27 protein-coding genes (2 of these 27 running past the window's edge) are annotated in these 57,671 nt (G+C 35.5%); 25 read left to right on the top strand and 2 right to left on the bottom strand.

What is annotated here, in order from left to right:
- The 15 genes from ACZ9HT_RS10850 to ACZ9HT_RS10780 all read left to right on the top strand — a co-directional run.
- Window positions 1–505, top strand: the 3' portion of a protein-coding gene (locus tag ACZ9HT_RS10850; protein WP_476040506.1) for an SP_1767 family glycosyltransferase. The gene continues 398 nt to the left of window position 1, outside the view; the window shows 505 of its 903 coding nt (coding positions 399–903); its start codon lies beyond the left edge, outside the window; it ends in the stop codon at window positions 503–505.
- Between the two features lies 1 nt (window position 506).
- The gene (locus tag ACZ9HT_RS10845; RefSeq protein ID WP_476040505.1) at window positions 507–1,259 is read left to right on the top strand and encodes an O-methyltransferase; all 753 of its coding nucleotides are present in this window, start codon (window positions 507–509) and stop codon (window positions 1,257–1,259) included.
- Window positions 1,249–2,226, top strand: a complete 978-nt coding sequence (locus ACZ9HT_RS10840; RefSeq protein ID WP_476040504.1) for a glycosyltransferase — start codon at window positions 1,249–1,251, stop codon at window positions 2,224–2,226. The genes ACZ9HT_RS10845 and ACZ9HT_RS10840 overlap by 11 nt, the downstream gene beginning before the upstream one ends.
- Window positions 2,219–3,220, top strand: coding sequence for a glycosyltransferase family 2 protein (locus ACZ9HT_RS10835; protein ID WP_476040503.1), 1,002 nt, complete (start codon window positions 2,219–2,221; stop codon window positions 3,218–3,220). The genes ACZ9HT_RS10840 and ACZ9HT_RS10835 overlap by 8 nt, the downstream gene beginning before the upstream one ends.
- A complete protein-coding gene (locus ACZ9HT_RS10830; protein ID WP_476040502.1) occupies window positions 3,217–4,374 on the top strand; it encodes a polysaccharide pyruvyl transferase family protein in 1,158 nt (385 codons plus the stop codon). Before ACZ9HT_RS10835 ends, ACZ9HT_RS10830 begins: the two co-directional genes overlap by 4 nt.
- Window positions 4,371–5,552 carry a glycosyltransferase gene (locus ACZ9HT_RS10825; protein WP_476040501.1) on the top strand — a complete coding sequence of 394 codons (1,182 nt, stop codon included), beginning with the start codon at window positions 4,371–4,373 and terminating at the stop codon, window positions 5,550–5,552. Before ACZ9HT_RS10830 ends, ACZ9HT_RS10825 begins: the two co-directional genes overlap by 4 nt.
- Window positions 5,545–6,732 carry a glycosyltransferase gene (locus ACZ9HT_RS10820; protein WP_476040500.1) on the top strand — a complete coding sequence of 396 codons (1,188 nt, stop codon included), beginning with the start codon at window positions 5,545–5,547 and terminating at the stop codon, window positions 6,730–6,732. Before ACZ9HT_RS10825 ends, ACZ9HT_RS10820 begins: the two co-directional genes overlap by 8 nt.
- Entirely contained in the window at window positions 6,732–7,919 is a 1,188-nt protein-coding gene (locus ACZ9HT_RS10815; protein ID WP_476040499.1) for a glycoside hydrolase family 88 protein, read from the top strand. Before ACZ9HT_RS10820 ends, ACZ9HT_RS10815 begins: the two co-directional genes overlap by 1 nt.
- 406 nt (window positions 7,920–8,325) lie before the next feature.
- Entirely contained in the window at window positions 8,326–9,090 is a 765-nt protein-coding gene (locus ACZ9HT_RS10810) for a glycosyltransferase family 32 protein (protein ID WP_476040498.1), read from the top strand.
- A 40-nt stretch (window positions 9,091–9,130) separates the two neighbouring features.
- Window positions 9,131–10,168: a glycosyltransferase family 2 protein gene (locus ACZ9HT_RS10805; protein ID WP_476040497.1), complete on the top strand. Its 1,038-nt coding sequence runs from the start codon at window positions 9,131–9,133 to the stop codon at window positions 10,166–10,168.
- Window positions 10,165–11,271, top strand: a complete 1,107-nt coding sequence (locus ACZ9HT_RS10800; RefSeq protein ID WP_476040496.1) for a glycosyltransferase family 4 protein — start codon at window positions 10,165–10,167, stop codon at window positions 11,269–11,271. Before ACZ9HT_RS10805 ends, ACZ9HT_RS10800 begins: the two co-directional genes overlap by 4 nt.
- A 164-nt stretch (window positions 11,272–11,435) precedes the next feature.
- Window positions 11,436–12,530, top strand: a complete 1,095-nt coding sequence (locus tag ACZ9HT_RS10795; RefSeq protein ID WP_476040495.1) for an EpsG family protein — start codon at window positions 11,436–11,438, stop codon at window positions 12,528–12,530.
- The gene (locus ACZ9HT_RS10790; protein ID WP_476040494.1) at window positions 12,530–13,420 is read left to right on the top strand and encodes a glycosyltransferase family 2 protein; all 891 of its coding nucleotides are present in this window, start codon (window positions 12,530–12,532) and stop codon (window positions 13,418–13,420) included. The genes ACZ9HT_RS10795 and ACZ9HT_RS10790 overlap by 1 nt, the downstream gene beginning before the upstream one ends.
- The gene (locus ACZ9HT_RS10785; RefSeq protein ID WP_476040493.1) at window positions 13,417–14,508 is read left to right on the top strand and encodes a glycosyltransferase; all 1,092 of its coding nucleotides are present in this window, start codon (window positions 13,417–13,419) and stop codon (window positions 14,506–14,508) included. The genes ACZ9HT_RS10790 and ACZ9HT_RS10785 overlap by 4 nt, the downstream gene beginning before the upstream one ends.
- A 162-nt stretch (window positions 14,509–14,670) precedes the next feature.
- The gene (locus tag ACZ9HT_RS10780) at window positions 14,671–16,119 is read left to right on the top strand and encodes a glycosyltransferase family 4 protein (protein ID WP_476040492.1); all 1,449 of its coding nucleotides are present in this window, start codon (window positions 14,671–14,673) and stop codon (window positions 16,117–16,119) included.
- 689 nt (window positions 16,120–16,808) lie between these two features.
- Here the strand turns inward: ACZ9HT_RS10780 and ACZ9HT_RS10775 are convergent.
- Window positions 16,809–19,364 (bottom strand): M4 family metallopeptidase, encoded by a 2,556-nt coding sequence (locus ACZ9HT_RS10775; protein ID WP_476040491.1) that lies wholly within the window; start codon window positions 19,362–19,364, stop codon window positions 16,809–16,811.
- A gap of 630 nt (window positions 19,365–19,994) precedes the next feature.
- Here ACZ9HT_RS10775 and ACZ9HT_RS10770 point away from each other — a divergent pair.
- Window positions 19,995–21,317 carry a hypothetical protein gene (locus ACZ9HT_RS10770; RefSeq protein WP_476040490.1) on the top strand — a complete coding sequence of 441 codons (1,323 nt, stop codon included), beginning with the start codon at window positions 19,995–19,997 and terminating at the stop codon, window positions 21,315–21,317.
- 159 nt (window positions 21,318–21,476) lie between these two features.
- On the opposite strand, the gene ACZ9HT_RS10765 is transcribed toward ACZ9HT_RS10770, so the two are convergent.
- Window positions 21,477–22,460 (bottom strand): lipoate--protein ligase, encoded by a 984-nt coding sequence (locus tag ACZ9HT_RS10765; protein WP_476040489.1) that lies wholly within the window; start codon window positions 22,458–22,460, stop codon window positions 21,477–21,479.
- Window positions 22,461–22,940: 480 nt separating this feature from the next.
- Here ACZ9HT_RS10765 and ACZ9HT_RS10760 point away from each other — a divergent pair, with 480 nt between their 5' ends.
- The 9 genes from ACZ9HT_RS10760 to ACZ9HT_RS10720 form a co-directional block, all read left to right on the top strand.
- Window positions 22,941–24,782: a T9SS type A sorting domain-containing protein gene (locus ACZ9HT_RS10760; protein ID WP_476040488.1), complete on the top strand. Its 1,842-nt coding sequence runs from the start codon at window positions 22,941–22,943 to the stop codon at window positions 24,780–24,782.
- A 1,116-nt stretch (window positions 24,783–25,898) separates the two neighbouring features.
- Window positions 25,899–32,981: a beta strand repeat-containing protein gene (locus ACZ9HT_RS10755; protein ID WP_476040487.1), complete on the top strand. Its 7,083-nt coding sequence runs from the start codon at window positions 25,899–25,901 to the stop codon at window positions 32,979–32,981.
- Between the two features lie 607 nt (window positions 32,982–33,588).
- Window positions 33,589–40,101, top strand: a complete 6,513-nt coding sequence (locus ACZ9HT_RS10750) for a hypothetical protein (protein WP_476040486.1) — start codon at window positions 33,589–33,591, stop codon at window positions 40,099–40,101.
- Window positions 40,102–40,928: 827 nt separating this feature from the next.
- Entirely contained in the window at window positions 40,929–41,240 is a 312-nt protein-coding gene (locus ACZ9HT_RS10745; protein ID WP_476040485.1) for a hypothetical protein, read from the top strand.
- A gap of 81 nt (window positions 41,241–41,321) precedes the next feature.
- Entirely contained in the window at window positions 41,322–45,455 is a 4,134-nt protein-coding gene (locus tag ACZ9HT_RS10740) for a GEVED domain-containing protein (RefSeq protein WP_476040484.1), read from the top strand.
- 395 nt (window positions 45,456–45,850) lie between these two features.
- A complete protein-coding gene (locus tag ACZ9HT_RS10735; protein WP_476040483.1) occupies window positions 45,851–49,231 on the top strand; it encodes a T9SS type A sorting domain-containing protein in 3,381 nt (1,126 codons plus the stop codon).
- A 232-nt stretch (window positions 49,232–49,463) separates the two neighbouring features.
- Window positions 49,464–55,253 carry a T9SS type A sorting domain-containing protein gene (locus ACZ9HT_RS10730; RefSeq protein ID WP_476040482.1) on the top strand — a complete coding sequence of 1,930 codons (5,790 nt, stop codon included), beginning with the start codon at window positions 49,464–49,466 and terminating at the stop codon, window positions 55,251–55,253.
- An 85-nt stretch (window positions 55,254–55,338) separates the two neighbouring features.
- Window positions 55,339–55,617 (top strand): hypothetical protein, encoded by a 279-nt coding sequence (locus tag ACZ9HT_RS10725; protein WP_476040481.1) that lies wholly within the window; start codon window positions 55,339–55,341, stop codon window positions 55,615–55,617.
- Between the two features lie 1,050 nt (window positions 55,618–56,667).
- Window positions 56,668–57,671 carry the 5' portion of a polysaccharide biosynthesis protein gene (locus ACZ9HT_RS10720; RefSeq protein WP_476040480.1) on the top strand. The gene runs 934 nt beyond the window's last position, so the window shows 1,004 of its 1,938 coding nt (coding positions 1–1,004); its start codon is at window positions 56,668–56,670; the stop codon falls past the right edge of the window.

Below are 57,671 nucleotides of genomic sequence, written 5' to 3'. Positions count from 1 at the left end.
AACTTATGGTGATTCCTTGATTTCCAGGTTCTATATGGCCTATGAAAATAAATCAAAAGTTAAAGAAACCGTAGATCAACTAAAAAAAATTTGGGAAGATCAGGATATTTTATTTGTTGAAGGTGAGTTTTCGCGATTGGGAATTGGAAACGATTTATTTAATAATGCAAAATCTATTAAGCGAGTTATATGCCCCGCCAAAAATGCTTTTGAAAAGTATGGAGAGATTTTAAAAACAGCTAAAGAATTCGGTGCATCAAAATTAATTATTTTAGCTTTGGGACCTACTGCCACAATTCTCTCACATGATTTAGCTAAAGAAAATTTTTGGGCGTTAGATTTAGGACATATTGATATAGAATATTCATGGTTTAAGCTAGAAGCTACGAAAAAAATTGTAGTAAGAGGAAAAGTGGCCGCCGAAGTTGGCGGTAAGATAACTAATTACTTTTCGGATAGTGTTGAAAAAAAATATATGGACAGTATAATTATAAAAATTAGTTAAAATGATCAGGGAAATCAAAGACGTTCTTTTACGGTTAAAGAAATCTATTTATCATACAGAAAGTAAATCAATTATATTATCTCATCAGATAGATAATCAAATGGCCTTAAGCCAGCTTTTAAAAATGTTTAAAAATGAATTTTTTTTCCCATTAACCTACTGGGCTCTATCTCCCAAAGAAATATTACACATTTGTAATGATTTATTAATTAATGATAGAAAAAGTGTTATTGAATTTGGCTCAGGTTTTTCAACAATTTGTTTAGCGCAACTCATTAAAATTAATAATTTAGATATTAAATTAGTAAGTGTTGATAACAGTGAGGAGTGGATAAAAATTATTAAATCCTATTTAGAAAGATTAAATATTTCAGAAAATGTAGAGTTTGTTTTAGCACCTTTAGTAATAGCGCCAGTTAACATAACTTATTCCGGGCAGAAAACGTGGTATGACGCCGGGATTATTTCAGAAAAAATTAAAGGAATTCCAGAATTTGACCTAATTGTTGTGGATGGACCTTTTGGTAAATCTACACCATATGCACGATATTCTGCGATCCCGTTTCTTAAAGAAAAAATAGCAGATTCATATTCGGTTTTTTTAGATGACACTTCCAGAGAACAGGAAAAAGAAATCACAAAATTGTGGGTAGAAATTTTGAAGGGAAAAATGACACATTATTCTGATTACTCATATTTATGTGATAGCGAAGTGTTTTTCACTAAACCTTTTTCTAACAATAATGATTTCTAATATGTTGCTTTCGATTATAGTTCCAGTTTACAAAGTTGAAAAATACATAGAAAAATGCATTATTAGCTTATTAAAGCAGGACCTTAGAGATGAAGATTATGAAATTATTATTATCAATGACGGCTCACCAGATAATTCACGTAACATAATCCAAAAATTTGCTGATATAAATGAAAATATAACATTTATAGATCAGGAAAATCAGGGAGTATCTGTAGCAAGAAATAAAGGATTAGATATTTCGCAGGGTAAATACATTCTTTTTGTAGATCCGGATGATAGTATAAAAGAAAATACATTAAAAGCAATTATTGCGAATGCTGAAAAATTTGAGATTGATATTATGTACCTTCAGATGACTGCGTACGATGAAATTGGAAAAAAAATAGCAGATTATGATGATTGTGGGAGTGAGAATGTTATTCAAACTGGAATTAAACATCAACGGAGAACATTTCCAGCAACTTTGTATGCAAAAAGCGCAGTGGAAGAAATTAGATTTGTTAAAAATATTGATAGAGGTCAAGATAGTGTTTTTAATATTATGGTACAGTCTCTTGCTCAACGAATAACCTATTTTAGCGTTCCCTATTATAATTATTTACACCGCGAAGATTCCTCCAAACAGTATGTTAAAAATGATAATGTATTCAAAGGTTGTCTCTTGGCTATTCAATCTTTAAAAAGTTTCCAAGAGGTACATTTCAATATAACAAATTCGGAAGAGAAAGAATATTTTAATATTGCAATTAAACTTTTTGTAGAAAGGACACTACAGTGGAGTATTCTTCCCAACTTAGATTTAGAGCGTCTTTCTAAGACAAAAAGGTTGTTGAAAAAATTGAAACTAAATTATATTTTAGACGATTTATCATCGGAATATAAATTTATTAATAAAAATTTTTTACTGTTTTACTGTTTTAATAAAATGTATCGTTTGAAAAATATTTTTCGTAAAAATGCCTAAGATTTCTGTCATTATTCCTGTTTATAATTCTTTCAAATATTTGAAAGAATGTCTAGATAGTACTGTAGCGCAAACTTTAGAAGATTTAGAAATTATCTGCATTAATGATGGTTCAACAGATTTATCATTAGAGATTTTAGAAGAGTTTGCCAGGAAAGATTCTAGAATAAAATTAATCAACCAAAGTAATCAGGGAGTTTCTGCTGCGCGCAATGCGGGTTTGGAAATTGCAACCGGAAAATATGTTGGTTTTGTAGATTCCGACGATACTGTAGATGCAGAGTTTTTTCAAAAACTTTTTAAAGCTGCGGAAGAATATAAATGTGATCTTGTTTTTTCAAATTCTTTTAATACAGATCTAATAGAGAAAAATAAAAAATATAATATAGCCGAAATAATTCAGATTATTCTCCCTATTTATTTTCAGAAAGACCATTATAATTGTATTTGGAATAAACTTTACTCAAATAAAATTATTAAAGACAACGCTCTTCGGTTTCCTTTAGGCTTAAAATTGGGCGAAGATGCCATCTTCAATTTGAATTTTTTAGAATTTACAGACCAACTTTATTATTTGGATTTCAGCGGTTACAATTACCGGCAAGTTACCGGAAGTGCCACCAGAAATGTAAGTCGTCAAAATTATCTGGAAGCAGCAGAACAAACTTTTTTGAAAAAAAACGCCGATTTTGTTTTGAGAAATTTAGGTGAAGAAAAACTTCAGATACTAAAGTCAATACGCTTTATAAATTATATTATCTCATTAGTCTATATTTACAGCGAACCTAAAAATGGACTTTCAGTTCTTCAAAAAATTGAAAAACTCAAAACTTTGGTTTCTAATAAAACGGTTTGCAAAATTTTCACTGAAAATTTTTCTGAGAATTTTGTCGATATGGGAAATTATCAGAAATCAATTTATAAAAACATTAAAGATAAAAAAGTGATAAAACTTTACTTCTCATCACTTTATAGTTATTACAGAAATTTATGAAAGTATTATTGTTTTTTCATGGCGGCAGCAAAAACCGGGGTTGTGAGGCGATCGTTAGAACGGCGGTACAACTTTTACGAACAAATCCAAAGATTACTAAAATTGGTTTAGCTTCCGGTGATCCGGAGTCAGATAAAATTATTCCGGGTATTGATGAAATATATTTAGACAAACGGTCAATAATTAAGAAGTATTCATTTGTAGGTTTCAGAAGTGCCATTAATGTAAAATTATTTAAGGATGAAAGTTTTGCATTTCAAAAAATTCATGAATGCGTTATTAAATTAATTCCAAAGTATGATGTTTTTCTCTCCATTGGCGGCGATAATTATTGCTATGGAGAGCAGCCAGGAATTTATGAGATCGACCGTCAGATAAAAAAAGCCGGTAAAAAATTAATTCTTTGGGGTGCGTCCATTGGTGAAGAAGATCTATCGGTGGCAAAAATGCAGGATTTAGAATTATTTGATTTAATTCTTGCACGAGAATCTTTAACCCAAAATTTTTTGAAAAAAGCTGGTTTAGAAAATGTAAAGTTAGTAGCTGATGGTGCTTTTTTAATGGAAAAATCGGAACTTCCTTTGCCTCAAAATTGGGTTGTGGGAAAAACAATTGGTTTTAATTTTTCGCCTTTGGTTTTTAAAAAAAATCCAAAATCGAAAGAAGCTGCTTTTGCTTTAATTCAACATATATTGGCTACGACGGATTTTGTAATTTGTCTTTTGCCCCATGTCATGATTTCGGGAAATGACGATCATGAAATGTTGCTTGAATTTTTGGAAAAATTGAAAGCAAGCAATCGCATTATTTTATTGCCCAATAATTTAAACGCCACAGAATATAAAGGTTATATTGCACGGATGAAGTTTTTTATCGGTGCCAGAACGCACGCGACTATTGCGGCGTACTCTTCAGAAATCCCCACAATGGTTTTGGGCTATAGTGTAAAATCTAAAGGAATTGCAAAAGATATATTTGGTGAAGAAAAATTAGTTTTAGATTTAGCGGAAATTTCTGACACGCAAAAATTAATTGCTAAATTTGAAGAAATGAAAGTGGAGGAGGCTAAATTGAAAGTTAAATTAGCAGAAAGAATTCCGATAATAAAATCAATGGCAAAAAATGCTGATGAAGAACTAACTGCAATTTTATGAAGAAAAAGCTTCTCTTAATAATCCCAAGTCTAGCGATGGGAGGTGCTGAAAAAAGCTTAGTAAATCTTCTGTCTGTATTTGATTATGATCATTATGAAGTAGATCTGTTTTTACTAGCGGACGGTAATAAATTAGAATCAAGAATACCTAAGGAGGTAAATTTCATCAAACCCGGCGAAGATTTCTATTTATTTTCATTACCATTATTGATATCGGTTTTTCAGCTTATCAAGAGGTTCAGGTTTAGACTCGTTTTCGCAAGAATTGCCTTTACGGTTACAAATAAGATCTACCCAATTAACAAAGCAGAACAATATGGGTGGAGATATTTAAAGCAGAGTATTACTCCTTTAGCAAAAAAATATGATGTATCTATTGGTTATTTAGAAAAAACTTCTATCTATTTGTGCGTAGATCTAGTCACTGCAATTAAAAAAATTGGTTTCGTTCGTGTAAATTATAATTCTTTAAATTTGGATAAAGTTATAGACAGAAAATACTTCCAAAAATTAGATTTTTTATGTGCAAACGGATATGAGTCAAAAGAGATATTAGGAACAGTTTTCCCAGAATTTTCTGCTAAAATTAAAGCCTTGCTTAATATTACGCCATTATTGGAAATTGAGAATTTGGCAAAAGAATTTAATCCCTACGACAGTGGTTTTACAAATATAGTTTCAGTGGGTCGGCTGCATTCACAAAAAGGATTTGATATTTCTGTAGAAGTCTGCAAATTGTTAGTCACTAGAGGACACAATATTATCTGGCATATAATAGGGGAAGGACCTGAACGGAAAAAATTAGAAAAATTAATTGAAAAAAGAAAACTTCAGGCTAATTTTATACTGCATGGTCAAAAAGAAAATGCTTACCCTTATATAAAAAACAGCGATATGTTTGTGCAGACCTCGCGCTATGAAGGCCGAAGTAATACCATTATTGAGGCTAAAATACTGTTGAAACCTATCGTGGTAACTAATTTTGATTCTATTGCTGAACTGATTATAAATGAGAAAAACGGAATTATTGTAAATTATGATCCGAAAACAATTTGTGAGAGTATTGAGAAACTTCTTTCAGATACAATTCTAAAAGAGATTCTCATTAATAATCTAAAAATAGAGAAGGAAAACAGTGATGATCCTCTTTTAAACTTTTACGAAATTATTAATGGCTAAAAAAGAACTCTTATTTGTGATCAATAATCTAAATGTAGGTGGTGCTGAAAAAGCACTTGTATCACTGTTGCAGAATTTTGATTTTACAAAATATAACGTCGATCTGCAGTTGTTTAAAATGGAAGGTTTATTTTTAGAACAGGTCCCTTCAGAAGTACGCTTACTGCCAGTTCCAGAAAATATAAAATATTTTGATATGCCTTTTTTAGAGGTTATAAAAGATAATTTGGTACCCTGGAAATGGAGCGTGATTTACCGTCGTATTCAATTCAAAATTAGGAGTCGAAGAGCGAATTCAAGTGCCGAAGCAGCACAGTTGGGCTGGAAACCTATCTCAAAGTCTTTAAAAAAATTAAATAAAACTTATGATGCGGCAATTGGTTTTTTACAAAATGGACCTAATTATTTTGTAATTGATAAAGTGATTGCAAAGAATAAAATTGGATATATACACAACGATTATTTGCAGTTAAAACTGAATAAAAAATATGATGATTTTTACTTTAGCAAATTAAATTTTGTAGTATCGGTTTCTACGAATTGTGTTGAGATGTTAATAAAGCTATTTCCACAATTTCATGAAAAATTTTTATTAATTGAAAATATTAGTTCCAAAAAAACGATCGTAGAACTCTCTAAAATAAAACACGAGCTTACTTTTAGTAAGAATAATATTTTATCCATTGGTAGATTGTCTCAACAGAAAAATTTTGAAATGGCAATTTCTGCTGCTGTAATTTTAAAAAATAAAGGTTGGGATTTTGAGTGGAATATTTTGGGTGAAGGTGAAGAAAGAGAAAATTTAGAAAAATTAATTGCTATCAATAATTTACAAAATGTTGTTAAATTATTAGGGTTGACAGAAAACCCTTATCCATATATTTTAAACTCTTTAATTTACGCTCAGCCCTCGAAGTTCGAGGGGAAATCTATCGCCATTGATGAAGCCAAGATTTTATTAAAACCCATTTTAGTAACCGATTTCCCTACTGCTAAAGATCAGATAGAAGATGGCATAAATGGATTAATAGTCAATATGAGCGCGATAGAAATTGCAGCAGGACTGGAAAAACTATTATCAGACCCGCTTCTTCGAAAGAAATTGTCTGATAATCTCGAAACGGAAAACAATAATTTTGAGAAAGAACTTCTTAAATTTTATCAATTAATTGAAAGCTGATGAATTATTTTTTAAATGTTTTCGTTTTGATCACTTTTACCGTCTTTCTTATTGATGTAATTCCGCAATTTTATGTTTGGCAAAGCCGTATAAAAATAGGACGTTTAAGCGAAAGAGACTGGCAAACAAAAGTATTGGTAATTTCTAAAAAATGGATTAAAAATACACCGCCAATTTCACTTACAGATCATAAGCGATTAATCATAATTGATATCTTAAGAGGAAATTATAAACGTAAAACAATTCAAAGTTGGCAGGAAGCAAGTTTGCTTTTAGGTTTAAGTGAATCCTTTGCAATGTCTAAAAATAAAGAAATAAAAAGAGAAATTTCAAATTTTGTTTCTGCAAAAATCGGTAGAGACGGTAAATGGAAAGTAAAATACACCGAAATTGATGCGGCCATTTTAGCGTTCGCTGTTATGAAAGCGGAACCTGAGCATATTCAAAAATATAAACCGGCTTTTGAACAAACTTACCAATTAATTCTATCCTTAAAAGGTAAAGATGAAACTGCAGCTTACAGAACACATCGCAAAGAATTACGTTATGTAGATACAGTAGGTTTTATCTGTCCTTTTTTAGTTTCTTACGGACTAAATTTTCACAATGAAGAGGCGACAAAGCTGGCCTTTAAACAAGTAGAAAATTTCCAAAAATTTGGGTGGGAAGAAAAAGTTAATTTGCCCTGCCATTCTTATGATTTTACAACTGGAAAACCTGTTGGTTTGGTAGGCTGGGGAAGAGGATTAGCGTGGTATGTTCTAGGTGTTTTAGATACTTTTAAAGTGCTCCCGGAGTTTCATTCGAAAAAATCTGAACTTAAAGATTTAATTAAAATATTAGCAGAAAGTTCTCTAAATTACCAAAAGGAAAACGGCAGTTTTGGATGGCTTTTAACGGATAAGTATTCCAGTCCAGATTCTTCAGTCACCGCAGTTTTGGCATGGCTTTATACAGAGTCTGAAATCATTTTTAAAGATGAAAAATACACTGAGGCTAAAAATAAAACCTTACAATATTTAAAATCTGTCACCAAAAGAGATGGCGTGGTTGATTTCTCCCAAGGCGACACCAAAGGAATTGGGGTTTATTCTACAAATTTTGATAAACTTCCTTTTACTCAGGGATTTGTTTTAAGAAGTTTATCTTTAATAACTTTATCGAAGAATCTTTATTCTAATACATGAAGCTACTCTATATTACAAACGGTATTACTGGTTTTGATGGTCTCGAAAGAGTTTTATCTGTTAAGTCTTCCTTATTAGCAGAAGATTTTAACTATGAAGGCCACCTTTTGAGTTTGAATGAAATCGATATAGAACCTTTTTTTCTTTTCCAAATAAACTTAATTCACAAACGATCGTAGTATTAAGAAATCCTCTTCAATATTTTTTCCAATACAAAAATAGAATTCAGAATATTGTAAACGTGGGGAAACAAGATGTTATTTCTTTCTGTAATAATTGTTGGAAACGTTTTTTTTACGATTGATTTTCACTTGATTATAATGTATAATATAAAGTCATGTTTCTAAATTAATTGAAGCTAATACACTTCAAAGCAAATGGTAATTCCTAACAATAAAAATCTAAAATGACCCAGAAACGAATTCCTAAAATCATCCATTATTGTTGGCTTAGTAAAGATCCTTTTCCAAAAGATATTGCGGGGTATATTCAAAACTGGAAAAATAAATTACCGGATTATGAATTTATACTTTGGGATTTGCATAAAGACAACGTAGGTGATAAATTATGGGTGAAGCAAGCATTCGACACTAAGAAATATGCTTTTGCAGCTGATTATATTAGGATTAATGCTTTATATCAATATGGTGGAATTTACTTAGATACGGATGTCGAAGTAATTAAAAAGTTTGATGATCTCCTCCATCTGCCATATTTTGTAGGATCAGAAGGCGGCAACTGGATCGAAGCAGCTGTTTTAGGATCTGAGAAAGGATCTGATTGGTTAAAGGATATTTTATCTTATTTTGACAAACCTTTTATCAATAGTGATGGTAGTTTTGCAATGGTCACAATGCCTCAGGTGATGAACAATATTATAAAGCATAAGAGGAAAATTGTAGTTACAACTGAGAAAGAAATTTTTGAAAAAATAAATGTAAATTACAAATCACATTTTTATCTTTTTGAAGAAGATTTTTTCAGTCCAAAAAATATGGGAAGCGGTTTAATCAAAAAGACAAAAAATACTCATGCCATCCATCATTTCGCCATGAGTTGGATTCCTGGAAAACGAAAATTCATTCCTAATATTAAGAGAAAGATGATGACAATATTTGGGGTTAAAAACATAAATATTGTTATAAACTTTTTTGGATTACATAAACATTGATGTGGGGTGTAAAGACATATGAGCTTTTAAAAGAATTAAAATGAAGAATGAATTGGTTTCTATTATTATTCCTGTATTTAATTCAGATGTATTTTTATATAAAGCCGTAGATTCAATTTTAAATCAAACACATCAGCATTTTGAAATTTTACTTATTAACGATGGTTCTAATAATGATGAAACGTTAATAATTTGTGATAATTTGCTTGCAAAAGATCAAAGAATAAAACTTGTCAATCAGGCAAATGTAGGTACAGAGCAAGCAAGAATAACAGGCGTCAAGAATGCATCCGGAGATTTTTTTATGTTTCTGGACCACGATGACGCTTATAAAAAGACGGCAATTGCATTGCTGCTCAAATCAATAATTCATTCCAACGCAGATATTGTGGTTGCCAACTCTGAAAAACAGTTTTTTCACAGATTACCATTTTACAAAAAGCAGAATGGGTTTTATAACGATTTTTGTATAGATAACGCAGGGTTTATGCAAAAATATTATATGAATTTTTTTGGAATTAATTATTTTCCAGTTACAACATGGGGGAAATTATATCGAAGAAAAACTTTTGATTTATCAGAAATTATCGTTTCAAAAGTTAACTTTATGGAGGATGTATTAATTAATATGCAGCTCTTTCCACAAGCTGAAAAAATATGTTTTATCAAAGAAATCATCTATTCGCAAAGGTTTGGCGGTCTGTCATCAAAACTTGACGCACAGAAAACAATTGAAGGCTATTTTAAAGTTTATGATTTACGGAAGTCTTTGTTGGGAAGGTATGGATTATCTAATAATGAAAAATATCTTTTATTAGAAATTAAAAATGTTCTTATCAACCTTCTAAAAAAAATAATTGAATATAATAAATCTAAAGAGGAATTTTTTGAAGTTTCACGACAGATCCGAGAGTCAACTCTTTTTAACCAAAATTATAAATTGTTCCCAGAAAGTCTAATACTACACAACTTATTAACTAATAAAGACATGGCGAACTATGAAGAATTGAAGGCAGAATTAAAAAAAAATTATAATACCCGCTTAAAGGTTTTAATTAAGAAAATATTTTTGAAATGAAGATTCTTTATCTCACAGATCAAACCTTTCTGCATGGTGGTGTAGAAAAAGTACTTTCACAAAAAGCGAATTATCTAGCGGAGGTAATGATTGATGAGGTTACTATTGTTACCTACAGACAGCAAAATCATAAACCGGTATATCCATTCAGTGATAAAATAAAATTAGTTGATTTAAAGGTGAATTATGATATTGCCAAAAGCTATTATCATCCGGATAATGTAAAAAAGATTCCTCACCATCGATCCGCTTTAAAAAAGATGATTCAAGAGCTAAAACCTGATGTGATCATCAGTTCCAGTTTTGGACCCGATTTTTATTTTCTTCCCTATTTAGAAAAGCAGATTCCAAAAATCAAGGAGTTTCATGGATCAAGGTATTTTTACGATAAGCAAAAACAAACTCTTAAAAAGAAATTATTGCATCGTCTAGATAAACGCATTGAAAAAAAATACCATCAGATCGTAGTGCTTAATTCATCTGAAATTCCGTTTTATAATAATATGAAGATCAGCGTTATACCAAATCCGGCGGAATTATCGGGAGAGAGGGCGAGTCGTTCTTCCAAGAAAATAATTGCTGCAGGACGAATTTCACCTGTTAAAAATTTCGTAGACCTCATCAAAGTTTTTTCCAGAATTAATAAAGAGTTTCCGGATTGGGAAGTCCATTTTTTTGGCGAAGATTATTTAGGAACGCAACATCAGTTAGAACAGGAAATCAGCGAAGTCGGTTTAGAAGATCAAATCAAATTCAAAGGAATTTCTCCCGATCTCAAAAGAGAAATGCAAAACTACAGCATCTATGCCATGACTTCCGAAACTGAATGTTTCCCTATGGTCTTGCTCGAATCTTTGTCGGTCGGCTTGCCCGTAATTTCTTATGACTGTCCAACGGGTCCACAACATATTTTGAAAAATGAGGAAGATTCTTTTCTCATTCCTTATAAAAATTTAGATATTTTTACGGAGAAATTAAAATTTTTAATGAGTGACGTAGAAATGCGTAAAGAAATGGGCGCAAAAGGAATCAACAACGTAAAACGTTTCAATATTGAGAAGGTAATGCTGCAGTGGGAAGAATTGTTTGAGTCGCTGCTATAGACTTTTTTTAAATCATCACCGCAAGAATAAAAAAGAATTATGTCGAAATGATTAAATTTGCACCTAACACCTAACACCTAACACCTAACACCTAACACCTAACACCTAACACCTAACACCTAACACCTAACACCTAACACCTAACACCTAACACCTAACACTTCTTGTTCGACTGGATTCCCTTAAGCAATTACACTGCGATTTATTACAACATCTTGATGATTCTGATGCTCATCACGTTATTTCATGCTTACCAAAATGATCTGTTTGATCCCGGAACCAAAAATTTTTCGGCTGGCATGGGTTTCACCTTACTCGTCCTGATGATTTTCTATTTGGGAACAAGGCCGGTGAGTTATACCTTCGGAGATATGGGAACCTATGGCAAGTTTTATAATCGGGTGGCTGCAGGTGAAGTGCCTGTTATTACCAAAGATTATCTCTTTAACTCTTTTCTCATCGCCTCCACGAAAATAATGAGCGACCGCTTTTTCTTTTTTCTCTGCGCGGTCATTTATGTTATTCCGTGTTATGTTTTTTCTAAAAAATATTGTGGCTCTTACTGGTATTTCGTCTTTTTTATTTTTGTTGGATCTTATATGTTCTGGCCTTTTGGTACCAATGGGATTCGAAATGGTTTGGGAACCTCGCTTTTTATTTTGGCGCTCTGTTTTTATGAGCGTAAAATTTTGCTGTATGCTTTAATGGCTTTAGCGTTTGGAATGCACAGTTCGATTGTTATTCCAATCGCAGCTTTTGCGGTTTCTGGGCTTTATAAAAATCCAAAAGTCTACCTTTATATCTGGTTGGCAGCAATTCCACTTTCTTTAATTGGTGGTGGATTTTGGGAAAGCTTTTTTGGAGGCTTAGGCTTTGGGGATGATACGCGTGCCGAAGATTATTTAACAAGAGGAAACGTTAACAATGATACCTTCGCCTATACAGGATTTCGGTGGGATTTTTTGTTCTATTCCTCCTTTGCTGCTTTTGCGGGCTGGTATTTTATTTTTAAGAAAAAAGTGACCGATCAATTTTATATTCATCTCTGGGGAACCTACATGATTGCTAATGCTTTTTGGATTTTGGTGATCCGAGCCAACTTCTCCAACAGGTTTGCTTATCTGTCCTGGTTTCTCATGGCACCCGTGATTGCTTATCCACTATTACGCTATAAAATTTTTCCAAATCAGTACCGCATGGTTGGTGCTGTTATCGCAATTTACTATCTGTTCACCTATTTCATGTTTATAAAAGGATAATGAAAAATCTCACCATTTTTACGCCTACTTTCAACCGCGAATATCTTTTGCCACGGTTGTATGAAAGTCTAAAATCTCAAACCAATAAAGATTTTATCTGGATGGTCGTTGATGATGGTTCCAGCGATGGAACTGAAGAATTGGTGCAAAGATTTAGAGCGGAAAATGAAATTGAAATCCTTTATTTTTACAAAGAAAATGAAGGGATGCATTCTGCTCATAATTTAGCCTACGAAAAAATAAATACGGCTTGGAATACCTGTATTGACTCCGATGACCAAGTGACCCGGAATGCGGTGGAAATCATCAACCGGGAAATCGAGAAAGTGACTGATGAAAGATGTTACGGTTTGGTTGGCCTAGATGCCGATTTGCAGGGAAATATCTTAGGTCAAAAAATTCCGGAGTTTTTAACTGAAGTAAAAATGATGGAGTTGGCTAGTGTGCATGGCATTACAGGTGATAAAAAATTGGTTTATAAAACATTAATAATGAAAAGCCTTCCGCCTTATCCCATTTTTAAAGGGGAGAGATTAGTGCCTCTAAGCTATAAATCGTTGGAAGCGGAAAATAGAAACTTTTATCTTCAACCCCTCAATGAAATTTTATGTTTGGTAGAATATCAGGACGATGGGTCTACCAAAAATATGCTGCAACAATACCGCCGTAATCCGCGGGGATTTGCTTTTATGAGAAGGGCAAAATTGAATTCCAAAATTAATTTAAAGGAGAAAATTAAAAGTGGCATTCACCTTGTATCCAGCACTTTTTTTACAGGCGATTTTAAGAAAATTTTTACGACGCAAAATTCGATTCTCATACTAGGAAGTATTCCTGCCGGGATCTTACTTCATTTGTATATCCGATTAAAAACTCATAAGAGACCATGAAAGTACTGCACGTCATTAATTCCCTGGCAACGGGTGGGGCGGAAAAATTGATTTTGGAAACCCTGCCGAAATACAATGAGCAGGGAATTAAAGCCGATGTCCTTTTACTCAACGGAACTTCGCACCCTTTTCTGGAAAAATTAAGAGCTCTGAAATGTTGTGAAATTTTCACGCTTGGAAATTCCTCCCCTTACCAATTGAAATTTATACTGAAACTCATTCCGTATTTTAAAAAATACGATCTTGTTCATGCGCATCTTTTCCCCGCCACGTATTTTTCAATATTGGCAAAAAAACTTTCATTTTCCAAAACGCCGTTGGTTTTTACGGAACACAGTACTTCCAATAAAAGATTTAGAAATAAAAAATTTAGATGGGTGAATAGTCAAATTTATTCCCTTTTCGACCACATTATCTGCATTACCGAAGAAGTTAAAAAAGAGGTATTACAGAAAACAGACCTGTCTGCAAGTAGACTCACTGTCATCAATAATGGCGTCGATATTCTAAAAATATCAAATGCCGAAGCCCTTGCGAGAAAATCAATTGATCTCAATTTAGCAGATGAGGACTTTATATTGTTGCAAGTGTCCTCTTTTCGAGAGCAGAAAGACCAACAAACAATAATTAGAGCATTACCACTATTGCCGGAAAAAGTGAAGCTTATTCTAGCGGGTGAAGGAACACTACGGAAAGTTTGTGAAGATCTGGTGAAGAATTTACATTTAGAAAACCGTGTTTTCTTTCTGGGTAATAGAAATGATATTCCCAACCTTGTAAATTCTATAGACATTGGAATTTTAAGTTCGAACTATGAAGGATTTGGTTTAGTTGCGATCGAGGCAATGGCTGCAGAAAAACCTTTTATTGCAAGTGAAGTTCCGGGACTTTCAGAAGTAGTTGGTGGTGCCGGAATTCTTTTTCCGAAAGGTGATGAGAAAATTTTGGCAGAGGAAATTCTGAAGCTTATTAAAGATGAAGAACACTATAGAGAGATTTCGTTGAAATGTAAAAAAAGAGCCGAGAAATATGATATCGCGTTTATGGTAGAACAACACCTCCGATTGTACGCTGAATTGGTGAGTTGAAACTTGTCCGGACTTTAAATTAATCAATTCCAAAAATTGTGCAATGTCGTTTTAATAATAATAGTGCGGAATAGTAATAGATATAATAAGTGCTTAACCGAATGATTAAAGTTTTTTTATATATTTTTGAGACTTCTAAAAAACTACTAACTCAAAAACTCAGTGAAAAAACTAGTCAGAATAACTTCTGTTCCCCTTTCTATGGAGAAACTCCTGGGGAATCAGCTCAGCTATATGAATGAGTTCTACGAGGTCACCGCGGTCTCCTCAGATGCTCCTCAACTCAAAATTGTTGCCGATCACTTAGGGATCAAGCATCATGCCGTCGAAATGACCCGTACAATCACGCCTTTTAAAGATTTAAAATCCATATACTGCATGTATCGCTTTTTCCGGAACGTGAAACCGGATATCGTACACTCTCACACTCCTAAAGCTGGTTTGGTGGGAATGATCGCTGCTTTTTTTGCAGGTGTTCCCGTTCGCATGCATACTGTTGCAGGTCTTCCGCTCCTCGAAAGTACAGGAGTTAAAAGAATTGTGCTTTCTCAAGTAGAACGGTTAATTTATCGGTTCTGTACCAAAGTTTATCCTAATTCCCTAGAACTCAAGAAAATTATTCTGCAGGAAAACTTTTGTAGAGCGTCTAAACTGGAGGTTATTGGTAACGGGAGTTCTAATGGTATTGATCTCTCCCATTTTGATCCGGATCAATTTTCATCTTTAGAAAAAGGTGTTCTCAAAAAAAACCTTGGAATTGCAGAAAATGATTTTGTATTTATTTTTTTAGGAAGGATTGTTAAAGACAAAGGTATTAATGAACTGGTATCAGCTTTTAAGAGCTTAGGTGATCTAAAAATATTTCCGGAGGAATTAAATACGGCAAAAAGTAATACAGAAGGTAAAATTATTCCACTTCAATTTGATTCAGAAGAACCTACCGTTGCAATTGTCGGTGATACCATCCGCCGAAGTTATTACAACGGTCCATCCGTAACTGGATTGGGAATAAGGCACCGTTTGGGAAAGGTGATCTACAAAAGCGATGACAAATCTTCTTCATATCCTTCAACCGGCAAGCCTGAATTCTATGGCAGTGTTGAAAATGATCGGGATTGTGCATACTCATCGATTTCCGGTAGAACATCCTTGTATCCAAATATAAAATTATTGTTGGTTGGTCCTATGGAGCAGCATTTAAATCCCATTTTAAACATTACTCTTTCTGAAATAGAAAATAACCCTCAGATTATTACTACGCGTTACGTACAGGATGTACGGCCTTATCTTTCCATTAGTAACTGTTTGATTTTACCAAGTTACAGGGAAGGTTTTCCGAATGTTGTTTTACAGGCTGGAGCTATGAATTTACCAAGTATCGTTTCGGATATTAATGGCTGTAACGAAATTATAACAGATGGGGTAAATGGTCATATTGTTCCGGCAAAATCAGAAGAATCATTGAAAAAAGCTATGATGCAAGTGCTTACCGATAAAAAATTAACACAAAAAATGAAATCCTGCTCGAGAAAAATAATTATTGAGCGTTATTCCCACCAAAAAATCTGGAAAGAATTACGTCAGGAATATGACCGGTTTCTTGAAAAATAATCTAATCTTGGTGCCTACACTCTTTTGCTAAATAGTTTTCTGAATTTAAATCACTTATTTTTTAGAGCTAAAAATTTTAAAGTCCAATTTCTGAAATGTTTTATTCCTGAACAAAGAATAGTGAAAACGGATTGCATCCCGACAATGATATAACTGCAATTGTTCCAGCTATCAAGTGTCAAAATGCGCATCATTCTCCCTATTTGTAATTACTTTCTAAACATCTACGATTCCTTCAAAAATTTAAGTAGCAATGTGAATCCTTCCTGACTCTTAGAAATTTGAGCGCTGTCTATTAATTTAATAGAGAAGTAAGTAGCAAATTTATTTGTGGAGAGCCACGCTTTTCGAAGTAAATTTTACTATACGCCAAAAGATGGAATTGTTGTCGACCTTCAACTTCTATATCTATTATTATTATTATTATGTTACATTATTCCAGAAAGATTTTTAAATACTTAAAAAAAACTTTAGTCAGACGCAATGAATCCGTCTTGCTCACAATTGCTTGAAAATACTTCTAAAATCGGTTAAGTATCTCATCCTAACGGTCAATTTGATTTGAATTGTTCACCATGACTATTTTATTCAGTATTTACTTTCAGTCCACAAAAAAAATCCGGAAAAGTTGCCTCTTCCGGATTCATCATTAAGTACTTAGATCTTCAAATTGAAGGATCTTTAGTTTGCTATTTCTTGATCACTTTTACACTCGTGCTTTCTGTCTCGGAATTTACTTTAATAATGTAAGTTCCTCTGGCAAAATCGCTAATGTTGATGATCGAATTCTTGGTGTTACCCTCCAGTTTAAAACTTTTGATCAGCTGTCCGGTTACAGAATAAACCTGCGCCGTGTTCAGTTTCGTTTGTTTGTTATTCTGGATGGTTAATATTCCCGAAGTTGGATTTGGGAAAACCTGAAGACCATTATTTGCTCCTAAATTTTCAACAGCAAGTATTGGTGCCTCACAGTTATAAACGTAGATCTCGTCTAAATACCAACCGTCAACGCCGTTACAGCCATCAGTTCCGATCTCGAATCTGAACTTGATATTTGCGCCGGAATTAACTCCGATTTTTGAGAGGTCGATGACACTTTGTCCCCAACTTCCGCTTAATGAACCACCATCGGTTCCGGTAAATGCGGCTTGACCTTTCAGTGGATTATCACTTTGTGATGTTCCGTCTAAACTGGTGTTGTAACCATTTTGACTGAATGCTGTTTTCGGAACAATGGTCCACACACCGCCATTCAGGCTGTATTTTACATTTCCACCATCCCATTTCGCTTCTGTAGCTACGTAATGATTAAATGCCATTTGGTAAATGCCAGCTGTAAAAGTTGGGAACGTAATTAGTGGACTTTCTAAACGTAAAATTCCGTTTTGCAAACTTGTGGTACAGTTTCCATTAATTGGATCTGCTCCAAAAATTCCTTTTCCGGTTCTACCTTTTGGTAAAGTGCTTTTAATCGTCCAGTCTCTGTTTTCCCAGGACGAAGGATTAGTAGGAACATTATTAACGGTCCAGTTTCCTAAACCATTTTCCCAATCTTCCGTAAACAAAGCTCCTGTTACTGCAGTTGAACACAATTCCGGCGTAGGTTTTAAGATGGGAACATAATTACACTGTGACGGCACAGATCTTAACTGTACAGACAATATTGCGTTTGAAAGATTCTGAAGATCGCTCGCTGCCCAGGATTGTCCACTTGGTCCGGCAGGAATTAGATCGGTTGATAATCCCTGCAGATTGATTCCTATCAAATCATTCGCGGAAGCTTCAAGAGCATCTGCGAAAACAGAGAAATCACTGGTTGGTGTTAAATAATTCTTTTGCGCTCTCCACCATAAATGGGCAGCTTTTACGAAGCCGATCCCGTTAATAGTATAGCCATTAAAAGTTCCGCCATCTACGAGCAAAGCATAAAGGTGATTGGTTACCCCTGAATTTGTATGCACGCCGCCGGAATCATTGGTCCCACAAAAATAATAGGAAGTATCTAAAACATTCGATGGATCGTTGTTACATTTTGGATTCCAGAGATCGCGGATCGGAGCTCCAAAAGCCGTTGCTTTTTCGCCCATTTTCCAGCGTTGAGATCCGGAACAGGTTGTTGTAGTTCTAACATCTACATTTTCACCCTCATCCATATAATTATTAAAAAGATCGATGGTTTCTCCCCAAACATCAGAATAAGATTCATTCAGCGCACCAGACTGGTACTGATAAATTAATCCGCTTGTATATTCGGTATAAGCATGACCCCATTCGTGAGCCACTACATCATCTGCGGCGGTTCCGGTACAGTAGTTTGCGGTTACTCCATTCCAGTTGGCGTTCGGACAACTAATATTAGGATCGTTGTTTACCGTGATCATCGTGGCATCTCCATTATTGTAAGACACGTAACTAAAGGCATTCTTGAAGAAATTGTACACGTCTTCCGAAGTTACTACTTCACTCTGCTGCCATTTATCGAGTGTTCCGGGGAAGGCGTCGCCTTCTTTCCATTTTAAATTAGAAGCATTGGTGCTGGTTTCATACAATTTTCTTTCAATTGGATGGATTCCTGTGAACTGATCGATCAATTCTCCGGTGTGAGCGTCGATAAACAGAAATTCCCGTACTTCACTCTTGTTTGTTACTTCGATCTGGTAAGCTAAATAGGGAACGACTTGTCCGCCCTGTACCAGATTTTTAGGAAAAATTAAAAGATTGTTGATCCCAATTTGTAATGGAATCTTAGAAACGTTCAGACCTTGCTGATCTACTAAATTCTTAGCAATTGAACTTGCTTCTGACTGGGAAATAGAGGGTCGTGTGCTTACCTTAATGTTAGAAATTGTATTACCATTTAAAGAGGATAATTGTCCCTTTTCATTAAAGTGAAATTTCAAAAGACCGTCGTAAACAGGTACTCCTTGAAAAGTTTGTCTGTAAATTACGTTTTTCAGACCGTAATTGTCTGTGCTCTCTTCTGCAAAAACCAGGTCCTGCGCAGATTTCAAATTAAAGGCTTTGAAATTGGAAGCTAAAAATTCCTCAACTTTTGATTTAGGATTTGATGCTTTTAATTGAAGACCTTCTGCATTTTCGAACCTCATAAAGTTCGGATTAGAAGTACTGTTGCTTATGGTTACCATAGCATTACTTTGTTGCTTTAGCTTTGTCAATTCTTTAGAGTCTTGTGCAAAACCGCAAGCATAAGATAAAGCGAAAACGAATAATAGTGTTCTTTTCATAAAATTTATTGATTTGTTACAAATATAATGCATTGTGAGAAACTGGCTTTATTTTATTGAAGAAAATAATTCCCTATAGAATTTAATTTTACTAAAAATGTCCGATTCGCTAGTTCTCCATTGGTTTTTCGAATAAAATTTAAAAATTTATAATCTACCTGAAGATGGTGTTTTATTAATAATTGCTGCATAATGAATTATGAATGTTTTTATATTCTGGCATTATAAAAAACTTGTAGATGATTTACTGTTAATTTTCTCACGTATTGTGATTGCGGATTACTTAATGTGTTATTAACAATGCGGTTTAAAAATATTTTAAAAAAAAATAGTGCTAATATGCTCAACATAAAATAATTTATATACATTTGTAAAATAAATACACATATTTTATTATGTTGATATAATCGGTAAAGTATGATGATTATAATTGATCTTACGTCATAAATATCTCTTTTCGGTTACTCGATACAAATTTCACTATAAACTGTCATCTTTATGAAATCATTAAAATTACTTTTTTTAGCTCTTTTTTCCAGCACGTTTTATTTTGCCCAAATCGGTGTAAATACGACCACAATAGATCCGTCGGCTGCATTAGATGTTCGATTTAATAATGCTCCGAAAGGAATGTTGACTCCCAGAATGACAACTGCGCAGCGAACCGGAATTTCTGCGCCTGCAAACGGATTACTTGTTTTTGATACAGATTTAAAAGCTTTTTATTATTATGATACAACCACTACAACGTGGATCAGAATAAGCAGTGATGTAAATGGTAGAACAAATTTCAAGAGGATAAAATCTACTGATGTTTTAGCTATTGTTTTAGCAGCTGAACTTACTGCGGGAGGTGGGTCCAAGTATCTATTAAAAACCAACACATTATATGAAATTAACGGCACTGTTAATTTGGACAAACCAATCGATTTGAATAATGCTTATGTGCAAGGTTTGGATTCTGGGGATGATCGTATTGTGGCAGCTGGAAATATTTTTGATGGAGGTTTAGGTGGTACAATTAAAGGGTTGACCCTTGTTTCTACTGCGGGAAAAATATTCAATCTTAGTGGCACGGCTGCACAAAACTTAATATTTAGAGATTGTATTGTTGCTAACTCAGTAAATGTGGGGTCAATTGCTAATTTTGGTCTTGTATTTTTAAGTGTTGTTCAGTTTTCAGGAAACACCACTGGTATTGCTTATACCAACGTCACGCAACTTTTGTTAAGTAATTTGGGTTGGTTTGGCAATAATTCTGGAACTTTCGAGAAGTTAACTGGAACCTTTAAACTAGTTGAAAAACAAGGGGGGTTTAGTGAGGTGAACGGAGCTGCAGTTGGTTTTGATGTGAGTGATAATCCGTCAATAACTGGTGATGCTGTTTTAGAATCTGTTGTTTTTACGGGTGCTAATACCTCTGGATATGTTAAAAGGTATAGTGCAGGAAGTTATCCAAATTATAACTTTAATAATAAATGGAATGTCAGAAGTTCTGGAATTCCTATAGAAACCGATGCGGTTGCAGTAGGTGATGTGAACTTAGACTCGCCTTATGGAACTGGAGTGACGACTACTCTAACGACTAATACTGCTGTTAAAGTAAGCGGAACTACTGTTTCAAATAATTTTTTTAGAGCCTCAGATGCAAGTGTTAATAATAGATTGGTTTATTTAGGCAATAAAAAAAGATTCTTTACAGTTAATGCAGCGCTGTCTTTTCGAGGAACTGTAAATTCTAATAGTATCTACGTTTTTTATATCGCACAAAATGGAGTGGTAATTCCTCGTTCCAAGACCTATATATTTACGAATAATGATACTGATGTTGTTGCAGTTCCTATACAGAGTATCGTAGAATTACTGCCAAACCAGTATGTAGAAGTATTCGCAGAAAGATATAGTGGGTCTAGTAATATGCTAACAGTTTCTTTAAGTCTATTTATGAGGTAAGAATCAGGTTTTTTTGCTTCGAAAATTGGCAGTATTAAATGGTATTTATGTTACGATTATATTTATTTTGCAATTGTTATGTAAAATATTGACTTGCGATATCGTTGTAAGTTTGAAAAATTTCAAATTAATTAGAAGGTGTAGAATTGTAGAAATTTTCTATTTAAATCCTCCCAAAATTTCATCTGTGTTCACTTTTCCAAAGAAAGAAGTTAAATCAGTCTCAGAGAAAACCTTTTCTAAATTAGTGATCTCGTGTTTCTGACCAATTAATTTTTCTTCAAAAAGTTCAATAGGTTCTGGAGCGAAAAAATCTCCAAAAATTTTGACTTTTTCAATAATTCCGTGTTTCACGTCTAAATGAATTTCAATAAATCCGGCTGGAATTTTTATAGCTTTTTTAAAATTATAATTTGGGGAGAATCCGAAATTCCAGTCCCATGTATCATATTTTTCTGTTACTAAATTTTTAATTCCAGTTAAATCATCGCTTGTTAATTCATATCGTTCGGCATCAGGATTATTTTTGATGATTTCTGCAGTTAAAAATGCTTTCAAATTTTCTGTTGTGGTTTCTTTGGGTAAATATTCGATGAGGTTGGTTACTCTGCCGCGATTTGATTTGGTGGCTTTATCAATAAATTTTAGAGGATTTACTTGTAAAGCTTTTCCCAAAATTTCCATTTCAGAATTTAGAAGAATAGTGCCATGCTGAATCATTTTTCCATGCCGTGCTAATTTTGCATTACCACTAAATTTTTTACCCTCGACTAAAAGATCATTTCTGCCCTTCAGTTCTGCCGGTACGCCAAGCTTTTTAAGGATATTGAGAACTGGTTGCGTGAGAAAGGAAAAGTCCCCAAAATCATTCTGTCCCAAAAGGGTATGAAAAGAGAAATTTAGATTCCCTAAATCGTGATAGACCGCACCACCGCCAGACATTCGGCGAACTACCTTTATGTTCTTTTCCTGCACATAATCTAAGTTGATCTCTGCCAAAGTATTCTGAAACTTCCCCACAATAATCGACGGAGCATTAACATACAGTAGAAAAATGTCATCTGTGGGAAATTTTCTAAGTAAATATTCCTCTGAAGCGATATTAAAATAAGCGTCGTGAGAAGGGGAGTCGATCAAGAGCATGTTTAGTTATTTCTTACAAAAATACAGGAATTTTTTAAGGTTTTTATAAAAGAGAAAATAGGGTTTAATTTCAGTTAAAGATTGCTTGACGATCAGGTCTAGATAGAATTTAATTTAGAGGCTCACGTTAATAAGATTTCAAAATAAGTAATGAATTGTTGCTAAGGGTGCGAAGGATTACTTATGAAAATAAAACTAGATCTCAACAGTACTACTCTTAGGATGATGCTTTTAATATGTTTTGCGTAAACAAAATTATTTTCGTCATTTCAAAAGAAATTATTTCTTAAATGGCCATTTTGATACTTGATACAAGTTATAACTTTACAATTATATTTCATATTTGAATTATATTAGGTAATTCATATAGATAATCGTTTATGTTTATGAATAAAAATCGTAGATTTAGACGTTATAAATATTCACTTTAAATTTTACTGCAAAAGCAGTAAGGCCTTTTTAAAAAATATAGAACTTCCTATGAAAAAACAATTATTTATTCTATTTAGCATCCCACTTTCGATAGTTATTTCTGCTCAAGGCAAGAAAGTTAACAAAATATTTGCATCTGCATCGAAGAACTTTCCAGAGAAAAGCAAAAGTAATTTAGCTGCCTTCTCTACCGTGAGTTCTAACAATAGTAGTAAAAGGGGAGATGATATTTTTACTACGAACATTTTAGATTTTAAGCCGGCATATAATTCTGTTGATAATGATTACTTTAAAGAGAATGGTAATGATCCCATCACTCAATCAAATGAGGCAGAAACGCCTTTGGTTAACGATGGAACCCTTAAGATAGAAGCTGGAGGTACGATTAAAGTTTTAGGAGATGCAGTTTTGACTGTTGCAGATGGTATTACGAACCTGGGAAATGGAGATAATTTTATTTTAGAAACTGATGCGAATTTAATTCAATTTAATAATGTCACCAATTCTGGTTCTCTTATTGTAGAGCGGATAATTGTGGATCTTAAAAATACGGCTGCTGCAGTAGATTATGTGTACTGGAGTTCTCCGGTTTTGGGACAGCAGACTAAAGGAGCAGGAGGTTTTTCTCCACAAACACCTAATAATAGATTCTATTCTTACCGGGAATCTAATGATCGGTTCTACGAGACGGGAGATGTGACTTTTACCCCCGGAAAAGGTTACGCTGTTCGTGCAGAAAATGGCTTGGGTTCGCCTTACACAAAAAAATATCAATTTAAGGGGGTTCCTAACAATGGCGATATTAATTTTCCCATTACTAAATCACCGGATAATCCTGTTGGAACAGCACATGGTTTTAATTTAATTGGAAATCCTTATCCCTCAAATATTAGTTTTCAAGAATTGTATGCGGGGAATATACAGCCAGTAAACAAACCTTTAATTTATAATACTGCGTATTTTTGGACCAATGCCACCTACCAGCAATATCAGGGTGGATCAGGTTATAACGGTAATAATTATGCGGTTTGGAATGCTACAGGTGGCGCTCCATCTACTTCTCCACCGGGAACGCCTAAGCCTAATGGTATTATAAAAGTTGGGCAAGGATTTATTGTTCAGAAAATTGATCCGGGTAATGCATCACTTGTTTTTAAAAATTCCTTTGGAGCGAACCGGCTTCGGGTATCTGAATCAGTACCTTTTTATCAGAAAGGAAGTGAGGCGAAGAATAGATTTTGGTTAAATCTAACTGGTCCTTCTCAATTGATCAACAGCCAGTTGATTGGTTATGTGGAAGGAGGAACTGATGATTTTGAGCAGGATTACGACGCAGAAGCGTTTGATAATTATTCAGATCTGTTTTATTCTGTTTTGCCAGCGAAAAAGCTGGTTATACAGGGAAGAAAAGCGAATTTCTCCGACGAAGACAAAGTGATATTGGGCGCGAATTTCTTTCAAGCAAGTTCTTACACGATTAACTTGGATCAGCCGGAAGGCATTTTTGCCAACGACCAAAATATTTTTTTAAAGGACAAGCTGAACGGGACCATTACGAATTTGAGTCAAGGCAGTTATGTGTTTCAATCAACGGTTGGTGACACCGCACTGAGGTTCGAAATCATCTACAGACCGGAAACGGTTTTAGCAACGAATGAAGAGCCGAGCAGTATGATACAGGTTTATCGAAATGCAAATATATTTGTTGTAAAATCTACCGCCGACAAAATCCTTGAACTGGAAATGTATGACGCCTCAGGAAAACTTCTGCTAAAAAATAAACCGAATTCTACTTATTATGAATATGATGTTACGACACTGATTCATGGTGTTTATTTATTACGAATTAAAAGCGAAAGCTCAACGGTTACCAAAAGGATAATCAGGTAATATTTATAGACCAAGCTTTTTAAAGAAGTTTAATTCTTCGCGTCTGTTTAACTTTATGCTCAATACTATTTATAAGGTGCGTCCAATTCTATGTATTATAAATTAGTCATTTATACTTCAATATGATGATGATTACCATCCTTTTAATTTGCGCAGACGCAATACGTGATTGCTTTCAGATTGGTTACCTGTGCTTGATGATAAGGTAAAAATCCTTTAATGAAAAAGTGTGTTGAGGTTTGTAGGTGAAAAAAATTCAATGAATTTACCTGATCGTAAGCTCGATCTATCAGATGCTTGAAGAGTTAATAATGAAATATAAAAGTTTACCATTTGTCCAGCAATTGTGCTTAAAAAATAAAATTACTTTAATGATCCTTACAAAATTCTTTAACGAGGATTACCTTGGTCGTGATCTATACTCCTAACGATTCTAATTGATTTTTCTTCTTTTTCTTGCTGTAGAATAAGTCACTTTTGCTTTCTATCAAACATTCTTTGGATTACTTACTTCAAAATTTTACAAAATATTTCCAGTTTTATTCATAATCCTTTAATCTTATTTGCCTCATTTTTATTAAAAGCACATAAAATTCATCACGCCTTTAAATCAGAAATAAGTAGAAATACGAGATTCATTTTTCAGATGTATTGTTCTGCACAAAATGAGATTATATGGATTCTTTTAAATTGAAAGTTAGTTTTTAACAAATTAAAACAGCATTTGATTATTTGCTAATATTATTTGCTATTTGTCACCCATAAACATATATCTTTGCATCATAAACACTAAATGATGAATATGATGTATAAACTAAAAGCTATATATGAATATTCCTCCATCTTCAACTTTTCCGCAAAATCAATTATCCTCAGGAGGTGATTGTGCACAAAACATTCTAAAAAGTTTTACTTTTTTATCGATAATTCTTCATTGCGTTTCAATTTTGAGCAATAAGTTATATGACTTTTTTCGAGCGGATCTTCCACTTAATCTGCAATCAGGTTTGTACAAAACGATATTCACTTAACATCAACCTTACACGACGAACTTTTTAGACTTGATCATATGCGTAAGATCGAAGTCTAAAAGCTAAAAATTTTATATTTTTTATTATGATCAAATATTTACAAACTCAGATCTCAGTCATTATAATCATCTTTTTGATGATGATTGTATCTGGCGTCAAGGCTCAACAAACTGTTTTTACAGAAACTTTTAATGCTCCGGGAACTCCTCAAAATTCAGCTTACACCACTAATGGTTCTATAGGAACTTCGGGATGGAACGTCACTAGAAGTGGAAACGATTTCGGCGGGAAAATAGATGGTGGAATACTGACGTTGACCAACGACGTTGGAGGAGCAGGTAATGTAAAAGGTTGGATATTAGCAAGTACGCCAACTTCAAATTTCTTGCCTTCTTACAATCCTATTCTAAGCCAAAATCCAGGTATCGTTTCTTGGACTTTTAATATGCGTCAGCTTCGAACAAATCCAGCTGGATTAACGGATGGCAAATATGGAGTCGGATATATTCTGGCAGGAACTACTGGATCTACAGGAACTACTGGAAAAGGCTATGCAATTATGCTGGGTAATCCTGGAACTACGGATGCAATTAGACTTGCTACTTTTAATAATGGTATACAAACTTACTATACTAAGCTTAGTTCTTCTACATCCGGTTTATCTGATTTTGGGAGAGAGTATTCAAGTATTCGGGTAGATTATAATCCAGCAAATAATGAATGGTCATTATATGTTAGGAAAGATAATTCTACCTCATTTAATGATCCTAAAAGTGGGACTTTAGTTTATCAAGGAAAAATTGTAAATGCAGATTTAGTAAATGAATCTCTAGCTATGACTGGAGCCTATTGGAACGCACCTACAGGTGCTAGACAAACTGCATTTTTCGATAATATTTCGGTAAGTGTAGTAGCTCCAGAAATCATTTCTATTAATCCTGAGTCAAAAATCGCAAATAGCGGTGCATTTCAATTAACGGTCGATGGAAAAGGATTTAATACATCAAGTAAAGTGTATTGGAACGGATTGTTAAGGACTACTACCTATACTTCAGCAACGCAAATATCGGCTGCAATTCCCGCAACTGATCTTCCGGCGCCAGGAATAGTACCGATAACGGTTAGAAATGGATCGTTTATATCTAATGCCGTAGACTTTGAAATCGAATCTTCAGGAGTTCCAGTATTGACATTATCTAAAAACAACTTGCCATTAATTACTACGGTGCAAGGAACTGCTTCTATTGCAACTGAGACCTACACAATTTCGGGATCCAACCTTACTGCATCAGCGATTCTTACTGCACCGGTGAATTTTGAGCTTTCTGTTAACAATGGTGCTTACGCGGATGCACAGACATTGGCAAATTCTGCAGGTGTCTTAATTAGCCAACCACTTTCTATAAAAGCACGACTAAAATTAACTGCTCCAGCAGGAAACTATACAGGAAATATTACCCACACTACAACAGGCGCTCTTACAACAAAATTAGTTGCTCTTTCTGGACGTGTTCTTGCTACCGAACCGACTACAAATGTTTCTCTTCCTACTTTTACTAATATTACCTCAACCGGTTTTAGACTAGGTTGGACAAATTCTGGTAACGGAGATCAAAGAATAGTACTTATTAGACCACTAAGTGCCGTGAATGGACTTCCTGTAGACGCAACCACTTACAATGCGAATTCTGCTTTTGCAACAGGGACTTTAATTGGAACGGATAACTATGTTGTGTATAAAGGCAGTGGAAACTTTGTTCAAATTACAGGATTGGAGCCAAGTAAATTATACCATATCTCTATTGTAGAATTTAATGGCTTGCCTGGAACTGAAAATTATCGTACTTCAGGTCTTGTCGGATCAACTACTACCTTAAATAGTCCAGCGGGTTTACAAGTAAAACTTGTTGATACCTCTTATAAAATTGATTTCGACAATACAGTTGACGGTGTCAATTTGGATACCTTTCAAGGGAGTGGGATTGCAAAAATTGCAGAACCAGGACAATTAGATTCAGATTCTTGGGCTTTTACAGGTTTTGCAAATGGAAATATAGCTTTTGGTGGAGAAAGCGCAGAAGATAGCAGTTATGAAAATGGTACTTCTGAAGGTGATGAGATTGATACAGGTTTGTATGCGTTTAATGTAGGTACAGCTGTAGATGAAAATTATACTTTAGGAATTCAGCCAGGAGGAACAGATTTTAATCCTGGAACGATTACTTTAAGAATCCAAAATCAGACTAATGCTCCAGCAACAAGTTTTAATATTGGTTATAAAGTATATGTTTACAATGATCAAGCTTCATCTACTAAAATTGAATTCAGTTATTTACCAACAGCTTCTATTAATGGAACTGGAACATACACTCTTGTAAATTCCGTAGATCTAATTTCGCCAACTACAGCGGATCTAGCTCCAGGCTGGAAAGCGTATTACAGAGTTGCAACGGTTGTTCCCTCAACAAGTATTGCTAGTAATGCCTATTTCTACATCAGATGGTCAGGTTCATTAGCTTCAGGAAGTGGAGCACAAGATGAGTTTGCTATTGATGATATTGAAATTATTGCAAATCCAACGACTAATACAGTTGCTTTTGACGGTATTGCTGAAGATTTCGTTTTACAAGGAAATGCAAACTTATCAAATGATTTATCTGTTCAAAATAGACTTGTTTTTAACGGCGGTAAATTAGCAATTAAAGAAAAAACCTTGACCATAGCTGGAAGTGTTACAAACACAACTGCGAATGGATTATCTGGTGGAACAGCAAGTAAATTAGTGGTAAGAGGAATCAAAAATCCAACTTTAAGTTTTGACCAAACTACTCTTGGAACTTCAAATGTTCTAAATTCTTTCAGTTTAATTGGAGCAAATCCAAATACAGTTACCATATCTAATGCGGTTTCTGTAAACCAACTTTTAGCTGTTGACGAGCAACAAATATTGAATTTAGGTACTATTCCATTATTAGGGACATTAACCTCTATTCAGAATAATGGAATAATCCAAACACAAAACATAACTTCAACTCCTTTTGCTTCAGGCAAAATTTGGGGAGGCACTGGTATTCTAAATATGAATGCAGTTTCTGCAGCGCAAACTCTTGTGGCAGGAACTTATAATAATCTGACATTATCATCTGCGGCTGGAACAAATGCAACTGCCGATGTTACTGTCACTGGAAAACTGGATTTACCAAATCCAAATCCAAGTGCTACAAAAGGAAGTTTGGATATAGCAGCTTTTACCTTAACGATGGGACCTGATGGAATTAATTCAGGTATTGGTGAGGTGACGGGGATCATTAAAAGAGATTCATTTACAACTAATAAATTGTACACTTTTGGGCATCCAAATTCATCAATTACTTTCCCTCCAGCAGGAACACTGCCTACTTCGATGAGTGCGAAATTGATAATTGGTTTTGCACCAACTTGGAAAGCAGGAACAATTCTACGTCAGTTTGATATTATTCAAACGGGTGCGGTTGGAACCAAAGCTATTATTCGTCAGCATTATCTTGATAATGAACTTAATGGTAATACAGAATCAAAATTAGTTTTTTGGGGTCATAAAGTGGATGGTCTTGTCACTTTTGAACAAGGAAAATCCAGCAATAACATTAATGAAAACTGGGTAGAAATCTCTAATGCAAACGTAGCGCAATATTTTGAAAATCAATTTGGTAAAGTTTATATTTCATTAGATGATACTCAAGGTATAGGTCAGATTGTTTGGAATGGTTCTGTCAGTGATTCTTGGACAACAATTGCAAACTGGACGCCAAATGTTAAACCTTCAGAAAACACGAAAGTCATTATTCCTAATGCTACTACGACAATTAATGATCCCACATTAAATCCTTCCGAACTCATAGGATCTTTAGTTATCGAAACTGGAGGTATTGTTAATTCTACAAGTTCTTCTCAGTTATTTCTCTCTGCTGGATCGGGTGCTTGGCAAAACTTTGGAACTTTTAATCCTGGAACTGCAAGTACAGTTACATTCAATAATCTCGACGCTACTATTTCTGGAAGTACGACCTTTAATAACATAACTATTCCCGCAGGTGGAGGAATTCGTCCATCCGAAGGAAATTATATGAGCATCGCTGGTACTTTGACAAATAACGGAATTATGTTTACCACGTTAATTCCCAATACCATTGAATTTAAAGGACCAAATCAGATTATTCCTAATGTTAATGGATTAGATTTCGGCGGATATCATAATTTAATAGTGACGGGAACTAATACCTCACTTGCTCCGTCAATAACAACTTTAAATGTAAGAGGGAATTTACAATTAAACGACGTTATCAGTTTCGCTGGGAAAACAGTAAACTTAGCGGGTATTTCTGATCAAACCATTTCGGGAACTGCTGCAATTAATTTTAATAATTTAACGGTAAACAAGGAAACAGGCGCTGTTTTACTTACACAAGACATTGCTGTTGGAGGAACACTTACACTTACTAATGGTAATTTAGTTATTGGTGACAAAAACTTAACTCTTGGAAGTAATGCAGTAGCGGGACCTTTTGGCACAAACACCATGATTGTTGCTGACGGAATTGGTGTAGTACGCAGACCTTTCACAGGAATTGGAAGTTATGAATTCCCAATTGGAGAGTTAGCTGGTGCACCAAGTTATGCACCAATTACGGTAGATGTAACAGCTGGAACATCATTTTCTAATGCCTTTGTAGCAGTCAATGCTAAAAACGTAAAACATCCAAACAATAACAGTTCTCAGAATTATTTGAGAAAATACTGGAATGTGACTCAAACCGGAATTACGGGAGCTGTTGCAACGATCACTGGAAAATATGAACCTTTAGATGTTCTTGGAGCAGAAGCTGAAATTGCTGCTGCACAGTTAAACGGAACTTTTAATGTTGCATCAAACCCTTGGATTAAATTTGGCACCTTGTCAAATAATACTTTGAGTGCAACGAATGCAATATTAACAAGTGGACAAGCTTCTGTTTTCACAGGTTTGAAAGCTGGTGCAGTTACTTTGGAAGTTTTTGGATATGGAGATTTCTGTATTAATTCTGAAGTGTTTATTAATGCTGTTCTCACTGGAGGTGATGCACCTTTTACTTACAATTGGTCAAACGGTTTGCCAAACGCAGCTGAAGTTTTACTTCCAACTTCTGTTGCAGCGACTACCAATTATACTTTAACAGTTATTGATGCAAATGGATTTTCGGCAACGGATACAAATATCCCAGTTGAGATTTTTCCTGCCTCTACTGGGGGAACAGTATCAAATGCTAATCAACAAATCTGTGCGGATACAATTCCTGCTGACTTAAAATTGACAGGAAGTGTAGGGAGGATTTTGTATTGGCAAAAATCTACAGATATAAATTTTACTGCTAATACTGAAAGTAATCCTAACAATGTTACGAATATTTCAAATTTCACAACGACCTTAGCGGCAACCAAGATTGGTCCTGTGAATCAAACTACTTATTTTAGAGCGGTTCTTCAAAATGGTGACTGCGCGGAAAGTTATTCTAATGTTGCAACTGTCGCAATTAAAAGCATTGTTTGGAATGGAACTGCATGGATTGATGGTTTGCCAAATTCGACAACTTCTCTAGTCTTTGCGGGTAGTTATACGACTTCCGCTGAGGAGAAACTTGAAGCGTGCAGTTGTGAGGTGAAGAATGGCGCTGTTTTAACCGTGATTCCAAATACCAGTATAACGATTAAAGATGCTATCACAAATAATGGAAGTGTGATTATTGAAAGTGATGGTAATTTGATTCAACTTAATGATGCTGCAATTAACTCAGGAAATATCTTAGTTAAGCGTAACCTCACTTTCCGAAGTACCGACAGAAAAGAATATAATTATCTTATCTCACCCGTAGAAGATGTTAATCTTAAAACTGACCTGTATAAAAAAGGCGATGGAACTCCAGTAACAGCTCCATTCGTTCTTTATCATAATGAAACAAACAGTAGGTTTTACAATTCCAGTGGTGCCTATATTCCGGGCAGATCTTTGGCGGTAAAGGAGCCAACTAATAACTCTGGTGCGGTTACTACTGCATTTTTTAAGGGAAAACCGTTTAATGGTAAAATAGGTTATAATCTTGCTTATTCAGGTGCGTTACTCGGTTATAATTTAGTTGGTAATCCTTATCCATCGAATTTAGATTTAAATCTTCTGTATGAAGATAATAAAGCAGAAATTGAATCAACCTTTAGGTTTTGGGATAATTCCGTAAATATCTCTTATGAACAGCAGGGCAGTAGTTATTCAGGTAATGCCTATGCAATTTATAATGCGGTTGCGGGTTTAGGTGGAACTGGGTTACCAGCTCCCGGAAGTGGAAACTCCTGTACTGGAGGTAATAAAATACCAAATCATATCACAAAAATAGGACAAGGATTTATGGTGAAGGCAACAGGAACTGGTAAAATACTTAAATATTCGAATCATGTAAGGTTAGCAATTAATACGGATTCTGTCTTCTATGGTAAAGAAGGGCAAGATGATCGCTATTATTTGAAAATGATAGCACCATCTGGAATAACTTCTACTATTGCCATGGTTTATTTTGCAGGGGGAAACAATCTTTTCGGTGCAGATGACTCGGAAGTATTAGATAATTCCGATCTGCTTTACAGCATCGTGCAAGATGAGAACGTATCTATCAATGGGAGAAGTAATTTTACTGACACTGATGCAATACCGCTTGGAACGCGACACTTCGTTGCCGGAAATTATACAATGGCTCTGGGTGATAAGGAAGGGATTTTTGCCAGTGGACAAAATATTTATTTAAAAGATAAACTCAACGGCTCGATTACGAATTTAAGTGAGAGCAACTATACTTTTCAGACCATAGCGGGCGCTAACACAGGCAGATTCGAAATTATCTATAAGCCAGAAACTGTTTTGGCGACTGACTCTAATGTGAAAGATGAGCTCATGATTTATAAAGATGCACAGGATTTTGTTATAAAAGCGCGGTCTAAAAAAATAACCGACGTTGAGGTCTATGATTCCGGCGGTAGATTAATGTACAAAACGCAGCCTAATGCTACGAACGCTTTACTCCATTCGGAATTTCTAACTCGTGGGGTTTACATTTTGAAAATATATCAGGATAAAAAAGTGACGGTGAAGAAAATCATCAAGTAAAAAGACGGGTAAATATAACAATCCAAAATCTCAAACTTCACTGAAGTTTGAGATTTTCATTAAGTGAAGTCATTAAACGGCGAAAAGTAATAGAATAATAGGTGATTTCTATTAAATAAACTTAAAAAAAGGTTTTTTCCATCTTTCGTAATCATTCCAGGATAGTAACGAGTATGGTCATAAAATATTATGATTAAAGAATTCGTAAAACTATAACATAAAAATTGAATATTTCTTAAGATTTTAATTATGTTATGTTTTGTATACAGAGTTTTCTTAATAAAATTTAATTATTTGTTATCTTGCCCCTTCTAAAATCTTTGTATTACGATTGAATATCAAGTAATAAAGTATGAAAAATTTTGTAAGATCTAAATTGACATTCCTCCATAATCCCATTCCTCCAGTCCGTGAAATATTTAAGGTATACCTTCCCCAATATACTCTTACGGTCATCATAAGCAATTTTAGATTAAACTCTTTAACTTAATACCTTTTGATGATTCATTTGATTACAAATTTTAGTTTAAAAAATTAAATCAACTTCGAAAAGGAAATCTATGTCACTTTAAACAAATGTTAGACGCCCTTTGAAAAATAATATTTTATGAAATTACAATTACTTACTAAAAATTTTTCTGCATTTAAAAGTGTCTTCTTAATTCTTGTCATTTTGATTTTAACTACTGCAAAAGGTTATTCGCAGTGTCAATTACCAAAAAATGCACCGAAGATCGGTGAAGATTATACTTTTTGTATTGATAATCCAACCACTTTTCAAACAGGCGCAATTGATGCTGGTGAATATGTTGTAGTAAATGTAGCAAAGGGATTTAAATATACTTTTTCTGTTGGTAACGTTTTTAATTCAACTATAACAAATGAAAACTTAACACTTTTTAATGCTGCAGACAATTTAAATTTGGGTGCGAGTGGTTTTAAATCGGATCCGAATGGGACAATAATTTCAAACTGGATCGCACCATTTTCGGGAAAAATAAAAGTGCTACTTTCAAGTGGGATGTGCTCTAATACTCCTACTAATTCAAGGGGGCCTATAACGCTGACCTTAAACAGTATAGGGAACACGGAGGATACTCAAAGTTTTTTTGGTGACGATAGTTGGATTGGTCACGTATATAACTGGACGGGTACTGCGCCGCCAGGAGGAGCTTCTCCATTCACAGCAGCGGCAAAGGCAAGTCCATTTACAGATGCTAATTATGTGGGGTACAATGTTATTTCCACTGAGAGCTTTTTACAGGACTTTGGTGGTGCTACGACTTGTTTTCCTGTCACGTCTGCGGCAACAAATATCTATACCGAAACTTTCGCGGTGCGCTATAGGATGCGTTCTTCGAAAACAGGATGTTATTTATTAAATGTTTCTGGTGATGATGGAATTCGTGTGTACATTGATAATGTTTTGGTTTTTGATGCGTGGAAAGAACAGTCAAACACAAGTTATTGTAATAATTTAATTTATTTAAACGGTAAAAGTGATATTGTTTTTGATTATTATGAAAATGGCGGGCAAAATACAGTGGCGTTTAGTTTAACTGAATTTGCACCAGCTACTAATAATATATCAGGAGTAGATGTGCGCACTGTTTGTTCGGGTACATCATCAGGTATTTTAGATGGAAGTTCTTATTCTTGTCCTGGGGGGCAAAGTCCAGGAATTTCTTATCAATGGCAGGTCTCTGGGGATAATATAACTTTTTTAAATCTGGCAGGAGTCACATCGGAAGATTATACTCCAGCAGCGATAATCACTTCAACGAACGACGTTAAATACTACCGAAGAGTTTTAAAAGCAAAAGCCTCAAACGCCGGAAGTTGTCTTTTCTACACGAACGTTATTAGGGTCAATACCAATGCAACAGGAGTGCTCACCGTTGGTGCTATTAAAGGAATGACTGCGCAATGTGCATCAGTTACAGGTCAAGTTTACAGCGTTCCCGCAGTACCGAACGCCCTTAATTATATATGGGCCGTCCCTACAGGCTGGCTTATTGCGGCAGGCCAGGGAACTAATTCAATAACTGTTACAACAGGTGGTGCAGGTCAAAATGGAGATATTAGCGTGACCGCTTCCAATGGTTGTGCAACGAATGGTTCGAAAAAAGTAGCAGTCACAGTTTTGCCAACAACAGTAGCAGGAACAATTACGCCTGTAAATGCAACATTGTGTTCAGGATCAAGTACTAATATTTCTTTAAGCGGACATACTGGAAGTATTTTAAGATGGGAATCATCACTGGATAATTTTACAGTTGGTGGACCTGTTACGAACCTCGGAGGTGTGGCAAGTACGGTGATAACAACTCCCGCGCTCACTACGGATACTTATTTTAGAGCCGTTGTTCAAAGCGGCGGGTGTAATTTGATGTATTCTAATGTAGTTAAAATAACGGTCGCTGGGAAGATTGGAGTTGTAGGTCCGATTGCTGGACAAGCTGCACAATGTGCTGGAAATACTTCACAGATTTATAGTGTAACTCCTGTAGCTAATGCTACTACTTATAACTGGACCTTACCATCTAACTGGTTTATAACTGACGGGTCTGGTACCAACAGCATCACGGTAAGCATTGCAGGTAACGGAGCGTCTGGACAAATATCGGTAACTGCAGGTAATGGGGTTTGTGGAAATTCTGGTCCTATTGGTAAAGATGTTACCGTTTCATCTGCAACAGTAGCAGGAACAATTACGCCTGTAAATGCAACACTGTGTTCTGGATCCAGTACTAATATTTCTTTAAGTGGACATACTGGAAGTATTTTAAGATGGGAATCATCACTGGATAATTTTACAGTTGGTGGTCCTATTACGAACCTCGGAGGTGTAGGAAGTACAGTGATAACAACTCCCGCGCTCACTACGGATACTTATTTTAGAGCCGTTGTTCAAAACGGCGGGTGTAATTTGATGTACTCTAATGTCGTTAAGATAACGGTTTTTGGTAATGTTGGAACGCCAGGTATTATAAGTGGATCAGCTTTGCAATGTGCTGGAAATACCTCGCAAACATACAGTATATCTCCGGTTCCAAATGCCACAAATTATACGTGGACCGTTGGATCGGATTGGATAATAACTAATGGGCAAGGAACAAATTCTATTACTGTCACTATAGGTACAAGAAACTTTAATGTTACGGTAAAACCAAATAATGTTTGTAGTATTGGATACCCTAGTGGGCAGGATAATGGCGAGAAATTTATAACTGTTTCACCCGCAACTGTTGGTGGAACCATTACGCCTGTAAATGCAGCACTATGCGCAGGATCCAGTACTAATATTTCTTTAAGCGGACATACTGGAAGTATTTTAAGATGGGAATCATCACTGGATAATTTTACAGTTGGTGGTCCTGTTACGAACCTCGGAGGTGTAGGAAGTACAGTGATAACAACTCCCGCACTCACCACGGATACTTATTTTAGAGCCGTTGTTCAAAGCGGCAGTTGTAATTTGATATATTCTAATGTCGTTAAAATAACGGTCGTTGGTGAGGTTGGAGCTGTAGGTCCTATTGCTGGACCAGTTACACAGTGTGCTGGAATTACTTCACAGATTTATAGTGTAGCTCCCGTAGCTAACGCTACAACATATACCTGGACATTACCGGCTAACTGGTCTATAATATCCGGAGCTGGTACCAATAGTATTACTGTAAATATTGCAAGTAATGGAGCCTCAGGAAATGTTACAGTAAAGGCAAGTAATAATATTTGCACAGATCCAGCACCTAAATCGCAGTTTGTAACAATTTCTCCTGCGACAGTAGCAGGAACCATCACGCCCGGAAACACAACTGTATGTTCTGGCTCCAACAGCACCAACCTTTCTTTGAGTGGACATACAGGAAGTGTCCTAAGATGGGAGTCGTCTCTGGATAATTTTTCCGGTGGTACTATTACTACTATTTCCAATATGGGAAGTGCTATCACTTCACAAAATATTATTGTAGATACTTACTACAGGGCAGTTGTACAAAGTGGTGCCTGTTCTATTGTCAATTCTGCATCGGCGGTAGTTAATGTTTATGGTCCATTAGGAAATAATGATATATTTTATTCCAATGGAATTTCGGGACAGGTAAGCGCTACTCCTTCGGAGAATGGCAGTGCAACATTATCCGCGCCAGTTGGAACCTATTTTGCGACAGTTAATTTTGCAAGTTATGGTACGCCAACAGGAATTGCTCCTAATTTTGGCATTAACCCCGCCTGTCATTCGGTCACCAGTCAATCAAAATCTGAAGATCTGCTTTTAGGTAAAATGGGTTCTGTAAATATACCCGCTACCAATGCTGTTTTTAAAGATCCATGTGTTGGGACACTAAAAAAGTTATATATTTTAGCATCTTATGCGCAAAATGTTTGTAATGGGAGTAATGTAACCATTACCGGTAATACTCCCGCAGGAGGTGTTTTGACCTACCGATGGGAAAGTAGTATTACGAGTTCTACAACTGGTTTTGTATCTGCATCAGGAACAAATAATACCACAAATTATACCTCTGGAGCGCTTATCCAAAATACCTGGTTTAGAAGGGTTGCTACTTCATGTGGTGTTAGCAGTACATCCAGAGTTGTACTTGTAGTTGTAAATGCTGCACCTACGGTCACTTTCACAACTTTACCACAAGCGCAAACCTGTGGTGATGTGCATATCACTTATGCCACGCAGAAAAACCAATCCAATTATGTGTGGACTGTTTCAGGTATTATTGGTGTTGATTATAATCTTGTTGCAAGGGGAACAGATGTTGACTATGATATCGTAATTGAATGGCTTACTCCAGGAACAAAAACAATTACTGTTAATTATTCAAATTCAGCCGGTTGCAAGGCTGCGACCCCAGCTACCTACTCAACTGCGGTTTTGGTAACGGACAAAGGACGTGTAAAGGGCGGTGGAACTTTTTGTGAAGGTGCTCCATTGCCTTTATTAACCCTGTATAATAGTACGGGAAATAATATTCCATATCCGAACCCTTCGCTGGTTGTTACATGGCAACAAAGTGATGATGAAAATGTGACCTGGGTTGATATTCCTAATACCTCAGGAAAAGTTACCTACATGCCGACTGCTTTTTCAGGTCCATTCAGAACTTACCGAGTTCTTTTACAAAATGGGTTCTGTTCAAAAACAGCAATCGAAAGCAGAGTTACCATTCAAAGAGTTTCCGTCCCATTACTTGGTGCAGTGACACAACCCAACTGTCTGTCGTCTATTTCCACCGTTGTTCTGACCGGCTTGCCAGATTCTGGAACGATTATTCAGTCAGGTTCTGTAATTGCAACTTATAGTATTATTGGTGGGGGAAGCCAAACAGTAAGTGGACTTTCTGCCGGGACCTACCAATTTGCGGTTCAAAGTGAAAGTTGTAACTCCGTTACTACTCAAAACGTTGTAATTAACGCAGTTATCAATACCTGGAACGGAACAAGCTGGTCAGACGCTGGTAAATTGCCAACAATTGATCAAGCGATTATTTTTGCGGGAGATTACACCTCGACGGGTGATGTAGAGGGTTGTTCCTGTAAGGTAAACGAAGGCAAAAAGGTTGTTTTTAGTTCAGTAGGGACAACGTCCGGGCACACTTTAAAAATAACAGACAAAGTAGAAGTTTTGGGTAGTGGATCATTAACGATGCAAAATAATACCAATCTAATTCAGATCAACCCTTTTGCTGCAAATGTTGGCGTAATTACTGCAGAAAGAGCCGTAACAGGATTAGTTAACAATCCCTCGGGAAAAAAGGTTGATTATGTCTATTGGAGCTCCCCGGTTGCAGGGCAAATTACCAAAGGTACTGCTCCCGGTGCTTTTTCTCCCGGTACACCATCTAACCGATTTTACTATTACCTGGAATCAAATGACCGTTTCTATGAAACAGGAGATCCTACTTTTAGACCAGGTAGAGGTTACGCAGTTCAAGCGGAAAGAAATCAGGGAGATTTTCCTCACACAGCGCCTTACAGTAAGGACTATCTATTTAAAGGAACACCTAACAACGGTGATATCAGTTTTAATATTATTAGATCACCAAATAATCCATCAGTCCATGGTTACAATTTGGTAGGTAATCCTTACCCCTCCAACATCAAATTCGATGAATTGTATCTGGGAAATTCAGACTTAATTTATAATACTGCGTGGTTCTGGACCAATCCTACCTACCAACAATACCAACAAGGTTCTGGTTATAATGGAAACAACTATGCTGTTTATAATGGTACTGGTGGAATTAGTGCAACAGTTCCTACAGACGTGGTTTATAGTAATAAGGTACCAAATGGTATTATAACCGTGGGACAGGGATTCTTAGTTCAGAAAAAAGCAATTGGAACCGATCCTTTGAATTTTAAACATTTTTATACGTCAGGAAAAAAATTAAGAGTTGCTACTTCCGGAGAGTTTTTTCAGAAAGATGCAGTACAGAAAAATAGATATTGGTTAAGTTTGCTTTCTCCATCCAATTTTATAAATTCACAACTCATCGGTTATGTTGAAGGTGCAACAAATGGTTACGAGCAGGATTACGACGCAGAGGCATTTGATCTTTCCTCCGATTTATTTTACTCAATAACATCAGCTAAAAAATTGTTGATCCAGGGTAAAAGTGCGCAGTTCAGCATTGAAGATGAAGTGACATTAGGTGCGAATTTCTTTCAGAACGGGACTTACACAATCGCCCTCGATAATGCAGAAGGGATCTTCAATGGTAATCAAAATATCTATTTAAAGGATAATCAAACGGGGATCATCATCAACTTGAGTGCAGATTCATATACTTTCAGCGCAACTAGAGGTGATAATGCTGCCAGATTTGAAATTATCTACAAACCCGAAACCGTTCTTGGAACAGCGGGTTCCATAAAAGAAGAGTTGATCGTTTATCGAAATGGAAGTGACTTTGTCGTAAAATCAATGGTTAAGAAAATCACAGCACTGGAACTTTACGACACCGCAGGCAGATTGATCTACACATCGTTTCCGAAGAAAACGGAAGCTGTAATTCCGGCCGAAAAACTAATCAACACGGTTTATATTTTAAAGGTTGACAGAAACGGAGAGATCTCCACTAAAAAATTGATTAGATAAACCAATAATTTTGATCTAAATAAAAAGCCAGACCACCCGTCTGGCTTTTTGCTTTCCCGAATGTTTTAAGTTTGGCAAGAGATGTTTTTTAGAACATGTAACCAAGAGAGATAATTTTGAAACAGATATTTTTTGTCCTTTCTAACCTCTATCTCAAAACTATACTTCACTAATAAACTGGGATACTATTTTTACAAAACTTTGTTTTTTCCACAGAGAAGTGTTGATCTGCTTTGAAAAATTTTAAGCCTAATGCCAAAATGAAATTGCGATTCCTAGATAAGTTCATAGAAGTTTTTATTATGAGATGAAACGAATTAATTAGTATTAGAACAATAAAAAAACGGTTGTAATTGAGGAAAATGTTCGTTAATGCAGTGAAATGGAAGTTTAATAATCTAATTTTAATAAATGTGTATTTAATAATATTAAAACAATTAATTTAATAAAAAGGGTGTTTTAACCCTACTTAAATAGGTGTTTTTGTATAAATTTGCTCTGTACACTGATAATGTTGTATTTTAAACACACACACAAATGAAAAAATTATATTCTCTACACCACAGAGCAGTATTCTAACTGCTTCCTAGTAGGAAAAATTTCTTTAAACGAATAAGTCCTTATTTTTTAAAGGAATAATAAGAATATCACCCTTATTTTTTTCCACAGTTACTGCTGGAAAATTTACAGCCCCTTCAATTATTGAAGTGGAGACTTTTGCGGAATGTTCCTTTCCGGAACTTAATGTTATTTTAATTACACCTTAATTTTTAATTACCAACACAATGATAAAAAAAATATCTCCTACTCGAAAATGTAAATTGAGCATGTTCTCAATAGTATTTCTTTCCTCATTTTATAGTGGACAGTCCTTTACACAGCAAATTACCACTATTAGAAAAACGACGCTGCCGTCTAGCATTAAATCTCCTACAGAACCTTATTCAGTTACGAAAAGACTGCAAAATAAAGGAAACCAAACCAATTCGGTAAGTAATGGTAGTTCTGTTATTGCCGTTGCAAGTTCAAAGAAATCATCACTCTCTCCATCATCTTCCTCAAAACTCCCAATTTCATCGGTACCAAATTCTAACAGACCTGTTGAAGCAGTTCAACCCAAATCTAAAAATTTAGATTAGTAAGACTTTGGTGATAATAATTATTCTAAAAATGTATACTGAATGCACATTTAGAATTAACTCCTTTTAAAATTTAAACATATGATGAAAAATTTATTCTTTGCACAAGCTATAAAACGATTTGCGGCGGCAGTCGTTGTGATGTTTTCAATTCTAGGGAATGCACAAACAACCATTTATCAAGAAAATTTTTCAGGATTTTCAAATGGATATATTGGCACTAATGCAGGTTCTGACATTGGAATTTGGGCAGCGAGTGTGTCAGGTGCTTGCAATAACAAGACGTATTGGGGAACCTATGACACTGGAGGTTTAATTGACGGCATGGGTTTAAAGACTGTTGCAATCGCTGCATCTTGTGCTTTAGGTCCTGGAAGTTATACACCTACGGTTGTAACCTATAATTTATTTGCTTATACGACAATTTCTACAACTGGATATACCGGAATTAAACTAGAATTTGATTGGAAAGGAGTTGGCGAAGCAGGAACAGCCCCTACTGCATATGATTATGGTCGTGTAATCTATAGAACCGGTACAGCAGGAACTTGGCAAATTTTAACAACCGGAGGTAATGCAAGTTATCCCGGAAAGTATGTTGATAAAACTACTACGCAACACACCGTAATAAATTTACCTGCGGGAGTAAATAACCTCGCCAAGATACAGTTTGGTTTTAGATGGGATAATGATAATTCTGTTGGAGCAGCTCCTGGTTTTTCTATCGATAATATTGTTGTAAAAGGAACTGGAACTGCTTGTTCGGGAACTCCTTCAGCAGGTACCGCAGTAGTAACTCCTATCTCTGGCGTGGCAGGTTCTACCTATGATGTTTCTGCTACAGGAACTGCGACTGGTACGGGTTTGACTTTTCAGTGGCAATCTAACACGAACAATGCAGGTTGGGTTAATGTGGGTTCCTCTACAACTACCTATGCGGCATTGACTGGTCAAGTAGCGCCGGCTTTTGGAAGTATCGTCCAGTGGAGATTACAAACTATATGTACTGCTTCAGGCATAACCAGCATATCGAGTGTAGCAACATTTACTTCTACGTATTGTGCTTCGAGCGCACAAAATGATACTTTTAGCGACGGTATAACTAACGTAACTTTCAACACCATTAACAATACTACATCAGCTGGACCCGGAAATAATTATACTTATTATAGCTTATTATCTACTGATTTAACTAAAGGTACTTCTTATAACATAAGTGTTAGTGTAAACACAGACGGAAATTACACTCAGTATCAAAGAGCGTGGATTGATTGGAATCATGATGGGGATTTTAACGACGCAGGGGAAAGTTATGACTTAGGTACAGCAAGAAATGTGGCTAATGGACTCAGTAGTTTGTGTCCTTTCAACATTACAATACCAAATACGGCTTTAACTGGAGCTACACGTATGAGAATTAGTTCGGGATTTGGTGGCTATCCTGAAGCATGTGAAAATGGATATAGCGGAGAAGTGGAAGATTACAACTTAAATATTGTTGCTGCTGCAATTTGCGAATCAGTATCTGCTTCTGCTTCTAAAAATATTATTTGTCCAGGAGAATCTGTATCCCTCATTGCGACAACTACAGGAATTGGATATACTTTTAATTGGTACACTGATTGGGATCTAAACACAAGTACAGGTACTTTATTAGGAACTGGTTCTCCGTACACATTCACTCCAACGGAATCAAATTCGTATCGTTTAGTTGCAACAAAATCTGGATGCAACGAATATTATTACGCTTCGGTTGCAGTTAGTTCTACACCTACTGCCATAACGGTAAGTCCAACATCTGCAATAAGTTGTTTGGGAGAAGTTGTGCAACTTTCCGTAACAGGTGGCGGAATTATTCCTCCAATTGCAATGTCTGAGAATTTTGATCCTGGACATACAATTCCGTGGTTAACGTACGCAAGTGTTACAGGGGGTGATGCAAGAGATGCATTATGGTCAATTGCAGACTCTACCAGTCCATTTTACCCTAGCTGGAACGGTACTTCCCCTTTTGCGGTTGTGGATAGTGATCTGTATGGAATATTTAATGGATTTGGATATACGATTACGAGTAGTCTTAATTCTCCTCCATTTAGTTTGCAGGATTATAACACACCTATAAATTTAACTTTTACCCATTACTACGAGCAGTATGGAAGTCAAATAGGAACCGTAGATATTTCTACAGACTCCGGACTTACTTGGACTACTCTAAAAACATATACTGCTACAGTTGGTTCTGCTGCTAGTTTCGCATCAGAAACTGTTAGTTTGAATTCATATATTAATCAACCAAATGTTAAAATTAGATTTAATTATGTTGGTACAGATGATTATTGGTGGGCAGTAGATAATGTGGTAGTTCAAGGCGTGCCGAAAGCAACCATAGTAACTTGGTCGCCTACAACTAGTTTATATACCGACTCTAATGCAATGACCGCTTATGTTGGAGGGAATACTTCATCGGTATTTGCTTCCCCAACTGCTACAACAACTTACACAGTATCTGCGGCAACAAGTGTAGGATGCCCTTCAACTAATCAGATAACAATTACCAGAGGGGATAAAGGTTGGAACCGTACTGTGGGAAATGACTGGAATAATAACGCAAACTGGTTACCAAATGGAATTCCCACTTTAAGTCATTGTGTAAATATTCCTTCAAATACTGTTAAGCCGATAGTTTTAGCAGGAACAGATGCCTTCGCAAAAAATCTTACTGTACAATCGGGTGGAAACTTGACGATAAAAGGAAATCTAACCGTGGCTGACTTCGTTAACAATGAAGGATTGGTAAGTGATTTAGTGATATCTTCAGATGCAAATCTTATCCAAATCAACAAAAATGCTCCAAATTTCGGAACTATGACAGCAGAACGAACAATTACAGGATTACAAAACAACCCCGGAACAAAAGTGGATTATGTCTACTGGAGTTCACCAGTGTCTGGGCAGCAAACCAAAGGACCAGGCGGTTTTTCTCCGGGAACACCAAATGACCGTTTCTTTTCGTACAGAGAATCGAATGACCGTTTTTATGAAACAGGAGATCTCAATTTTGTAAATGGAAAAGGATATGCCGTTCAGGCGGTTAATGGTTTCAGTGATTTTAAATTTAAAGGAACTCCAAATAATGGCGATATTAGCTACAATTTAGCGTTTACCAATGCAGCACATGGTTATAATTTGATAGGAAATCCTTACCCTTCAAATATTGATTTTGAACAACTGCACTCTGGTAACTCATCATTAATTTGGGGGACGGCTTGGTTCTGGACCAACAATGTTTACACTGCAACGCAGATGGGTTCTGGATATAATGGAAATAATTATGCAGTATTTAATGGAAGTGGAGGAGTATCTGCAACTTCACCTTATGGTGGTGGTATAAAACCAAATGGTATTATAAAAGTAGGTCAAGCGTTTATCGTGCAGGCAAAAGTAGGCGGATTGTTGAATTTCAAAAATAGTTATGGTAATGATTCTTTCAATGTTGCTCATGATTTAAGAGTGAGTACAGCAGGAGATTTCTTCTCTAAGAATGGTGTTGAAAAAAATAGATTCGCTATTAAACTTCTTTCGCCTTCGCAATTATCTAATTCACAACTGATCGCTTATGTAGAAGGTGCTTCCAATAATTTTGAGCAAGACTATGATGCAGAAGCGTTTGGTCAAAGTTCAGATCTATTCTACTCTGTACTGAGTGATAAAAAATTACTAATTCAGGGTCGTGATCAAAATTTTACCACAGAAGACAAAGTACGATTAGGTGCAAATTTCTTTCAAAACGGTTCTTATACGATTACGGTTGATCAAGCAGAAGGAATCTTCAATGGCACTCAAAATATCTATCTTAAAGATAAAGAGACCGGAATTGTCACCAATCTAAGTCAGGGTTCTTACACGTTCAACGCAGCTAAAGGTGATAACTCGGGTCGGTTCGAAATTATCTACAAACCTGAAACCGTTCTTGCAACGCAGGGAACTACAAAAGAGGAGCTGCTCGTCTACCGCAATGGGAATGACTTTGTGGTGAAATCCCAAAATAAGGAAATCACAACGCTCGAAGTGTATGATACTGCGGGACGACTCATCTACGCTTTGGAACCGAAGAAGACCGAGGCTGTGATCCCGGCTGAAAAACTTTTAAACAGCGTTTATATTTTGAAGATCGATAGAAACGGAGAAATCTCAACAAAGAAAATTATTAGATAAAATATGAAATTTTACTCTCCAAAAGCCGGCTTTTTGTCCGGCTTTTTAATTTGCTGTCATTCTCAGGTATCAAATTGAAATGTTAGAAAAGTACGTAAGTCGAAAGTACAAATCATACAGGAATTTTCGAATTAGTATTTAAGAGCATTTACTTGATAGGATCCTTCTGTCTTCCTTTTTTATATTTTGAAGATCTTTTAATCTGGAAAGCACATAAGTGAAAATTTTGAAATAATGGATATTGCTGCAAACTATTTTTCTTATATTGAAGTTTCATGAAGCATATTAAATTCAGTTTGATAGTTATCAATATAAATTTTTATTTAAAAGGTGTTTTGACCCGTATATTTTTCTTTTCATCGCTGTAATTTTGTCTTAACACAAAAACTCAGATGATGAAAACAATTTTACACTTGTTAAAAAGCAGATATCTGTTGTTCAGCTTTTTATTTTTTCCTCTAGCTTTTTCTTCGCAATCTACAATTGCTACCTATCAATTTCAGGATAATTTACTTGCAGACGAGGTTGGTCAGACACCTCTAAAGTATTTTAATTCAAGTAACGTACAGCTTACCCCGCCGGTAGGTTCAGTTAAATATGTGAATCAATATGCATTTTTCGGCGGAAGCCGAATGCTCGAAACAAATGATAACGGATCCTATATTCAGGTTAATTTGAGCACCGTTGGGCTAAATAATATTAATATCTCTGTTACGGGCGAAATGTTAGAGAGTTTTTTTGGCAGCAGAGAAACGGGAAGATTGTCTCTGTTTGTAGACTATACAGGAACCGGTTCAAGCTTTGGATCTAGCTTACTTAATATTGATCTCGATACAAATAGTGGTTTTCTGGGGATTTATGACGCTGACACCAAAAATTTCACTTTGCCGGTCGCTGCAGATAATAATCCCAATTTACTGATTAGGATCAAAGTAGCCGGTTTTAATGGGCAGCCTTCTTTAATTGGACAAATTAGGTTTGATAATTTGGTAGTGACCAGCAAAAGTCCAAAAATTAATATTTTCGGTTATAATACATCTAATGCTTTACAATCTCTTCCAGTAAATGCACCTGCTGCCACATTATATGGAACTGATTTTGGAATTGTTATTACAGATGACCCGAATGAAGCTGCTAAAACTTACAGGATTAAAAATACTGGTGCTGAAATATTGCAAATATCAAATATTTCTTTTTCAGGAATAAATGCCGGCGATTTTTTATTTGTTCCAAACCCTACGGTATTACCAATTCCTGTTAATCCAATAAATTCTTTGCCGGCTAATGTCGGTGTTGGTGCGTTTAAGGAGTTTAGAGTAAAATTTAATCCCTCCGCTGATGGAAAACGTACCGCACAGCTAGACATTTATTCCAACGCAAATCCTTCTCCTTACAGTTTCTTTGTTGAGGGAAGAGGAGCGACTTGCAAAACGCAGGATCTAATATCAAGCAGCAATACCATGGAAGTATCACAGCCGCTTGACGGATTTTTAAATGCCACACTTGTTACCGGATCCTTTAATAAAATTGCAGGTACGGCACAACCAAATAGTCATGCGCCACTAAATTCATCTCAACTTTTTGCGCATAGCAATAATTATAATTTAAAATTATTTACCAGTTTTAATAATTCGTGGTACACAAGTGGCGGAAATGCCGTCGTAGATTTTGGACCGGTTGACATTACAACAGAAAGAGGTGTTTATATAGCATTTAACCTGGCTGCATTCTCTACCGCAATCAATACAGATTTCAAGAACAGCGACTATGTGGAATTACAGGTATTAAAACCCGGAACTACAAACAACTGGTCCTCTGAATTGAAAATTTTAGCTGATACATCTGGTAATAATTTAATTGATGATGATACAAGATATTCTTTTGCTGGTGGTGCTACAGCTTCTACTTTCTACGACGGGGACAATTCCGCTCAATTATTTACAAATGGGACCGGGATCAATAATAAATACGCAAAAATTGAATTAAAATTACCTGGAAGCTCTAATTTCCAGAACCTGACTTTTAGAATAGTTGCTAGTAACAGCGGGAGTAATAAATTATGGCTGATTGATGATGTTGCGGTATATTCTGCAAATGCAGTGTTTAGAAAATGGTCTTCAATTGGGTGGCAAAATGCAGCGAATAATCCGGCGGGTGCTCCGAATAAAAATATCAAGGCTGTCATTGATTTTCCATATACTACATCTGCCAATGGTGATCTCACCGCTTGTGAATGTGAGGTAAATCCAGGTAAAAGCGTTATCGTGAATCCAGGTGGACTTATTACTTTACAAACCAAATTAACCAACAACGGAGCATTTACTATAGAGAGCGACGGTAATCTTCTGCAAGTTGAAGATGATGCTGTTAATACCGGACAAATTATGGTACAACGCAGTGTTACCGATATGAATAATATTCCTGCAAAAATGGATTATGTCTATTGGAGTTCACCCGTTGCAGGCCAAAATTTGCACAGTTTTTCTCCAGGAACACCAGCAGCCAATATTCTGCAGTACAAAGAAGCCACAGATTATTTCGTTACAAGCTATGATGGAGTTTTCAAACCCGCAAAAGGCTATGCGATCCGGGCAGAAACTGGTAATAATCCAGATACGGGAAGTCCATTTGTGAACGGTTACAACAAAGTTTATAAATTTACAGGAATACCGAATAATGGCGTTTATCCGCTTTCAATTACCCGCTCCGCGAACACGGTTTCAGGTTCAATTACGACAGTTCACGGTTATAATCTAATTGGAAATCCATATCCGTCCAATATTAATTTTGATGAATTGTATAATGCAAATCAAAGTAAAATTTATAAAACCGCATGGTTTTGGACAAACGCCGTGAATGAGCCTTCACAGGGCGGGTCTAATTATGGTGGAAATAACTATGCAGTTTATAATGGTACAGGTGGGAATCCTTCTACAAGTCCAACAGGTTACGCAATTCCAAATGGAATCATCAAAGTAGGTCAAGCCTTTATTATACAAAGTAAAGGTACTGAAGGTTCATCGGCCATCTTAAATTTTCAAAACGCGTATGGTAAAAATAAAATTTTAAGAGTTGCTTCTACCGGTACATTTTATCAAAAAGGCTCCGAAGCCAAGAATCGTTTCTGGTTGAAAATGATTTCTCCCGACGAACTGGTGAACTCCCAGTTAGTAGGTTATGTTGATGGCGCTACCGATGATTTTGAAAAAGATTTCGATGCCGAAGCTTTTGGCTTAAGTTCTGATCTTTTCTATTCTGTTTTAGATGAGAAGCGTTTATTAATACAAGGGAGATCTGCTGCGTTTAAAAAAGAAGATCATGTAATTTTGGGGGCTAATTTCTTTGCGAGCGCTAATTATACGATCGCCCTGGAACAGCCGGAAGGTATTTTTGCCAACGGTCAGAATATTTATTTAAAAGACAATCAAACCGGCACCATCACTAATTTGAATGAGGGGCCTTATACCTTTACTGGCAATGCTGGAGAAAACACGGGCAGATTTGAAATTATTTATGAACCACAAACGGTCTTGGTTACAAACAGCGTAGTGAATGATCAGGTAATTGTATATCGTGACCGAAACAATTTTATTATTAAATCCCCGAAAGTACTCGCTAACGTTGAGGTTTATGATATGTCTGGCAAACTTTACAAGGTTTTAAAACCCAATAGTACAGAAGCCATCTTAGACGCCTCATTAATGGCAAACGGAATTTATGTGCTTATGATCAGATCCATTGATGGAGATGTAATCAATAAAAAAATCTCAAAATAACATTTTTAAAAATCTTCTTCGGAGGATTTTTTTTCGTGCAGAAACATTTACTTTAGTAAAAAATGTTTCGCCGTTAAAAATATTATTTGGATTTAACATAATATTAAATTACGCTACCTTTAAATAGGAAATAAAGACCTTATATTAATAATAGTTAGTGTATTTTTATGCAATGTTGCATAATTTTAATATATCAACAAAAGAAATGTTGTAAATTTGTCGTCAACAACAAATGATGCAAACAAATTTATTTTTTTTGGTTCCTTCTAGGAACCAGTATTTTACCGTACGGTTTATCTACAAATCTTTTCAAAAATATTTGCTGGCGGCTTTTTTAATGCTAAGCTCGGTGGGAGTTTGGGGGCAGGCAACTCTTCCAGTGGATCGTTCAACTTGGAATGTTACAACACCAACAGGTTGGACTGATTTTGGAACAGGTTCATATAATTCGTCATTTGCTTGTTCAGGAAATAACGGAGGGAAATTAGATGATTCGAATGATTATTATCAAGTTTTTTTTTCTGGCGTACCAAACCAATTAACTTACAATTTAAAGATATCGGCAAGTGCAACAAGCAGTTTGTTAGTTCAAGAATCAAATAATGGTTCGACATGGACTACCATTTATAATCATACTGCTATACCAACAATCTGTACAAGTTATAGTATTTCATTAAATCCGTTAACGAGATATGTTAGATGGACCTATTTTAAAGTTACTGAAAATGTTACTATTGATGACGTGAACATTACTGGTTTAGTAGAACCCTCCTCAATAAAATCAGGCGACTGGAATGCAGGTTCAACTTGGTCAGCAGGAACAGTTCCTACAGATACAGATAATGTTACAATTTCAGCAGGCCATATTGTTTATAATGAAACATCTCCCATAGTAAGAAATGGAAACACGCAAGTAAACGGAGCGTTTGAATTAAGAAGTGGTGGATATGCTTCTGGGACCGGAGTTTTTATCTACGCGCCAACAGGTTCATTAAATTTTAATATAACAAGTAGTTATGATGTAAATAATACAGATGTTTATTGGCCAACCGCAAACGGTCCCTTCAACGTAAATGTTATAAATGGTGGAATACTTTTAAACGCAGGAGCAGACAGAGTAGTAAACGGAATTTTTTCTGCTGCAAATTCTGGTCCTATTATAAATATTTCATTTCCAGCTGCCACTTTAACTTTAAATGGTACATGTAAAATAAATACGGGAGGTTCATTTGGCTCTTCGCCGATTTTTGGTGCAAGTTCAATTTTGCTATATAATTCTGGAACAAATCCTTACAATAGGGGATTAGAGTGGTCTCAAAATGGAGCTGGTGTCATTGGAACAACACCAGGTTACCCAAATAATGTTCAAGTAAGTAACAACACAGTATTAAATTACCCAAACGGTACACCTTTAAATAAAACAGTGGCCGGAAATCTGACTATAGATAGTGGCAGTAGTTTTTACATGAATTATGGTGGAGGTGCTGCGGGAGGGACGTTAACTGTTGCAGGAAATATTCTAAATAATGGGAATTTTACATTAGGAAATGCAGTAGGTGATGATTTACGGTTACACGGAAATTTCACAAACACAGGAATCTTTAACGCAAAACAAAGAACAGTGTTTTTTAATGGTACAAACTCACAAAGCATTACTGGTGTAACTACATTTGATTATTTAACGATAAATAATGCAGCAGGTGTTACGCTAGCAAGTCCAGTCATCAATACTTTCACTTTAGATTTCACTCAGGGGAAATTAACTTTAGGAGCAAATGATTTAACCATCGGAAGCGGAGGAACAATTGTTAATGCAACTTCTGCAAAATATGTAGTAACCAATGGAGCAGGACAGTTGAAAAGAACAGTAGGAGCAGGTAATACCTTGTTTCCAACAGGAAATATTTCTTATAATCCGATTACGTTTAATAACGCTGGAACCTCCGATATATACGGAGTTAAAGTTGTGAATACTGCGACAGCAGGAGCAGACCCTACGAAAACAGTAACAAGACAATGGGTTACTACCGAAGCGCTTGCTGGCGGAAGTAACCTGGCAGTAATTGCACAATATAATACCGGCGAGACGGGCGCAAACTATAATTCAGGAACGAATCCTTTTATTGGACATAATAATGGTTCTGTTTTTACACAAGTTGCTGCAACAATAGTTGGAGGAAATCCTTTTACGGCAAGTTCAAATACCAATTTTAGTCCTGCCGATTTAACCACAGGAACACAGTATTTCGCCATCGGAAAAGATAATGGATTAATTTCTATACCTGCAAAATATACCGTTTCTAATATTACTCCAACTTCACCGATTGCAGGTTCTGGCTTTAGTGCAACAGTAACTGTGCAAGATGGTTATAATTTGGCTTCTATAGTTTCTTCAAATTCAATTTTCAATTTAACAAGTAATGGAAATGCTGGTACAATTGCGGGAACAACAACGGGAACAATTGTGGCGGGTACAAATTCTTTGGTGGTATCAGGAATTATATTACCGAATGCGGGAACAGCAGTAACACTCACCGCAACAAATTCTTCGGGATTATCTTTAACCACAGGAACAAGTGCGACATTTACTGTTTTGGGAGTGGCGGCTAAATTAGCATTTTCGGGAGTTCCTGCAACAGGCATTGTGGGAAATAATTTGGCATCGTTTACGGTTAGGGCTTTAAGAGCAGATGATTCTTTAGATCCTAATTTTACAGGAACGGTTATGATTGCCAAAGCAAGTGGAAGCGGAACATTGTCCGGAAACTTAAGCGTTGCAGCAGTTGGCGGGATTGCAACATTTAATACTGTACAATTTGATGGAGCAGACACGTACACGATAACGGCAACTTCGGGTAGTTTAGCTTCAGCTACGAGTGGAAATATTGCTATTACGCCAAATCCAGCAAACGCCTTTTTCCGTAGTAATGCCGCGACAGGAAACTGGAATGCTCCCGGAAGTTGGGAAAGTTCAGCAAATGGAAGTACTGGTTGGACTACAGCGACTGTCTCTCCAACTTCCACGGCGAATATGATAGCGATTAGGAATGGGAATAAAATAACAATCAATACTAATGTCACCACAGATCAGTTGGTTATTTCAAGTGGAGGACAATTAACTGTTGATTCAACTATTGGCAAATTAAATATCAGCGATGGAGTCGGATCAGATGTAGATATTCAGAGTGGAGGTATTTTACAGATAATTGCTATCGGACAATATCCTGATACAATAAATTTTTCAGCCAATTCTTCAATGAATGTAAATGGTAAAATATTAGTAGGAGATGGAATTACGACCAACGGAAGTGGATATGACGAATTTGCCACGACTACTACAAGCCAAATAGTTTGGAATGACGGAGCAATTTTTGAATGGAATTCTAAAGGGAATTTTGCTTCAAGTGGCAAGACTTTTTTTCCAGGAGTTTCTTCCACAGTAACTCCAATTTTTAAAATAAGCACTGCGCTAACAGGTGTTGGCGGTGATTCTTTTACTACGATAAATGGTTTATTGCAACTAAATGGTGTTAATCTCAGTTGGCAGGGCGATGGCATAAAAACCTTTAGAAATGGTATAACCGCTAATAATTCAAATTCTATGATTGTAAATTCTGGCAGCGGAAAATGGCAAATCGGTAATGGTTCGGCGGGTAATGCTGAGATTGGAGGTGCAAGCGGAAATCTCACCTTAACAAATGCTAATGGAATTTCAATTAGACCCTTGAGTTATGCAAAGTTAAGCAGTACAACTAAATTAGGTACGAACACTAAATTTAGCGTGGAATCTGGGGCTACATTTGATTTTGGTTTCGATAATGCCAATGTAGCTTTAAACATCATTAAAGATGGTTCAACCGCTGGTCAAGCTTTTAATGCAGCACTGGGCAGTACTTTAAAAATTACATCTCCAAATGGTATTTCTAATGGCGCAAGTGTTTATACAGGAAATGTGCAGATTGGTGCTACAACCGCATCAAGAGTTTTTGATAAAGGTGTAACATTCCATTACATAGGCAGAGCAAATCAGGTGACAGGGAACGGTATTCCAAATCAGCTTACCAGTAAACTAATTGTTGACCTTGATACGCAAACCAGCACACAAGATGATTTAGAATTCAGATCTACGGCAACCACGACTTTTGGAACTGTTGCTGGGGTTAATGGTATTTTAGAGATCAGAAAAGGAAAAGTTCTTGATGAACCAGGAAGTGGATTCCGAAATTATAATGGAGTACTTGAAGATGGCGAAGATGCTACGCAGCGAGGTAATCTTGTGATGTCAGGCGGAAGATACGTAGTTTCTGGTACTGGAACTAAACCATCCTTATCTGGAAGTTATACGTTTTCTACCGGAACAGTAGAATTTACAGGAACTGCGGCCACAAAAATTAGAACAAGTTCAATTCCAAAACAATATTTTAACGTTGATGTTTCCGGTACCAATGTAGAAACCGGTGGGAAAAATTTTATTGTGAATAATTTGTTGCGGGTAACAGATGCAGCTGCGGTATTTACAGTACCTGAAATTGTTTCAGATGCTGATACTCCAAATATTGTTAATGCCAAAAAAGGGATCAGGGTTTTAGCCGGAAAAGCTATTTTTAAAAATAATTCAATTTTAATGCAAGATGTTGATGCTGATAACTTTGGGTACATAAAAATGGAACGTAAAGCAAATGTTCCCTCTATTCAATATAATTATTGGTCATCGCCGGTTAAAAATCAGGATTTATATAGCTTATATCCAGATATTCCTGCTAATACAGTAATGGTTTACAACTCTTTGAATGATAAATTTACTATATTACCTACAGCTAGCAATCCAAAGTCTATTTTTGGGAAAGGATATTCCATCAAGGGATCATCGACTATGGCTCCTGCGGTTAAGTCCATCTTTGTGGGTGAACCAAATAATGAGACAACAGCGGGAATAAAGACTATTTTATTATCAACATTAGGGAGTCATTATAATTTAATTGGTAATCCATATCCTTCTAACCTTAATATATTGTCGCTGTATAATGATGCAGCAAATACAGCACTATTTAACAATACCGATGAAACTCCAACTGCTTATTTTTGGGATAATACGAGTAATGGAGATTTATCACAACAAGGTTCCGGATATACTAATCAAAATTATGCGCAGCTGAATTTATCTAATGGAATGGGAACTCCTGCTCCAAGATTTTCCACCACCGGTAAGAAGCCAAACGGAATTGTTAAACCAGGTCAAGGGTTTATTATGAGAACTACAGGAACGGGTGGAAGTCTTACTTTTAAAAATATATTCAGAACAGCCGTGTCAAAATTTGGAGTCAATGATGGCGTTTATTATAAGGGAGCCAAAGAAAAGAATGATAAATTCTGGCTGACTTTAACTACACCCAATAAAATGAATATTGTCATCGCTTTTGCTTATAATACCGATGCAGAAGATTCTTTAGAGCGTTTTGATAGTAAAATATTTAAGGAAGCGGTAACAGAAAATTTCTACTCTTTAAGTTCAGATGCAAACAAACTGGCAATTCAAAGTAGAAAAGGAGATTTCAATTTGGAAGATAAAATTCCTTTGGGTGTAAAATCTTCTGCGACAGGTTTTCAAAAAATCAGCATTGATGAGAAGTATGGCGCATTTGAAAGTCAAGCTATCTATTTGAAAGATAAACTCCTTAACGTAATCACCAATTTATCCGCTGGATCTTATGAATTTACAACTGCAAAGGGAATCGAGGAAAACCGTTTCGAGATTATTTACAAACCGGAAACCGTTTTGTCAACAGACGATGGCAGCCAAGACCAGCTGCAGCTTTATCGGAATGGGGAATATTTTGTTATTAAATCCGACAAAGGAAATATAAGTGAAGTAGAAGTGTACGATACTTCAGGCAGGTTATATCAAACGATATCCGCTAATTCAAAAGAAGTGAAGATAAATAATTCAGGACTGCCATCGGGAATGTATATCTTGAAAATCAAAAGAGATAACGAAATAATTTCTAGAAAAACAATACGCTAAAATCAATTGTGCTTTGTATATTTGTCCACTAGTCACTGTTACTTTTTCATTTTTTGTAACAGATGTCTAAATTATCACGAAATAAATGAAAAGATTTTTTATATTATTATTGATTTCTCTCTTTACTTCTGTTATGGCGCAGCAGGGCAAAAACCGTTTTGAAGAAGAAGAGCAGTCTGGCTTGGGAAGAGCCACGAATGACACCAATAATAGTCTGGCGGATAATCCGCAAAATGGTCCGGGGAATCCTGGAGATACAGTGCCCATCGATAATTATATACCCGTTTTCATTATTACTGCAGTAGGAATTATCGTTTATCATACTAAGAAAAGTAAAATGCGGTCTGAAACTAGTGATCATTAAAACAATGATTTCCAGAGAGTTCGGTTCTGTATTTTTCTTTGTTTATTGAATTAGGTGACTTTCTAAATTGGCAGCGCCTTTACTTTTCTGCATCTACAAAATTCCTTTATTTTTAAGGTTCTTCTCTATATTTTTATGGACAGAGAAATAGATATTTTGAATCTGCGTGATGATACATTAAAAGACGATATAAACGTTTTTGTCTCAAAACATAAAAGAATACAAGTCATTTTTATCGGAAATCTATACATGACGTGAATTAAGGTAATATGAGTAAGGAAACTTCCGAACGGCACGAAAATTCTGTCTTATAAGATAGTATAAAAGTTTGGAAAAAGTTTTCAATAATTGAAACTTCACAACTTTGAAAAATTTATTGGCCATTATTTTTAACGATAGGAATGAATATCATTTTGGATGTTTGTGTGCATCACCATAACTTTCACATGTTCCAATCTCCTAGACGCATAAGGAAAAATATGCAACGAATTACTATCATATTAATTTCATAATAACTATCTGATTATCAATATAAATATAGAAATTGCTGTAGGTCGCATTATAATTTTATGTGTTCGAATATAAAATAGAATAAATAAAATTTTGAAATATTTAAGAAAATAGATTCTCTAAATCTTCGACGTGACAGAGTAAACTGTAATTTTTTTAAAGAAATCTTTCTAAATTTTATTTATTCTAAGTTTTTATAGCTCTGAAAATTTTCAGAAATTGGATAATAAATCTGTAGATTCAAAAGATTTCCGTACCCAACTTAAATAAAAAGTTTGTATTACTATTTAATTACTGTCAAAGTATAATAGTCAAATCTTATTAATAACTTCTCTTCATTGATTTTAAATTAAAAAATTCTGAAGAAAATAGAAATTTATTTCAGTAAAATAATCACTAGTTACGTCGAACTTTAAAGCATTTTTATTCCTAATAATAAAATACCATTCTTTTTTTTGTAAATTTGCGCGAAATTATATTCGAGATCCTGACGAAAGATATTGTCGTCGATTTTTATACCCACTTAACCTTCCCTTTAAAATGAATTACCGTAAAAGATTGAATACCAGAATTTATGGTGGTGATAATATGATGAACCTTTCTGATGTAAGATATCTTCCCAGATGGATTATTCTGATGATTGACATCTTATTAGTTTTTTGCGCTACCTTTTTTTCCAGTTATATTATCGAGAGAATAAATTATAATACGAAAATTTTCTACGATGATATACCGATGTATGTTTTGATTCTAATCGTGAACGTAATTTTTATGTTTGTGTTTAAAACCTTCGCGGGAATAATCAGACACTCCACTTTTATTGACCTGTTTAAAATTTTACTTGCCACATTTTGCAGTACATTAACCATTACCGCAATTAGCTATACGTACTACATGATTAGCGGATTCAAAATGCTAAGCGCTCATATTCCATTTTTTGTTTTATTCTTCGCCTCCTCATTTATGATTCTCTTTCTCTTCCGTCTTTTTGTAAAAGAATTTTTTCATAGTCTTCGGGAATTTAGAAGAAGTACCTTAAAAAAAAGAATTTTAGTTTTAGGAATCGATGAGACTTCTATTGCATTTGCGAGAGCTATTTTAGATAACGCAAATCTACCTTATCAAGTCGTAGGATTTTTAACACAACGTTACGATTCTAAACGCGCGAAACTTTTAGGAAAACCGATCTATAGTAAAGAGAAAATTGAGAAAAGTGATAAAGAATATCTGGCTTTAGACGGAGTGTTGCTTGTGAAAGAGACTATGACGAAAGAGGAAATGAATTCTTGGGTGAATCTTTTTCTGGAAAAAGATCTGGAGATCTTTAAAGCACCAACCTTACAAAAAGTGCGCGGTAATGATTTGGTCGGCTCCATCCGGAGTTTACAAATTGAAGATCTACTCAACCGAAAACCTATTAAAATTGAAAATACAGATGTCATTAAGAGACATCATAACAGGACTATTTTAATTACAGGGGGCGCCGGATCTATTGGGAGCGAAATCGTTCGTCAGGTTTCGCAGTTTAATCCAGAGCTTATTGT

It is taken from the genome of Chryseobacterium sp. UYP7 (assembly GCF_056279225.1).
The sequence above is the reverse complement of the archived record's forward strand: the minus strand, read 5'-3'. Positions and strand labels throughout refer to the sequence as shown.

Bases quoted from the DNA above. Each gene is read 5' to 3' on its own strand.
- ACZ9HT_RS10830 (WP_476040502.1), top strand. From the start codon at position 3,217: ATGAAAGTATTATTGTTTTTTCATGGCGGCAGCAAAAACCGGGGTTGT.
- ACZ9HT_RS10820 (WP_476040500.1), top strand. From the start codon at position 5,545: ATGGCTAAAAAAGAACTCTTATTTGTGATCAATAATCTAAATGTAGGT.
- ACZ9HT_RS10755 (WP_476040487.1), top strand. From the start codon at position 25,899: ATGATCAAATATTTACAAACTCAGATCTCAGTCATTATAATCATCTTT.
- ACZ9HT_RS10725 (WP_476040481.1), top strand. From the start codon at position 55,339: ATGAAAAGATTTTTTATATTATTATTGATTTCTCTCTTTACTTCTGTT.
- ACZ9HT_RS10835 (WP_476040503.1), top strand. From the start codon at position 2,219: ATGCCTAAGATTTCTGTCATTATTCCTGTTTATAATTCTTTCAAATAT.
- ACZ9HT_RS10750 (WP_476040486.1), top strand. From the start codon at position 33,589: ATGAAATTACAATTACTTACTAAAAATTTTTCTGCATTTAAAAGTGTC.
- ACZ9HT_RS10800 (WP_476040496.1), top strand. From the start codon at position 10,165: ATGAAGATTCTTTATCTCACAGATCAAACCTTTCTGCATGGTGGTGTA.
- ACZ9HT_RS10745 (WP_476040485.1), top strand. From the start codon at position 40,929: ATGTTCTCAATAGTATTTCTTTCCTCATTTTATAGTGGACAGTCCTTT.
- ACZ9HT_RS10785 (WP_476040493.1), top strand. From the start codon at position 13,417: ATGAAAGTACTGCACGTCATTAATTCCCTGGCAACGGGTGGGGCGGAA.
- ACZ9HT_RS10845 (WP_476040505.1), top strand. From the start codon at position 507: ATGATCAGGGAAATCAAAGACGTTCTTTTACGGTTAAAGAAATCTATT.
- ACZ9HT_RS10735 (WP_476040483.1), top strand. From the start codon at position 45,851: ATGAAAACAATTTTACACTTGTTAAAAAGCAGATATCTGTTGTTCAGC.
- ACZ9HT_RS10815 (WP_476040499.1), top strand. From the start codon at position 6,732: ATGAATTATTTTTTAAATGTTTTCGTTTTGATCACTTTTACCGTCTTT.
- ACZ9HT_RS10775 (WP_476040491.1), bottom strand. From the start codon at position 19,364: ATGAAAAGAACACTATTATTCGTTTTCGCTTTATCTTATGCTTGCGGT.
- ACZ9HT_RS10765 (WP_476040489.1), bottom strand. From the start codon at position 22,460: ATGCTCTTGATCGACTCCCCTTCTCACGACGCTTATTTTAATATCGCT.
- ACZ9HT_RS10805 (WP_476040497.1), top strand. From the start codon at position 9,131: ATGAAGAATGAATTGGTTTCTATTATTATTCCTGTATTTAATTCAGAT.
- ACZ9HT_RS10730 (WP_476040482.1), top strand. From the start codon at position 49,464: ATGATGCAAACAAATTTATTTTTTTTGGTTCCTTCTAGGAACCAGTAT.
- ACZ9HT_RS10770 (WP_476040490.1), top strand. From the start codon at position 19,995: ATGTTGACTCCCAGAATGACAACTGCGCAGCGAACCGGAATTTCTGCG.
- ACZ9HT_RS10840 (WP_476040504.1), top strand. From the start codon at position 1,249: ATGATTTCTAATATGTTGCTTTCGATTATAGTTCCAGTTTACAAAGTT.
- ACZ9HT_RS10740 (WP_476040484.1), top strand. From the start codon at position 41,322: ATGATGAAAAATTTATTCTTTGCACAAGCTATAAAACGATTTGCGGCG.
- ACZ9HT_RS10790 (WP_476040494.1), top strand. From the start codon at position 12,530: ATGAAAAATCTCACCATTTTTACGCCTACTTTCAACCGCGAATATCTT.
- ACZ9HT_RS10760 (WP_476040488.1), top strand. From the start codon at position 22,941: ATGAAAAAACAATTATTTATTCTATTTAGCATCCCACTTTCGATAGTT.
- ACZ9HT_RS10825 (WP_476040501.1), top strand. From the start codon at position 4,371: ATGAAGAAAAAGCTTCTCTTAATAATCCCAAGTCTAGCGATGGGAGGT.
- ACZ9HT_RS10810 (WP_476040498.1), top strand. From the start codon at position 8,326: ATGACCCAGAAACGAATTCCTAAAATCATCCATTATTGTTGGCTTAGT.